This is a genomic window from Streptomyces sp. CA-250714 (assembly GCF_050936705.1).
GTDB lineage: Bacteria > Actinomycetota > Actinomycetes > Streptomycetales > Streptomycetaceae > Streptomyces.
The window spans coordinates 1820920-1876447 of sequence record NZ_JBNJMI010000001.1 but is presented as its reverse complement, the minus strand read 5'-3'; the positions used below and the strand labels follow the sequence as shown (position 1 = coordinate 1876447).

At 71.2% G+C, this 55528-nt stretch carries 56 protein-coding genes and 4 pseudogenes (2 of these 60 running past the window's edge); 30 read left to right on the top strand and 30 right to left on the bottom strand.

Annotation, left to right across the window (positions count from 1 at the left end; genetic code table 11):
* Positions 1 to 1668, bottom strand: partial view of a malto-oligosyltrehalose synthase gene (treY, locus tag ACQEU8_RS08415; RefSeq protein WP_433098446.1) — the 5' portion only. Its footprint begins 753 nt before the window's first position; 1668 of the gene's 2421 nt are visible here — the first part of the coding sequence; its start codon is at positions 1666 to 1668; the stop codon falls past the left edge of the window.
* Between the two features lie 53 nt (positions 1669 to 1721).
* Positions 1722 to 3860, bottom strand: coding sequence for a glycogen debranching protein GlgX (glgX, locus tag ACQEU8_RS08410; RefSeq protein WP_433098444.1), 2139 nt, complete (start codon positions 3858 to 3860; stop codon positions 1722 to 1724).
* 196 nt (positions 3861 to 4056) lie between these two features.
* Here glgX and ACQEU8_RS08405 point away from each other — a divergent pair, with 196 nt between their 5' ends.
* The 9 genes and pseudogenes from ACQEU8_RS08405 to ACQEU8_RS08365 all read left to right on the top strand — a co-directional run.
* Entirely contained in the window at positions 4057 to 5391 is a 1335-nt protein-coding gene (locus ACQEU8_RS08405) for an SAV2148 family HEPN domain-containing protein (protein WP_433098442.1), read from the top strand.
* A 143-nt stretch (positions 5392 to 5534) separates the two neighbouring features.
* Positions 5535 to 6773: a S8 family peptidase gene (locus tag ACQEU8_RS08400; protein ID WP_433098440.1), complete on the top strand. Its 1239-nt coding sequence runs from the start codon at positions 5535 to 5537 to the stop codon at positions 6771 to 6773.
* Between the two features lie 75 nt (positions 6774 to 6848).
* The gene (locus tag ACQEU8_RS08395) at positions 6849 to 8072 is read left to right on the top strand and encodes a S8 family serine peptidase (RefSeq protein ID WP_433098438.1); all 1224 of its coding nucleotides are present in this window, start codon (positions 6849 to 6851) and stop codon (positions 8070 to 8072) included.
* A gap of 312 nt (positions 8073 to 8384) precedes the next feature.
* Positions 8385 to 8441 (top strand): hypothetical protein, encoded by a 57-nt coding sequence (locus ACQEU8_RS08390; protein ID WP_433102233.1) that lies wholly within the window; start codon positions 8385 to 8387, stop codon positions 8439 to 8441.
* Between the two features lie 186 nt (positions 8442 to 8627).
* A complete protein-coding gene (locus ACQEU8_RS08385; RefSeq protein WP_433098436.1) occupies positions 8628 to 9686 on the top strand; it encodes an ABC transporter substrate-binding protein in 1059 nt (352 codons plus the stop codon).
* 2 nt (positions 9687 to 9688) lie between these two features.
* Positions 9689 to 10540, top strand: a complete 852-nt coding sequence (locus tag ACQEU8_RS08380) for an ABC transporter ATP-binding protein (protein ID WP_433098434.1) — start codon at positions 9689 to 9691, stop codon at positions 10538 to 10540.
* Entirely contained in the window at positions 10537 to 11400 is an 864-nt protein-coding gene (locus tag ACQEU8_RS08375; RefSeq protein WP_433098433.1) for an ABC transporter permease, read from the top strand. The genes ACQEU8_RS08380 and ACQEU8_RS08375 overlap by 4 nt, the downstream gene beginning before the upstream one ends.
* Before the next feature lie 27 nt (positions 11401 to 11427).
* A complete protein-coding gene (locus tag ACQEU8_RS08370) occupies positions 11428 to 12321 on the top strand; it encodes a TauD/TfdA dioxygenase family protein (RefSeq protein ID WP_433098431.1) in 894 nt (297 codons plus the stop codon).
* A gap of 20 nt (positions 12322 to 12341) precedes the next feature.
* Positions 12342 to 12707, top strand: a pseudogene (locus ACQEU8_RS08365) (winged helix-turn-helix domain-containing protein); the annotation flags it as partial.
* A gap of 126 nt (positions 12708 to 12833) precedes the next feature.
* Here ACQEU8_RS08365 and ACQEU8_RS08360 read toward each other — a convergent pair.
* The 14 genes from ACQEU8_RS08360 to ACQEU8_RS08295 all read right to left on the bottom strand — a co-directional run bounded on the left by ACQEU8_RS08360 (position 12834) and on the right by ACQEU8_RS08295 (position 25945).
* Complete coding sequence (locus tag ACQEU8_RS08360) at positions 12834 to 13634, bottom strand: sirohydrochlorin chelatase (protein WP_433098429.1); 801 nt, start codon at positions 13632 to 13634, stop codon at positions 12834 to 12836.
* Positions 13634 to 14590: an ABC transporter permease gene (locus tag ACQEU8_RS08355; RefSeq protein ID WP_433098427.1), complete on the bottom strand. Its 957-nt coding sequence runs from the start codon at positions 14588 to 14590 to the stop codon at positions 13634 to 13636. Before ACQEU8_RS08355 ends, ACQEU8_RS08360 begins: the two co-directional genes overlap by 1 nt.
* The gene (locus ACQEU8_RS08350; protein WP_433098425.1) at positions 14577 to 15332 is read right to left on the bottom strand and encodes an ABC transporter ATP-binding protein; all 756 of its coding nucleotides are present in this window, start codon (positions 15330 to 15332) and stop codon (positions 14577 to 14579) included. The genes ACQEU8_RS08355 and ACQEU8_RS08350 overlap by 14 nt, the downstream gene beginning before the upstream one ends.
* Positions 15333 to 15363: 31 nt before the next feature.
* Entirely contained in the window at positions 15364 to 16470 is a 1107-nt protein-coding gene (locus tag ACQEU8_RS08345) for an ABC transporter substrate-binding protein (protein ID WP_433102231.1), read from the bottom strand.
* A 185-nt stretch (positions 16471 to 16655) separates the two neighbouring features.
* On the bottom strand, positions 16656 to 17999 hold the full coding sequence (locus ACQEU8_RS08340; protein ID WP_433098423.1) for a sulfate adenylyltransferase subunit 1: 1344 nt from the start codon (positions 17997 to 17999) through the stop codon (positions 16656 to 16658).
* 2 nt (positions 18000 to 18001) lie between these two features.
* Positions 18002 to 18937 (bottom strand): sulfate adenylyltransferase subunit CysD, encoded by a 936-nt coding sequence (gene cysD / locus ACQEU8_RS08335; protein WP_433098421.1) that lies wholly within the window; start codon positions 18935 to 18937, stop codon positions 18002 to 18004.
* The gene (cysC, locus tag ACQEU8_RS08330) at positions 18934 to 19476 is read right to left on the bottom strand and encodes an adenylyl-sulfate kinase (protein ID WP_433098419.1); all 543 of its coding nucleotides are present in this window, start codon (positions 19474 to 19476) and stop codon (positions 18934 to 18936) included. Before cysC ends, cysD begins: the two co-directional genes overlap by 4 nt.
* Before the next feature lie 43 nt (positions 19477 to 19519).
* Positions 19520 to 20236, bottom strand: coding sequence for a phosphoadenylyl-sulfate reductase (locus ACQEU8_RS08325; RefSeq protein WP_433098417.1), 717 nt, complete (start codon positions 20234 to 20236; stop codon positions 19520 to 19522).
* Positions 20233 to 20433 (bottom strand): hypothetical protein, encoded by a 201-nt coding sequence (locus ACQEU8_RS08320; RefSeq protein ID WP_433098415.1) that lies wholly within the window; start codon positions 20431 to 20433, stop codon positions 20233 to 20235. The genes ACQEU8_RS08325 and ACQEU8_RS08320 overlap by 4 nt, the downstream gene beginning before the upstream one ends.
* The gene (locus ACQEU8_RS08315; protein ID WP_433098413.1) at positions 20430 to 22124 is read right to left on the bottom strand and encodes a nitrite/sulfite reductase; all 1695 of its coding nucleotides are present in this window, start codon (positions 22122 to 22124) and stop codon (positions 20430 to 20432) included. Before ACQEU8_RS08315 ends, ACQEU8_RS08320 begins: the two co-directional genes overlap by 4 nt.
* 228 nt (positions 22125 to 22352) lie before the next feature.
* Positions 22353 to 22436: a putative leader peptide gene (locus ACQEU8_RS08310; protein ID WP_344569275.1), complete on the bottom strand. Its 84-nt coding sequence runs from the start codon at positions 22434 to 22436 to the stop codon at positions 22353 to 22355.
* A gap of 115 nt (positions 22437 to 22551) precedes the next feature.
* Complete coding sequence (locus ACQEU8_RS08305) at positions 22552 to 23439, bottom strand: hypothetical protein (RefSeq protein ID WP_433098411.1); 888 nt, start codon at positions 23437 to 23439, stop codon at positions 22552 to 22554.
* A gap of 39 nt (positions 23440 to 23478) precedes the next feature.
* A complete protein-coding gene (locus tag ACQEU8_RS08300; protein WP_433098409.1) occupies positions 23479 to 24054 on the bottom strand; it encodes a GNAT family N-acetyltransferase in 576 nt (191 codons plus the stop codon).
* 43 nt (positions 24055 to 24097) lie between these two features.
* Positions 24098 to 25945: an ABC-ATPase domain-containing protein gene (locus ACQEU8_RS08295; protein ID WP_433098407.1), complete on the bottom strand. Its 1848-nt coding sequence runs from the start codon at positions 25943 to 25945 to the stop codon at positions 24098 to 24100.
* A gap of 318 nt (positions 25946 to 26263) precedes the next feature.
* Here ACQEU8_RS08295 and ACQEU8_RS08290 point away from each other — a divergent pair, with 318 nt between their 5' ends.
* The gene (locus tag ACQEU8_RS08290) at positions 26264 to 27400 is read left to right on the top strand and encodes an MFS transporter (RefSeq protein WP_433098406.1); all 1137 of its coding nucleotides are present in this window, start codon (positions 26264 to 26266) and stop codon (positions 27398 to 27400) included.
* A gap of 80 nt (positions 27401 to 27480) precedes the next feature.
* On the opposite strand, the gene ACQEU8_RS08285 is transcribed toward ACQEU8_RS08290, so the two are convergent.
* A complete protein-coding gene (locus ACQEU8_RS08285; RefSeq protein WP_433098404.1) occupies positions 27481 to 28011 on the bottom strand; it encodes an SRPBCC family protein in 531 nt (176 codons plus the stop codon).
* A gap of 203 nt (positions 28012 to 28214) precedes the next feature.
* Between ACQEU8_RS08285 and ACQEU8_RS08280 the strand changes: the two genes are divergently transcribed.
* The gene (locus ACQEU8_RS08280) at positions 28215 to 28649 is read left to right on the top strand and encodes a protein-tyrosine phosphatase family protein (protein ID WP_433098402.1); all 435 of its coding nucleotides are present in this window, start codon (positions 28215 to 28217) and stop codon (positions 28647 to 28649) included.
* 205 nt (positions 28650 to 28854) lie between these two features.
* Here ACQEU8_RS08280 and ACQEU8_RS08275 read toward each other — a convergent pair whose 3' ends face one another.
* From ACQEU8_RS08275 to ACQEU8_RS08265, 3 genes are all read right to left on the bottom strand, one after another.
* Positions 28855 to 29643, bottom strand: a complete 789-nt coding sequence (locus ACQEU8_RS08275) for a Mut7-C RNAse domain-containing protein (RefSeq protein ID WP_433098400.1) — start codon at positions 29641 to 29643, stop codon at positions 28855 to 28857.
* 19 nt (positions 29644 to 29662) lie between these two features.
* A complete protein-coding gene (locus tag ACQEU8_RS08270) occupies positions 29663 to 29965 on the bottom strand; it encodes an acylphosphatase (protein ID WP_433098398.1) in 303 nt (100 codons plus the stop codon).
* A gap of 232 nt (positions 29966 to 30197) precedes the next feature.
* Complete coding sequence (locus ACQEU8_RS08265; protein WP_433098396.1) at positions 30198 to 30689, bottom strand: MarR family winged helix-turn-helix transcriptional regulator; 492 nt, start codon at positions 30687 to 30689, stop codon at positions 30198 to 30200.
* 161 nt (positions 30690 to 30850) lie between these two features.
* On the opposite strand from ACQEU8_RS08265, the gene ACQEU8_RS08260 reads away from it, so the two are divergent.
* On the top strand, positions 30851 to 32368 hold the full coding sequence (locus ACQEU8_RS08260) for an MFS transporter (protein ID WP_433098394.1): 1518 nt from the start codon (positions 30851 to 30853) through the stop codon (positions 32366 to 32368).
* A gap of 45 nt (positions 32369 to 32413) precedes the next feature.
* Positions 32414 to 32872, top strand: a complete 459-nt coding sequence (locus ACQEU8_RS08255) for a TIGR03618 family F420-dependent PPOX class oxidoreductase (protein WP_433098392.1) — start codon at positions 32414 to 32416, stop codon at positions 32870 to 32872.
* A 64-nt stretch (positions 32873 to 32936) separates the two neighbouring features.
* On the opposite strand, the gene ACQEU8_RS08250 is transcribed toward ACQEU8_RS08255, so the two are convergent.
* Positions 32937 to 33281, bottom strand: coding sequence for a MerR family transcriptional regulator (locus ACQEU8_RS08250; RefSeq protein ID WP_433098390.1), 345 nt, complete (start codon positions 33279 to 33281; stop codon positions 32937 to 32939).
* Between the two features lie 67 nt (positions 33282 to 33348).
* Between ACQEU8_RS08250 and ACQEU8_RS08245 the strand changes: the two genes are divergently transcribed.
* Entirely contained in the window at positions 33349 to 34194 is an 846-nt protein-coding gene (locus ACQEU8_RS08245) for an aminotransferase class IV family protein (RefSeq protein ID WP_433098388.1), read from the top strand.
* Between the two features lie 41 nt (positions 34195 to 34235).
* Here the strand turns inward: ACQEU8_RS08245 and ACQEU8_RS08240 are convergent, their stop codons facing one another.
* Positions 34236 to 34676 carry a hypothetical protein gene (locus ACQEU8_RS08240; RefSeq protein WP_433098386.1) on the bottom strand — a complete coding sequence of 147 codons (441 nt, stop codon included), beginning with the start codon at positions 34674 to 34676 and terminating at the stop codon, positions 34236 to 34238.
* A gap of 176 nt (positions 34677 to 34852) precedes the next feature.
* On the opposite strand from ACQEU8_RS08240, the gene ACQEU8_RS08235 reads away from it, so the two are divergent.
* From ACQEU8_RS08235 to ACQEU8_RS08220, 4 genes are all read left to right on the top strand, one after another.
* Positions 34853 to 36004, top strand: a complete 1152-nt coding sequence (locus ACQEU8_RS08235; protein WP_433098384.1) for a sensor histidine kinase — start codon at positions 34853 to 34855, stop codon at positions 36002 to 36004.
* Between the two features lie 49 nt (positions 36005 to 36053).
* Positions 36054 to 36722 carry a response regulator gene (locus ACQEU8_RS08230; RefSeq protein WP_433098382.1) on the top strand — a complete coding sequence of 223 codons (669 nt, stop codon included), beginning with the start codon at positions 36054 to 36056 and terminating at the stop codon, positions 36720 to 36722.
* A 132-nt stretch (positions 36723 to 36854) separates the two neighbouring features.
* Positions 36855 to 37109 carry a hypothetical protein gene (locus ACQEU8_RS08225; protein ID WP_433098380.1) on the top strand — a complete coding sequence of 85 codons (255 nt, stop codon included), beginning with the start codon at positions 36855 to 36857 and terminating at the stop codon, positions 37107 to 37109.
* Positions 37110 to 37111: 2 nt separating this feature from the next.
* The gene (locus tag ACQEU8_RS08220) at positions 37112 to 39289 is read left to right on the top strand and encodes an MMPL family transporter (RefSeq protein WP_433098378.1); all 2178 of its coding nucleotides are present in this window, start codon (positions 37112 to 37114) and stop codon (positions 39287 to 39289) included.
* Between the two features lie 93 nt (positions 39290 to 39382).
* Here the strand turns inward: ACQEU8_RS08220 and ACQEU8_RS08215 are convergent, their stop codons facing one another.
* From ACQEU8_RS08215 to ACQEU8_RS08200, 4 genes and pseudogenes are all read right to left on the bottom strand, one after another.
* Positions 39383 to 39937 (bottom strand): GNAT family N-acetyltransferase, encoded by a 555-nt coding sequence (locus ACQEU8_RS08215; RefSeq protein ID WP_433098376.1) that lies wholly within the window; start codon positions 39935 to 39937, stop codon positions 39383 to 39385.
* Positions 39938 to 39995: 58 nt separating this feature from the next.
* Positions 39996 to 40358: a DUF4180 domain-containing protein gene (locus tag ACQEU8_RS08210; protein ID WP_433098374.1), complete on the bottom strand. Its 363-nt coding sequence runs from the start codon at positions 40356 to 40358 to the stop codon at positions 39996 to 39998.
* An 863-nt stretch (positions 40359 to 41221) separates the two neighbouring features.
* The gene (locus ACQEU8_RS08205; protein WP_433102229.1) at positions 41222 to 41785 is read right to left on the bottom strand and encodes a hypothetical protein; all 564 of its coding nucleotides are present in this window, start codon (positions 41783 to 41785) and stop codon (positions 41222 to 41224) included.
* 81 nt (positions 41786 to 41866) lie between these two features.
* Positions 41867 to 41974, bottom strand: a pseudogene (locus ACQEU8_RS08200) (DUF397 domain-containing protein); the annotation flags it as partial.
* A gap of 61 nt (positions 41975 to 42035) precedes the next feature.
* Between ACQEU8_RS08200 and ACQEU8_RS08195 the strand changes: the two are divergent.
* From ACQEU8_RS08195 to ACQEU8_RS08170, 6 genes and pseudogenes are all read left to right on the top strand, one after another.
* On the top strand, positions 42036 to 42290 hold the full coding sequence (locus ACQEU8_RS08195; RefSeq protein ID WP_433098372.1) for a DUF6332 family protein: 255 nt from the start codon (positions 42036 to 42038) through the stop codon (positions 42288 to 42290).
* A 19-nt stretch (positions 42291 to 42309) separates the two neighbouring features.
* Positions 42310 to 42665: pseudogene (locus tag ACQEU8_RS08190) on the top strand (IS5/IS1182 family transposase); the annotation flags it as partial.
* A pseudogene (locus ACQEU8_RS08185) lies at positions 42664 to 43166 on the top strand (transposase); the annotation flags it as partial. The pseudogenes ACQEU8_RS08190 and ACQEU8_RS08185, both read left to right, overlap by 2 nt.
* Positions 43167 to 43436: 270 nt before the next feature.
* Positions 43437 to 43781, top strand: a complete 345-nt coding sequence (locus ACQEU8_RS08180; protein WP_433098370.1) for a hypothetical protein — start codon at positions 43437 to 43439, stop codon at positions 43779 to 43781.
* Positions 43782 to 44101: 320 nt separating this feature from the next.
* Positions 44102 to 44731 (top strand): WD40 repeat domain-containing protein, encoded by a 630-nt coding sequence (locus ACQEU8_RS08175; RefSeq protein WP_433098368.1) that lies wholly within the window; start codon positions 44102 to 44104, stop codon positions 44729 to 44731.
* A gap of 43 nt (positions 44732 to 44774) precedes the next feature.
* Positions 44775 to 46331, top strand: a complete 1557-nt coding sequence (locus ACQEU8_RS08170; protein WP_433098367.1) for an oxidoreductase — start codon at positions 44775 to 44777, stop codon at positions 46329 to 46331.
* A gap of 135 nt (positions 46332 to 46466) precedes the next feature.
* Here the strand turns inward: ACQEU8_RS08170 and ACQEU8_RS08165 are convergent, their stop codons facing one another.
* Positions 46467 to 46688, bottom strand: a complete 222-nt coding sequence (locus ACQEU8_RS08165) for a DUF397 domain-containing protein (protein ID WP_433098365.1) — start codon at positions 46686 to 46688, stop codon at positions 46467 to 46469.
* Positions 46645 to 47484 (bottom strand): helix-turn-helix domain-containing protein, encoded by an 840-nt coding sequence (locus ACQEU8_RS08160; protein ID WP_433098363.1) that lies wholly within the window; start codon positions 47482 to 47484, stop codon positions 46645 to 46647. The genes ACQEU8_RS08165 and ACQEU8_RS08160 overlap by 44 nt, the downstream gene beginning before the upstream one ends.
* A 216-nt stretch (positions 47485 to 47700) precedes the next feature.
* Between ACQEU8_RS08160 and ACQEU8_RS08155 the strand changes: the two genes are divergently transcribed.
* The 4 genes from ACQEU8_RS08155 (at position 47701) to ACQEU8_RS08140 (ending at position 51614) form a co-directional block, all read left to right on the top strand.
* Entirely contained in the window at positions 47701 to 47934 is a 234-nt protein-coding gene (locus ACQEU8_RS08155) for a hypothetical protein (protein WP_433098361.1), read from the top strand.
* Between the two features lie 463 nt (positions 47935 to 48397).
* On the top strand, positions 48398 to 49000 hold the full coding sequence (locus ACQEU8_RS08150; RefSeq protein WP_433098359.1) for a TetR/AcrR family transcriptional regulator: 603 nt from the start codon (positions 48398 to 48400) through the stop codon (positions 48998 to 49000).
* Positions 48997 to 50430 (top strand): MFS transporter, encoded by a 1434-nt coding sequence (locus ACQEU8_RS08145; protein WP_433098357.1) that lies wholly within the window; start codon positions 48997 to 48999, stop codon positions 50428 to 50430. Before ACQEU8_RS08150 ends, ACQEU8_RS08145 begins: the two co-directional genes overlap by 4 nt.
* Positions 50431 to 50495: 65 nt before the next feature.
* A complete protein-coding gene (locus tag ACQEU8_RS08140; protein WP_433098355.1) occupies positions 50496 to 51614 on the top strand; it encodes a metallophosphoesterase in 1119 nt (372 codons plus the stop codon).
* Positions 51615 to 51627: 13 nt separating this feature from the next.
* On the opposite strand, the gene ACQEU8_RS08135 is transcribed toward ACQEU8_RS08140, so the two are convergent.
* Complete coding sequence (locus tag ACQEU8_RS08135) at positions 51628 to 51756, bottom strand: hypothetical protein (protein ID WP_433098353.1); 129 nt, start codon at positions 51754 to 51756, stop codon at positions 51628 to 51630.
* Between the two features lie 41 nt (positions 51757 to 51797).
* On the opposite strand from ACQEU8_RS08135, the gene murJ reads away from it, so the two are divergent.
* Both murJ and ACQEU8_RS08125 read left to right on the top strand, forming a co-directional pair.
* Complete coding sequence (gene murJ / locus ACQEU8_RS08130; RefSeq protein WP_433098351.1) at positions 51798 to 53474, top strand: murein biosynthesis integral membrane protein MurJ; 1677 nt, start codon at positions 51798 to 51800, stop codon at positions 53472 to 53474.
* 155 nt (positions 53475 to 53629) lie between these two features.
* A complete protein-coding gene (locus ACQEU8_RS08125; RefSeq protein ID WP_433098349.1) occupies positions 53630 to 54589 on the top strand; it encodes a carbohydrate kinase family protein in 960 nt (319 codons plus the stop codon).
* A 115-nt stretch (positions 54590 to 54704) separates the two neighbouring features.
* Here the strand turns inward: ACQEU8_RS08125 and ACQEU8_RS08120 are convergent, their stop codons facing one another.
* A protein-coding gene (locus ACQEU8_RS08120; protein WP_433098347.1) for an acyl-CoA dehydrogenase family protein crosses the window boundary here: on the bottom strand, positions 54705 to 55528 show its 3' end. 847 nt of this gene lie beyond the right edge of the window; 824 of the gene's 1671 nt are visible here — the last part of the coding sequence; the start codon falls outside the window, past its right edge; it ends in the stop codon at positions 54705 to 54707.

Sequence of the window (55528 nt, the reverse complement as noted above, 5' to 3'; positions counted from 1 at the left end):
TGCCAGCAGCTCCGCCCACCGCTGCGGGCACTCGCTCAGTACGGCCGGCGCGGCGCGGGCGTCGCTGCTGCGCTTGGTGTCGTGCGTGGACAGCACGGTGCCGGAGAGGGGCCGGTCCCGCTGCATACGTGCGCAGTACGCGTGGAAGTCCTCGGGCCGCACTGCCGGGCGCCCCGGTTCGCCGCCCACCTCGCACGCCGACAGCAGCGGCACGTAACGGTAGAAGGCCGCGTCCTCCACCGACTTGGCACGCAGCGCGGAGGACAACTGCGCGAACCGTACGGGAAAACGGGCACTGTGGGCACCGGGGTCCTCCGGGGTGTCCCCCAGGGCGAGCCGCAGCACGGCGTCCACCGCCGCGGCTTCCTCCGGCAGCCGGAACGCCGCACGGGCGCCCTGTGCGGCACGTTCCAACAGTGCGGCGTCCCGCGGGTCGGGCGGTAGGCCCTGAGCGGTGTACGGGCGGTACACCGGCAGCCGCACCAGCAGCTCGCACAAGGCGGTCCGCAGCGCCCACGGCGCGTGGTCGCGCAGCGACAGATCGGGCGAGGCGGCGCAGGCCCGTACGGCGGTACGGGTCAACCGCTCGGTCTCGGCCGCCAGATCGTGCGTCAGCACCCGGTGGGCGGCGCGCAGCCGGGTCGGCTCCCACTCGCCACCCAGGTCGGCCTGTGCTCCGGTGAACGTCCGGTAGCAGGCTTCGAGTTCACCATGCCCCTGGGGGTCGACGAAGAGGCCGTCCAGCTGCCGCAGCGCGTCGTATCCCGTTGTGCCCGCCACCGGCCAGCTACGGGGCAGTGGTTCGCCGTCGGCGAGGATCTTCTCCACGACCGTCCAGCAGCCCCCGCTCTCCTCGTGCAGCTGCCGCAGATAGCCGCCCGGGTCGGCCAGCCCGTCCGGATGGTCGACGCGCAGCCCGTCGGCCACCCCCTCGCGCAGCAGCTGGAGCACCTTGCGGTGGGTCGCCGCGAACACCTCCGGGACCTCGACGCGCACTCCGATGAGACCCGAAATGGTGAAGAACCGCCGGTAGTTGAGCTCGCTCCTGCCCAGCCGCCACCACGCCAGACGGTAGTGCTGCGCCGCGCACAGTTCCGGCAGCGGCAGCCCCTCCGTTCCCTCGCGCAGCGGCAGCACATGCGCGTGGTAGCGCAGGGTGCCGTCCTCGACCCGCAGCTGCGGCAGCGCTTCGTGCAGCCGTTCCCCGAGCACCGGCAGCAGCACCCGGCCGTCGCCCGCAGCCCAGTCGATGTCGAACCAGCGCGCCCAGGGCGAGCCGGGCCCCTCCCGCAGCGTCTCCCACAGCGGACGGTTCAGCCGCAGATCGTCGGGGACGGCCATATGGTTCGGCACGATGTCCAGGACCAGCCCCAAGCCGTGCGCGCGGGCGGTCGCCGACAGGGCCCGCAGTCCGCGCTCGCCGCCCAACTCCTCCCGCACCGTGCCGTGATCGGTCACGTCATAGCCGTGGGTGGAGCCCGGCACGGCCGTCAGCACGGGGGAGAGGTGCAGATGCGAGACGCCGAGCGCCGCCAGGCGGGGGACGGCGCGCTCGGCGGCGGCGAACGGGAAGTCCGGCTGGAGCTGGAGGCGATACGTCGAGGTCGGCACGGCGGTGGCGGGAGCTGTGCGGGGTGCGGCTGCGGGTGGGACGCCCTCACGTGTCATACGAACGCACGTACCCCTGCCGGGGCCATTTCGTGCGTCCTGTCAGCTTCACCTCACACCGGGCGTTGCAGCACCGCCATGCTGCGGGACTCCAACGGAAGGCGCGCACCGGCGGCGATTTTCGGGCCGCCTCCCTGCCGGTAGGTCTCCTCCTGCGCTGTGTCGACGATCAGTTCCCACTCCCTCCCGTGATTGACGGGGATCACGAAGTCCAGCGGCTCGTGATGGGCGTTGAACAGCAGCAGGAACGAGTCGTCCGTGATGCGTTCCCCGCGCTCGCCGGGCTCGGAGATGGCGTTGCCGTTGAGGAAGACGGTCAGCGAGCGGGTGTGCGCGGACTGCCAGTCGGTCTGGGTCATCTCGGCGCCCTGCGGAGTGAACCAGGCGATGTCGGAGAGCTCGTCGTGGGTGCCCTCCATGGGCCGCCCGTGGAAGAACCGGCGGCGGCGGAAGACGGGATGGTCGCGCCGGAGCCACACCATGGCGCGTACGAAGTCGCACAGCGCCTGATCGGGAGCGCCGGGCCCGTCGACGGGGCCGTCGTCGCCGGGCCACCGCAGCCAGGCGAGCGGCCCGTCCTGGCAGTACGCGTTGTTGTTGCCCTGCTGGGTGCGGCCGAACTCGTCGCCGTGGCTGAGCATCGGCACGCCCTGCGACAGCATCAGCGTGGCGATGAGGTTGCGCTTCTGCCGACGCCGTAGTGCCACCACCGCGGCGTCGTCGGTGGGGCCCTCGACACCGCAGTTCCACGACCTGTTGTAGCTCTCGCCGTCCCGGTTGCCCTCGCCGTTGGCCTCGTTGTGTTTCTCGTTGTAGGAGACGAGGTCGTGGAGGGTGAAGCCGTCGTGGCAGGTGACGAAGTTTATGGAGGCCAGCGGGCGGCGTCCGTCGTCCTGGTAGAGGTCGGAGGACCCGGTGAGCCGGAACCCGAACTCGGCCATCGCGCGCGGCTCGCCCCGCCACAGGTCCCGTACGGTGTCGCGGTACCGCCCGTTCCACTCCGTCCACAGCGGGGGGAAGTTGCCGACCTGGTAGCCGCCCTCGCCCAGGTCCCACGGTTCGGCGATCAGCTTCACCTGGCTGACGACGGGGTCCTGCTGCACCAGGTCGAAGAAGGACGAGAGCCGGTCGACCTCGTGGAACTGCCGCGCCAGCGTGGCGGCCAGGTCGAAGCGGAAGCCGTCCACATGCATGTCGAGCACCCAATAGCGCAGCGAGTCCATGATGAGCTGGAGCACGTGGGGGCTGCGCATCAGGAGTGAATTCCCCGTGCCGGTCGTGTCCATGTAGTAGCGCGGGTCGTCCGCGAGGCGGTAGTACGAGGCGTTGTCCAGTCCCCGGAAGGAGAGCGTGGGGCCGAGGTGGTTGCCTTCCGCCGTGTGGTTGTAGACGACGTCGAGGATGACCTCGATGCCCGCCTCGTGCAGGGCCCGCACGGCATGCTTGAACTCCTGCACCTGCTGGCCGCGTTCGCCCCAGGAGGCGTAGGTGTTGTGCGGCGCGAAGAACCCGATGGTGTTGTAGCCCCAGTAGTTGGTCATTCCCGCCTCCGCCAGCCTGTGGTCGGTGACCGACTGGTGCACCGGCATCAGCTCCAGCGCGGTGACACCCAGCTCGGTCAGATGGGCGATGACCGCGGGGTGCGCCAGCGCCGCGTAGGTGCCGCGCAGCTCCTCCGGCAGCTCGGGGTGGCGCATGGTGAGGCCCTTGACATGCGCCTCGTAGAGCACCGTGCGGTGGTAGTCGGTGCGCGGCGGACGGTCGTCGCCCCAGTCGAAGTAGGGGTTGATCACCACGGAGGTCATGGTGTGCGGGGCCGAGTCGAGGTCGTTGCGCCGCTCCGGGTCGTCGAAGTGGTAGCCGAAGACGGCCTCGTTCCAGTCCACGGAGCCGCTGATGGCCTTCGCGTACGGATCCAGCAGCAGCTTGGCGCTGTTGCAGCGCCGGCCGCGCTCCGGGGCGTACGGGCCGTGCGCGCGGAAGCCGTAGCGCTGGCCCGGCAGTACGCCCGGCAGATAGGCGTGGCGGACGAAGCCGTCCGACTCGCGCAGCTCGACAGCCGTCTCCGAGCCGTCCTCGTGCAGCAAGCACACCTCTACGCGCTCCGCCGCCTCGGAGAAGACGGCGAAGTTGGTGCCCGCGCCGTCGTAGTAGGCGCCCAAGGGGTACGCGTGTCCCGGCCAGACCTGCATAGGAGTGTCTCTTCCCCATCGACGTGTCGGTACGGCACCGCGGCGGGCGCGGTGGTCCCCGTCGTCATCTTCCCCCGTCCGCGCTTGCGGGCACCGGAAGTTGGCAGGGGTTCCGGATGCACCCCTCGGACGGCCGCAGTAGTCTTCCTTGATCGAACAGCGGGGGCCGGCACGGGGAGTGGAAGGCGGTGCACAGTTGGGTGCGGGAGGGCTTGAACTCCCCCCAGGCGACGGCGGCGAGGGGCCGGACGGCGGCGGCACCGCCGGAGAGGCCGGAACGGCGGACGATCCGACAGGCGGGCTCGGCGTGGGGGGACCACCCGGCCGCAGACTCGGGGAGGCCGGGCACCACCCCGGTGCGGTGCCGCTGGCCCGCCCCATGGAGATCGGCGCGGACGTGGGCTGGGGCGAGGACGACTGGGCCGAGGTGCGCACCAGGGCACAGCGCGCCGGGCGCGCGTACGTCTGGCTGAACCTGGTCGAACAGCGGATGCGGGCCGTCGTCGCGGCCGTACTGCGGCCGATCTACGAACCGGTGCACGGCGAGGAGTGGGTGATCGCCGCTGCCGGGCCCGCCGGGCAGGAGTGGGTGCAGCGGGCCGTGGCCGTACGCGAGGTCAGCCGCCGCAAGGGGTATCTCCTCGACCCCGCCGACGACACCCTCATCTCCTTTCTGACGCTGCCGCAGCTGCGCGAGCTCATGGTGCAGCACTGGCCGTGCTTCGAGCCGTACTTCGACGACCGCCGCGAGGTGGAACTGGCGCTGGACGAGCTGGAGGTGGCCCGCAGCGCCGTGGCGCGCAACCGTGCGCTGTCCGAGACGGTGCTCGCGCAGGCCGAGCGGATGTGCCGACGGCTGCTGGAGGTGCTGGGCGCGGCACCAGAGGGGGTGGCCGCGGCCGGGCGGCTGCCGGTCGACGCCGTCGAGGAGCTGGTCGGGGACCGGTTCGCCGATGTGGTCGGTGTGCACGCCGACCGCGTACGGCTCCAGCGGCAGCTTCCCGCGGAGGATCTGTTCGGCGGGGCGCGGCGGCTGGACGCCCTGGGGATCGGGCTCAATCTGCTGGTGCAGAACTACAGCGGCCGGCGTCTGGTGCGGCTCGCGGAGGCGGGCTGCCGGGTGCGGCTGCTGTTCCTGAACCCGGCCAGCAGCGCGGTCAAGCGGCGGGAGCGCGAGCTGGGGCTGAAGAAGGGCGAGCTGGCCCGCTCGGTGGAGACCAACATCCTCCATATGCGGCGGGTGCGCTCGCGGCTGCGGGACCAGGCGGCCTTCGAGATCCACGTCTTCGACGAGATCCCGCGGTTCACCGCGTACATGGTCGACGGGGACGGGCCGGACGGGCTCGCCGTCGTCCAGTCGTATCTGCGCGGTGCGCGGGGGATGGAGACGCCCGTCTTCGTGCTGCGCGGCCCCGGCCGAACGGTGTCGTCGGTGCCGTCGGCGGTCCGCGACGAGGGGGAGGGAGCGCTCTTTCCGGTGTACCGGGAGGAGTTCGAGGCGTTCTGGGCGGACTCGCGGCCGGTGTCATAACTGCCCGGCCGGGCCCGTCACCGCATTGTGTCGCGTCTGTCACAGTCCCCCAAGTCCCTTGAGCCACACCGTGCAATCCGACAGGGTTTCGAACGATCCACATCTGGATCGCTCGACCGCACACCTCGGAGGACTTCCTCGGCATGGCACAACACGGGGCACGCCACACCAAACGCCGGATATCTCTCGCAATCGGCGCCGCAATCGCAGTCGCGGGAGGAGCCACACTGCTGACCCTCCCGGCGGGCGCCTCGCCCGCCGAGGGCACCGTCCTCGGCGCCGGCGCGAAGGGCGCGGTCAAGGGCGACTACATCGTGCTGCTCAAGGGCGCCCCCGCCAAGGGCACCGGCGTCCGGGCCGCCACCGAGGCCAAGAGCCTCACCGAGGAGTACGGCGGCAAGGTCGAGCACACCTACCACTCCGCGCTCAACGGCTACTCCGCCAAGGGGCTCAGCGCCCAGGAGGCCCGGCGGCTGGCGGCGGACGACAAGGTGGCGAAGGTCGTCCAGGCCCGCGAGATCCGCGCGCACGCCACCCAGAGCAGGCCGCCCTCCTGGGGCCAGGACCGAGTGGACCAGGCGTCGAAGTCGCTCAACAAGAAGTACTCCTACCCCAACAGCGCCGGCGCGGGTGTGACGGCGTACGTCATCGACAGCGGGGTGCGGGTCAGCCACAAGGACTTCGGGGGCCGCGCCGTCAACGGCAAGGACATCGTGGACGGCGACAGCGTCGCGCAGGACGGCGCCAACCACGGCACGCATGTCTCCGGCACCATCGCGGGCACCAAGTACGGCATCGCCAAAAAGGCCAAGGTCGTCGCCGTGCGCATCCTCGGCAACGACAACAGCGGCACCACGGCCGACGCCGTCGCGGGCATCGACTGGATGATCAAGCACCACAAGGCCAAGGGCGGCCCCGCCGTGGCCAATATGAGCGTCGGCGGCTTCAAGGACTACGCGCTGGACGAGGCCGTCAAGCGGGCCATCGCCGCCAACATCACCTGCGTCGTCTCGGCGGGCAACGAGAGCGGCAACGCCTCCGCCGCCTCCCCGGCCCGGGTGACCCAGGCCATCACCGTCGCGGCGAGCGACCAGCGGGACCGGCGGGCGAGCTTCTCCAACTACGGGAAGGCCGTGGACCTGTACGCGCCCGGCAAGGACATCGTCTCGGCCAGCAACAAGAGCAACACCGCCTGGTGGACCATGTGGGGCACCTCCATGGCAGCCCCGCACGTCTCCGGCGCCGCCGCGCTCTATCTGAGCACGCACAAGACGGCCACCCCGGCGCAGGTCGCCAAGGCGCTGACCGCCGGTGCCACCAAGGGCGTCATCGCCAACCCGGGCACCGGTACGCCCAACAAGCTGCTGCGCGTCCCCAGGTAACAACCCGCCCGGCCCTGACAGTGCTCAGGGCCGGGCGCACATCCCCACCACCCACCAGGAGAGGCACCCCCGCCCATGGCAACCCACGTGGCCCGTAACAACAAACGCCGGATAGCCCTCGCGATCGGCGCGGCAGTCGCCGTCGCGGGTGGCGCGACGCTCCTCACCCTCCCGGCGGGCGCCGCACCGGCCGAGGGCACCGTCATCGGCGCCGGCTCCGACGACGCCGTCAAGGGCAGCTACATCGTCCTCCTCAAGGACGGCAGCAGCGCCTCGGTCAGCGCTGACAGTGCCGGAAAGGACCTCGCCGAGGAGTACGGCGGCGAGGTCAGCCGCACCTACAAGTCGGCCGTCAACGGCTTCAACGCCACCGGCATGTCCGCCGAGGAAGCCCGCAGGATGGCCGCCGACGACCAGGTCGCGCAGGTCTACCAGAACCAGCGGATCTCCACCACCGGCACCCAGACCAACCCGCCCAACTGGGGCCTGGACCGGATCGACCAGAAGTCGAGCAAGCTGAACCGGAAGTACACCTACCCGGCCGGCGCGGGCGCGGGCGTGACGGCGTACGTCATCGACACCGGCGTGCGCATCAGCCACGACGACTTCGGCGGCCGGGCCTCCTACGGCTACGACGCGGTCGACAAGGACAAGACGGCGCAGGACGGCCACGGCCACGGCACGCATGTCGCGGGCACCATCGCGGGCACCAAGTACGGCGTCGCCAAGAAGGCGAAGGTCGTGGCCGTGCGGGTGCTGGACAACAAGGGCTCCGGCACCACCGCGCTCGCTGTCGCGGGCGTCGACTGGGTCACCAAGCACCACAAGGGCCCCTCGGTCGCCAATATGAGCCTCGGCGGCAACAAGGACGCCGCGCTGGACGCCGCCGTGAAGCGGTCCATCGCCTCGGGCGTCAGCTACGCCGTCTCGGCCGGCAACGAGAGCGCCGACGCCGGCAATGCCTCACCGGCGCGGGTCCCTGACGCGCTCACCGTCGCCGCGTCCGACCGCAAGGACCGGCAGGCGGCCTTCTCCAACTACGGCAAGCGCGTGGACCTGTACGCGCCCGGGGTGGACATCGTCTCGGCCGGCAACAAGAGCGACCACGGCATCGCCACGATGTCCGGCACCTCCATGGCCTCCCCGCATGTCGCCGGTGCTGCGGCCGTCTATCTGAGCGGCCACAAGACCGCCAAGCCGGCCCAGGTGGCCGCCGCGCTCACCAAGGGTGCCACCGCGGGCGTGATCGCCAACCCGACCAAGGGGACGCCGAACAAGCTCCTCCGTGTGGTCAAGTGACGCTCATTCACGGTCATTTCTGACCCTCATCCGTGCGTAACCCCGGATTTCCGGGTAAGCGCACCACCAAGCCCGCCGTGCCCTCCCCCCACGGGGCACGGCGGGCCTTTTCGTGTCCGGGGAAGCCCGTCGGCCGTGTGCGGTGCGGCCCGTCGGCTCTGTTCCGTGCGGCCCGTCGGGCCCCCGGCACAGTCCTGGACACGCTTCCCTGGACGCGCTTCACACGGGCTTAACAATCCAGCCGTTGACGCCACCAAGATCCGGCTGGCAAGCTCCCATACCGTGAGCCAGTACCGGAATCTCGTCGCGCGCCTGCACGTCGATCTGCGACGTCACGCCAGCGCCCTCTGTGCCCCCGGCCGCGCCTGACGCGCGCCCCACAGCTCACCTTTTCCACTCCGCGGCAGCAGCAGCCCCGCATTTCCCCCGCGCCTTGACGTCTTGAAGCCCTGAGGCTTCCAGCCCTCGTACGGCACGGCCGGGCGCGCCCGCGGAATCCCCGGGTCCGACCTGTCCACACTGCGTCGCGCCCGGGCCGTGCAACGGAAGGCACCCGTGCGTCCTCGTCATTTCCGCAGGCGGGAATTCCTCGCCCTCACCGGCCTGACCACACTCGCGGCCACCACCGCAGTCGGCTGCGGCCGGGCCTCCGGCAGAGAAGGGGTCCCGGCCGACACCATCCGCCACCAGGGCTGGGCCGGTACCGTCACCCCGGCCGAGCTCGCCGCAGACCTCGGCTATCTGGACGGCCTCAGCCTCAAATGGGTCGGCAACACCACCAGCGGCCCGCAGGACATCCAGGCAGCCGCCGCCGGGGACACCGACTTCGGCGGCGCCTTCAACGGCGCCGTCGTCAAGATGGCCGCGGCCAAGGCGCCGGTGAAGGCGGTCATCAGCTACTACGGCGTCGACAAGGAGCGCTTCAGCGGCTTCTACGTACGCGAGAACAGCCCCCTGCGCACCGCAAGGGACCTGATCGGCAAGCGAGTGGCGATGAACACCCTCGGCGCACACGCCGAGGCGGTGCTCGACACCTACCTCCAGCGCGAGGGGCTCAGCCCCGAGGAGGCCGACCAGGTCGAACGGATCGCCCTGCCGCCCGTCAACACCGAGCAGTCGCTGCGCCAGGGGCACATCGATGTCGCCGTCCTCGGCGACATCCTTCGCGACAAGGCCCTGGAACACGGCGGCATCCGCGCTCTCACCGACGACCACCGCCTGCTCGGCACCTTCAGCGCGGGCACCTATGTGATGGCCGAGCGCTATCTGGAGCAGCACCCGCGCGAGGCCCGCGCCTTCGTCACCGGGGTCGGACGCGCGCTGGACTGGTCGCGGCGCACCCCGCGCGAGGAGGTCGTCGACCGCATGGTGCGCGTCGTGCGGCGCCGCAACCGCAGCGAGGACACCGCACCGCTGCGCTACTGGCGCTCGTACGGGGTGGCCGATCCGACGGGCCGCATCGCGCCGGACGAACTGTCCGTGTGGGCGCGCTGGCTGGAGCGGCGCGGCGATATCAAGGCCGACCGCGTGCACCTGCCCGACGTCTACACGAACCGTTTCAACAAGGCCCACGCCGACGCCCCCAAGCCCGCCCGCGACCGCTCCGGGAGCTGACCATGACGACGACCGCGCCCGAAATACCCACGATCCGCTTCGAGAACGTCGGCAAGACCTTCCCCGTCCGCGCCGCACGCGGTGCAACGGGCAGCTTCACCGCACTCCAGGACATCACTCTGGACATCGCGCCGGGCGAGTTCAGCGTCCTCGTCGGCCCCAGCGGCTGCGGAAAGTCCACCCTCCTCGACCTGCTGGGCGGCCTCACCCGGCCCACCACGGGCCGCGTCCTGCTCGACGGGAAGCCCGTCACAGGGCCCGGCCGCGACCGGGGCACCGTCTTCCAGCAGTACGCGCTGCTGCCATGGCGTACCGCGCGCGGCAACGTCGAGTTCGGCCTGGAAGCAGCCGGGGTGCCGCGCCGCGAACGGGCCGCGCGGGCAGCCGAGTTCCTCTCCCTCGTCGGCCTGGACGGCTTCGCCGACCGGCACCCGCACGAACTGTCGGGCGGTATGCGCCAGCGCGTCGCCATCGCCCGCAGCCTCGCCTACGACCCCGACGTGCTGCTCATGGACGAGCCGTTCGGGGCGCTCGACGCGCAGACCCGGGAGTCCCTGCAGGACGAGCTGCTGCGCATCTGGCAGCGCACCGGCAAGACCGTCGTGTTCATCACCCACAGCATCGACGAGGCCGTGCTGCTCGGCCGGCGCGTCACCGTACTGACCTCCCGGCCCGGCCGGGTCAAGGAGAGCGTGCCCATCGACCTCGGTTCCCGCACCGGGGCCGACGACCCGCGCTCCAGCCCCGAGTTCGCCGGCTACCGGCACCGCGTCTGGGAACTGCTGCACGACGAGGTCAGCCGTGCGCAGGAGCTGGAGCGGGCGGAGCTGGAGTGGAAGGAGGCCGCCGCATGAGTGCCACCCTCACCACCCCAGCCGGCACCGCCCCCGACTCCGCCGCGGCACCGGCAGCACCGCCCGGCCAGCCGCCCGGGGAGCCGGTGTGGCGCCGCGCGCTGGGCCTCGGACGGGCAGCACTGACCCGTACGGCGGCGATCCTGGTGCTGCTCGCCCTGTGGGAGATCGCGCCCCGGGTGGGCCTCGCCGACCGGGTGTTCCTGCCGCCGTTCTCCGAGGTCGCCGCCGCCTGGTGGGAACTGCTGGCCGACGGACAGCTGCTGGACGACGCGCGGGCCAGCCTGGTGCGCTCGCTGACCGGGTTCGGGCTCGCCGTCGCGCTCGCCGTACCGCTGGGGCTGCTCATCGGCTGGTACAAGCCCGTCGCCGACCTCCTCGGGCCCGTGCTGGAAGTCTTCCGCAACACCGCGGCGCTCGCGCTGCTGCCCGTCTTCGTGCTGCTGCTCGGCATCGGGGAGACGTCGAAGATCTCGATCGTCCTCTACGCGTGCACCTGGCCGGTGCTGCTCAACACCATCAGCGCCGTCCGGACCGTCGACCCCACGCTGCTCAAGCTCGCCCGCAGTGTGGACCTGCCGCCCTGGCAGCTGTTCCAAAAGGTGATCCTGCCCGCCTCCGTACCCGCCGTCTTCACCGGGATCCGGCTCGCCGGCGGCGTCGCCGTCCTGGTGCTCGTCGCCGCCGAGATGGTGGGCGCCAAGGCCGGGCTCGGCTTCCTCATCAACAACTCGCAGTTCAACTTCGCCATCCCGCAGATGTACGCCGGCATCCTCACCGTCTCGGCGCTCGGCGTGGCCTTCAACCAGCTCCTCGTCGCCCTGGAGCGCCGCTTCACCTCCTGGCGCACCACTGCCTGACCCACCCCTGATGAAAGGAACACCACCATGACCAGCTTCGACATCCGTCGCGTCGGCGGCCGCATCGGCGCGGAGATCCTCGGCGTCGACCTGTCCGAGCAGCTCGACCCCCGCCTCGTCGACGAGCTCAACGACGCGCTCCTCACCCACAAGGCGCTCTTCTTCCGCGACCAGAATCTCGACGACTCCGATCAGTTGCGCTTCGCCGGGCTGTTCGGCGAGCTGACCCGCGCCCATCCAACGGTGCCGTCCGTCGAGGGGCAGCCGGACATCCTGCCCGTCGACGGCGACGAAGGCGTACGCGCCAACCACTGGCACACCGACGTCACCTTCGTCCGCACCCCGCCCAAGGCCAGCACCCTGCGCAGCCTCGTCGTACCGCCCTACGGCGGCAACACGCTGATCGCCAACACGGCCGCCGCGTACGCCGATCTGCCCCAGCCGCTGCGCGAGCTGGCCGACCGGCTGCGGGCCGTGCACACCAACGACTACGACTACGCCGAGCCTAAGAACCAGGCCGCGGCCGAGCGGCGCAAGGTGTTCACCTCGCGCCGCTGGCAGACCGAGCACCCGGTCGTCCGCGTCCACCCCGAGACCGGCGAACGTGTCCTGTTCATCGGCGGGTTCGCCCAGCGCATCGTCGGGCTGAACGCCGACGAGTCGCGCGATCTGCTCCGCATCCTCCAGGCGTATGTGACCCGCCCGGAGAACATCGTGCGGTGGACGTGGGCGCCGGGCGATCTGGTGCTGTTCGACAACCGCACCACCCAGCACTACGCCCCCGACGACTACGGCGACCTGCCCCGGCGCCTGCACCGGGTGACCGTCGCGGGTGACGTTCCCGTGGGCATCGACGGCGAGCCCAGCAGCGTCGTCGAGGGCGACGACGCCGGCCACTACACCCCGGCGGCGGTCGCCTGATGAGTACCTCGACCGACGCCCTCGCCCTCTCCGGCCACCTCCCCGACACCGCGGAGACCCCGCCGCGCGTCCTGCGGCTGCCCGTCACCGCCGGGCCAGCGGGGGAGGGGGTGCACATCGACCGCGAGCGGCGCACCGTCCATGTCGACGGTGCCGAAGTGGAGCTCACCTACCTGGAGTTCGAGCTGCTGGCCCACTTCGCGGAGCACCCGCAGCGGGTGCACACGCGGGAACGGCTCGTCGCCACAGTGTGGGGGTACGGCCACCACATCGGTGACGGGCGCACCGTGGATGTCCACGTCGCGCGGTTGCGGCGCAAGCTGGGGGCGCGACATCGCGGACGGATCGTGACGGTTCGCCGCGTCGGCTACAAGTACGTCCCCTAGGGCCGGCTGAGTTGGGGGTGCCCCCTGCGGAGGGGGTGCCCCTGTCTGCCGTCCGCAGGCTGCGGGTTGCGTTGTGGCTGGGCGCGCAGTTCCCCGCGCCCCTTCGGTGCGCCAGCCGGTGCGGCCTCAGGCCGCCGCCCGTCGGGCCGGGTCCCTCATCCAACCTCCGGCCGGGAAAGCGTACGCGGCGGCGGTGTAGCGCTCCAGCACTACGCGGGCCACCTCGGGGGCCGGGCCCAGGACCGGGGCCAGTACGTCGGCGCCGGCCTCGTGGGCTCCGGCCGCGATGCGGTCGGGGAGCCGGCCGGGGGCCAGCACGTACGGGGCGACGGCCACCCGGCGGGCACCGGCGGCGCGCAGGGCCCGTACGGCGTCCGCCGTACGGGGCGGGGCAGCGGAGGCGAACGCAGGCCGCACGGCACACCAACCGGTGGTACGCCGCCACTCCCGCGCGATATCAGCGATCACTGCGCTCGCCTCCGGGTCCGAGGAACCGGCGGCCGCCAGGACGACGCCGGTCGAGGGCGCGTCGCCGGGAGCCAGCCCGGCGCCGCGCAGCCGCCGCTGAAGTGCGGCGGTCAGCAAGGGATGCGGGCCCAGCACGTGGGCCTGCCGGACGGTCAGGTCCGGCAGCGCCGACGTCGCCTCGGCCAGCACACCCGGGATGTCGGTCTTCGCGTGGAAGGCCCGGGTGAGCAGCAGCGGGACGGCGACGACCTCGCGTGCCCCGGCCGCGCACAGCCGTTCCAGCGCCCCGTGCACCGAGGGCGCGTCGAAGTCCAGATAGCCCGCCGCCACCCGGACACCCGGCAGCAGTCGCCGTACCCGGGTGGTGAGGGCTGTGACCGTCGCGGCATGCCGGGGGTCCCTGCTGCCGTGCGCGACGAGCAGCAGGGCCGGGGCGGAATCGGGCAGTGTGCCGGGCATCAGCGCAGCAGCCCCCGGTGCCGCAGCACACGCCGCTCGACGGGCGCGAAGATGAGCAGTTCGATGCCGATGCCCACCAGCAGGATGAGCAGGATCGCTCCGAGCACCAGCGGCATGTCCTGGTAGGAGCGCCCCGTCTCCAGCAGCTGGCCCAGACCGGCGCCGAGCTCGGGGGAGGTCGCGATGAGTTCGGCCGCCATCAGGGACCGCCAGGAGAACGCCCAGCCCTGCTTGAGCCCCGCGATATAGCCCGGCAGCGCGGCGGGCAGCAGAACGTGCCGGACGCCGCTCAGCCCCGTCGCGCCGATCACCTTTCCGGCGCGCAGATGCAGCGGGTCGATCCGGTCGACGCCCGCGACCAGCCCGTTGGCGATCGAGGGGACGGCGCCGAGCAGCACCACGGCGTAGATCGTCGCGTCCGTCAGCCCGAACCAGATGATCGCCGCGGGCACCCAGGCCACCGACGGCAGCGACTGCAGCCCCGACAGGATCGGGCCGATCGCGGCCCGCACCGGCCGCACCCGCGCCACCAGCAGCCCCAGCGGCGTACCGATCAGCAGCGCAACGACAAAGCCCAGCGCACCACGCGACACGCTCTGCCAGATGATGCTGAGGATCGTGCCCTTGTACCACTCCTCGGCCAGCGCGTCCCACACCATCAGCGGGCTCGGCAGCTGGTAGTCCGGCTTCAGGTTCAGCGCGAAGGCGGCCTGCCACAGCCCGAGTACGAGGACGACGGCGATCAGCGGCGGCAGCGCCTTGCGGCGCAGCAGCACCGGGAGGGGTGTGCGGTCCGAGGTACGGGTGTCGAGCGCGTCGAGGCCCGCCTCCAGACCGGCGAGGTCGCCCGGGTCGGTCTTCCGGTCGGCGACGGCGGCTGTGGTGGTCGTGGTGGCTGTGGCGTCCTTCGCCACCAGCTCGTCCTCGGTCTTCGGCTGTGTCTCAGTGCTGGCCATGGCGGCGGATCTCCCCCCGGAGCTGTTCGGTGATCTCGACGGACAGCCCGGCCACGTCCGCGTCCTCGATCCGGCGCGGATGCGGGATGCCGACCTCCCACTCCCGGGCGATCCGCCCGGGCCTGGAGGACAGCAGCACCACGCGCTCGGCCAGGCGTACGGCCTCCCGGACGTTGTGCGTGACGAACAGGACGGCGACGTTCGTCTCCGTCCAGATGCGGGTCAGCTCCTCGTGCAGGACATCCCGGGTGATGGCGTCGAGCGCGGCGAACGGCTCGTCCATCAGCAGCAGTTGACTGTCCTGCGCCAGCGCGCGGGCCAGCGCGACCCGCTGCCGCATGCCGCCGGACAACTCGTGCACCCGCTTGCGGTACGCGCCCTTGAGCCGTACCAGCTCCAGCAGGCGCTCGGCCTCCGTCGGGCGCTCCGCCTTGGGCATGCCGCGCATCTTGAGGGCCAGCTCGATGTTCTTGCCCGCCGTCAGCCAGGGGAACAGCGCATGCTCCTGGAACATCAGCGCCGGGCGGCCACCGGGCACCTCGATGGTGCCGTCGGTGGGCGAGTCGAGACCCGCTACGAGGTTGAGCAGCGTGCTCTTGCCGCAGCCCGAGGCGCCGAGCAGGGTGACGAACTCGCCTTCGGCGACGTCGATGCTGATGTCGTCCAGCACCTGCTGCCGGCCGAACGTCTTGGAGACGTTCGCGATGCGGGCCGCGGTACGTGCTGTCGTGGTCGCGGTCACTGGTTCACCTCCTGCGAGGGTCGTGAGCGGTTCACTTCCGGCCCAGTCCGGCGTCGGACACGGCGGGGCGGCCCTCGCTCTTGAGGACCCGGTTGAGCGGGGTCAGGTCGTAGATCCCGGCGAGGCGGGGCTTCTTCAACAGCCCCACGGAGGCCGCGTGGTCGGCCTGCTTCCGCAGCGTCGAGGCCAGGGGATCGTCCGTCACCTCGATCTGGGCGAACGCCGCGTTCAGCACCTTCTGGGGCAGGGGCTTGCCCGCGTCCCGCTGGAGCGCCTCGTTGATGTGCTGCTTCGCCTGGCCGGGGTGCGACCGGATCCATGCGTTGGTCTTCACCGACCCCCGCAGCACCGCCTCGACGGCGTCGGGGTGCTTCTTGAGGAAGTCCTGCCGCACCACCAGGTTGGTGGTGACGAACTTTCCGTCCTTCCACAGCTTCTTCTCGTTCAGCAGGACCTTGCCGCCCTTGCCGGCGAGGTTGGACGCCGTCGGCTCCGGCACCCAGGCGCCGTCGATGCCGCCCTGCTGGAAGGTGGTGGGGATCTCCTTGTTGTCCTGCCGCAGCACCGAGGTGGCGCCCTTGCCGGTCTCGGGCGCGACCTTGAGGCCCTTGCCCTTGAGGTAGTGGAGCAGGGCGACGTCCTGGGTGTTGCCCAGCTGCGGAGTGGCGATGCGCTTGCCCTTGAGATCGTCGAGGGACTTGACCTTCTTCGGGTTCACGACCAGGGAGGCACCGCCCGAGGTGGCGCCCGCGACGATCCGCAGGTTCTTCCCGCCGGACTTGAGGTAGCCGTTGATGGCGGGGGAGGGGCCCACCCAGGTCATGTCCACGGCCTTGGCGTTGAGCGCTTCGATCGCGGACGGGCCCGCGTTGAAGACCTGCGTCCTGACCTTCGTACCGCCCAGCTCCTGGGGGATCTGGCCGCCCGAGCGCAGCCCGACGAGGGGGGTGGCGTGGGTGACGTTGGGGAAGTAGCCGACCTTCACCTCGTCGAGGCCGTCGACCTTCTTGCCGCCCGCCGCCTTCGGGTCGCCGCTCTCGACGGCCTTGGACCCGTAGCCGCAGCCGGCGGCGGCCAGCAGCAGCGGTACGAACACAAGGGAGCCGAGAACGGTACGGGAGCGGGCGGACGCTGGGATACGGGGCACGGAGAGGTCCTCTCGGAAGGGAAGGGGAACGCGGACGGGGACAGCGCGTACGGACGCACGCTCGTCACCGCCGGCATCGCCCCACTCCGCCCTGGCCGCTGCCGCGTGCGCCGCTGCCGATGCGGCCACCGGTCTGGTCGAAGGTCGAGAAGACCTCTCCTGGGATGCCCATGGGTCTAGAAGTCCCAGCCGTCGTCGTCGGACACCTCGGCGGTGGGCACCTCGGCACCGGCGAACGCCTCGCCTGCCATACCGGCCGTCAGGGTGCTGCCGTCGGCCGGGTCGATCAGCAGGAAGGAGCCGGTGCGCCGCGAGCTCGCGTACGGGTCGACGGGCAGCGGCTCGGCGGTGCGCAGGACGACGCGGCCGATGTCGTTGGCGGCCAGCTCGCCGGGCGCCGGGTGGTGCGAGAGGTCGGCCAGGGTCAGCCGGGAGGGGATCTCCTTGACGATGGCCTTGACGGTACGGGTGGTGTGCTTGAGCAGCACCCGGTCGCCGGGCTTGAGCGGCCGGTCGTGCAGATGGCAGACCGTCGCGGTCAGGTCCTGGCTGGGCCGTACCGAGGCGTCGGCGGGCGCGATCAGATCGCCGCGCGAGATGTCCAGGTCGTCGGCGAGCCGTACGGTGATCGACTGCGGCGCCCAGGCCACGTCCACGGACTGGCCGAGCGCGTCGATCGCCTCGACGGTGCTGGAGCGGCCGGACGGGTGGACGGTGACGCGGTCGCCCACGCGCAGCACGCCGGACGCCAACTGGCCCGCGTAACCACGGTAGTCGGGGTGTTCGGGGGTCTGCGGCCGGATGACGTACTGGACGGGGAAGCGGGCCGGGTCGTCGGTCGGGTCGTGGGTGACCGGAACCGTCTCCAGGTGTTCCAGGACGGTCGGCCCGCTGTACCAGTCCATGTGCGCGGAGGGGGTGACCACATTGTCGCCCTCCAGGGCGGAGATCGGGATGGCGGTCACCTCGGGCACGCCCAGCGAGGTGGCGTAGCCGGAGAACTCGTCCGCGATCGCGGCGAAGACGTCCTCGGCGTAGTCCACCAGGTCCATCTTGTTGACGGCCAGCACCACGTGCGGGACGCGCAGCAGCGCGGCGACGGCGGCGTGCCGGCGGGTCTGCTCGACGACGCCGTTGCGGGCGTCCACCAGGACGACGGCCAGCTCCGCCGTGGAGGCGCCGGTGACCATGTTGCGGGTGTACTGCACATGCCCCGGCGTGTCCGCCAGGATGAACCGCCGCCTGGGCGTGGCGAAGTAGCGGTATGCCACATCGATGGTGATGCCCTGCTCGCGCTCCGCGCGCAGGCCGTCGGTGAGCAGCGCCAGGTCGGGCGCCTCCTGGCCGCGTGCCTGTGAGGCCCGCGAAACGGCTTCGAGCTGGTCGGTCAGTACCGACTTGGAGTCGTGCAGCAGTCGGCCCACCAGGGTGGACTTGCCGTCGTCGACGCTTCCGGCGGTGGCGAACCGCAGCAGTGAGGTGGCCGCCAGCGCTTCGGTTGTCTCGGCTGTCGTGCTCATCTCTAGAAGTAGCCTTCCCGCTTGCGGTCTTCCATCGCGGCCTCGGAGAGCTTGTCGTCGGCCCGGGTGGCGCCGCGTTCGGTCAGCCGGGAGGCCGCGATCTCCGCGATCACCTTCTCCACGGTGTCCGCGTCCGAGTCCACGGCGCCGGTGCAGGACATGTCGCCGACGGTGCGGTAGCGCACCAGACGGGACTCCACCCGCTCACCGTCCTTGGGGCCGCCCCACTCGCCGGGGGCCAGCCACATGCCGGAGCGGGAGAAGACCTCCCGCTGGTGCGCGTAGTAGATCGAGGGGAGTTCGATCTTCTCCCGCGCGATGTACTGCCACACGTCCAGCTCGGTCCAGTTCGACAGCGGGAAGACCCGCACATGCTCGCCGGGTGCGTGCCGCCCGTTGTAGAGCTGCCACAGCTCGGGGCGCTGCCGGCGCGGGTCCCAGCCGCCGAACTCGTCCCGTAGCGAGAACACCCGCTCCTTGGCCCGCGCCTTCTCCTCGTCCCGGCGGCCGCCGCCGAACACCGCGTCGAACCGGTGCTCGTTGATGGCCTCCAGCAGCGGCAGCGTCTGCAACGGGTTGCGGGTGCCGTCGGGGCGCTCGCGGAGCGTGCCGTTGTCGATGTACTGCTGCACCGAGGCCACATACAGCCGCAGCCCGTGCTCGGCCACCGTCTCGTCCCGGTACCGCAGCACCTCGGGGAAGTTGTGCCCGGTGTCCACGTGCAGCAGCCCGAAGGGCAGCGGCGCCGGGGCGAACGCCTTCAGCGCCAGATGCAGCATCACGATGGAGTCCTTGCCGCCGGAGAAGAGGATCACCGGGCGCTCGAACTCTCCCGCGACCTCGCGGAAGATGTGCACCGCCTCCGACTCCAGCGCGTCCAGATGCGTCAGCGCGAACGGGTTGTCGGTCTCCTCCGGTGCGGTCACCGCCGTGGTCATAGCAGTCCCCTCTCCTTCAGCAAGGTGTGCAGCGCCGCGGCGGATTCGGCCACGTCACGCCCGTGGGTCTGGAGCCGCAGATCCGGGTCGGCCGGCTCCTCGTACGGGTCGTCGACACCCGTCAGTCCCGTCAGTTCGCCTGCGGCCTGCTTCGCGTACAGGCCCTTCACGTCCCGCTGCGAGCACACCTCGACCGGCGTCGCCACATGCACCTCCAGATAGGGGGTGCCCTCGGCCATGTGGCGCTTGCGGACCGCCTCGCGGCTGTCGGCGTACGGCGCGATGACCGGCACCAGCACGATCACACCGTGCGAGGCCAGCAGTTCGGAGACGAAGCCGATGCGCCGCACATTGGTGTCGCGGTCGGTACGGGAGAAACCGAGGCCGGCCGAGAGGAAGGTACGGATCTCGTCCCCGTCCAGCACCTCGGTACGGTGCCCCTCGCCGCGCAGCTGCTCGGCGAGCGCCGTGGCGATCGTCGTCTTGCCCGCGCTCGGCAGGCCGGTCAGCCATACGGTGGCGCCGCGTGCCCCGCTCATCGGTCTCCCCTACTCGTCCGTTTCGATCGATTTACCCCGGTTGTCACAGGTGTAGCCCGCACTCGGTCTTGCCGCTGCCGGCCCAGCGCCCGGCGCGTACGTCCTCACCCGCCAGTACTCGGCGGGTGCAGGGCGCGCAGCCGATGGAGGCGTAGCCGTCGGACAGCAGCGGGTTGGTCAGCACGCCGTGCTCGGAGATGTAGTCCTCCACGTCCTGCTGGGTCCAGCGGGCGATGGGGGAGACCTTGACCTTCTGCCGCTTCTCGTCCCAGCCGACCACCGGGGTGTTCGCCCGGGTCGGGGACTCCTCGCGGCGCAGCCCGGTGGCCCATGCGTCGTACTCGCGCAGCCCCTCCTCGAGCGGCTGCACCTTGCGCAGCGCGCAGCACAGATCGGGGTCGCGGTCGTGCAGCTTGGGGCCGTACTGGGCGTCCTGCTGGGCGACCGTCTGGCGGGGCGTGAGGGTGATGACCTCCACGTCCAGCACGGCCTCGACGGCGTCCCGGGTGCCGATGGTCTCCGGGAAGTGGTAGCCGGTGTCGAGGAAGACCACGCGGACGCCGGGGAAGACCCGGGAGGCCAGATGCGCGACCACGGCGTCCTCCATGGAGGAGGTGACGCAGAACCGGTGCCCGAACGTCTCGGCGGCCCAGCGCAGTACGTCGAGCGCGTCGGCCTCCTCGAAGTCCCGCCCCGCCTGCTCGGCCAGTGACCTCAGCTCTTCGGGAGAGCGCTGCTCCGTTATGTGTGCGGTGCTCATGAGGTGGGGTCCTCTCCGTCGGAGTGTGCCGCCCGCAGCCCGGAGGCCAGCAGCCCGAGGAACTTCAGCCGGAACGCCCGGTTGCAGGCGACGCACTCCCACGCCGCCCCCTGCCCCGGAGGCGTCCCTTCCTCACTGGGGCGCAGATCCTCGTCACCGCAGTACGGGCAGTAGAACGGCGCGGCACGCTCACTCACTTGAGATCACTCTCCGCGGCCCTGGCTGCCCACTGGGCGAACCGTTCGCCGTCCTCGCGCTGGGCCTGGAAGGCGCGCAGCACACGTTCGATGTAGTCGGGAAGCTCTTTGGCGGTCACCTTCAGCCCGCGTACCTTGCGGCCGAAGCCGGGCTCCATGCCCAGCGAGCCGCCCAGATGCACCTGGAAGCCCTCGACCTGGTTGCCGTCGGCGTCGGTGACCAGCTGGCCCTTGAGCCCGATGTCCGCGACCTGGATGCGGGCGCAGGAGTTGGGGCAGCCGTTGAGGTTGATGGTGACGGGCTGGTCGAAGCCGGGGAGCCTGCGCTCCAGTTCGTCGATCAGCCAGGAGCCGCGGCCCTTGGTCTCCACGATGGCCAGCTTGCAGAACTCGATGCCCGTGCACGCCATCGTCCCGCGCCGGAAGACGGAGGGCCTGGTCGTCAGATCGAGCGCCTCCAGGCCCTCGGTCAGCGACTCCACCTGGTCCTGCTCGACGTCGAGCACCAGCATCTTCTGCTCGACGGTGGTGCGTACGCGCCCCGATCCATGGGCCTCCGCCAAGTCGGCGATCTTGCTGAGCGTCGCGCCGTCGACCCGGCCCACCCGCGGCGCGAAGCCCACGTAGTAGCGGCCGTCCTTCTGCTCGTGCACACCGATGTGGTCGCGCCACTGCCGGGCCGGCTGCTGGGGCGCAGGGCCGTCGATCAGCTTCCGATGGAGGTACTCGTCCTCCAGCACCTGCCGGAACTTCTCCGGGCCCCAGTCGGCGACGAGGAACTTCAGCCGGGCGCGGGTGCGCAGCCGCCGGTAGCCGTAGTCACGGAAGATGCCGGTGACGCCCTCGTGGACGTCGGCGACCTCCTCCAGCGGCACCCAGGCGCCCAGCCGCACCCCCAGCTTCGGGTTGGTGGACAGCGCGCCGCCCACCCATACGTCGAAGCCGGGACCGTGCTCGGGGTGCTCCACGCCGACGAACGCCACGTCGTTGATCTCGTGGGCGACGTCCAGCAGCGGTGAGCCGGAGACGGCCGTCTTGAACTTGCGGGGCAGGTTGGAGTACGCGGGGTTGCCGACGACGCGGCGGTTGATCTCCTCGATGGCGGGGGTGCCGTCGATGATCTCGTCCGCCGCGATACCCGCCACCGGCGAGCCGAGGATGACCCTCGGGGTGTCGCCGCAGGCTTCGGTGGTGGACAGCCCCACGCCCTCCAGCCGCCGCCAGATCTCCGGCATGTCCTCGATGCGGATCCAGTGGAACTGCACGTTCTGCCGGTCGGTGATGTCGGCGGTGCCGCGGGCGAACTCCTGGGAGATGTCCCCGATGACCCGCAGCTGCTCGGTGGTCAGCCGGCCGCCGTCGATGCGGACGCGGAGCATGAAGTACTCGTCGTCCAGCTCCTCCGGCTCCAGCACCGCGGTCTTGCCGCCGCTGATGCCGGGCTTGCGCTGGGTGTACAGGCCCCACCAGCGCATCCGGCCGCGCAGATCGGCACCGTCGATGGACTCGAACCCGCGCTGGGCGTAGATCGTCTCAATGCGTGTCCGAACGTTGAGACCGTCGTCGTCCTTCTTGGTCTGCTCGTTGCCGTTGAGCGGCGTGAAGTGACCAGCGGCCCACTGCCCTTCGCCGCGGTGGCGTCCCGCCTTGCGGCGGGCGGGGGCTGCGGGGCGCTCGGAGGTGTCGGCCATGGCGGAGATCCTTCGGGCAGGGGGCGCGGGCACGCGTGGGACGAGTGCGGTCGGGACGCGCCGGGCGGTCCGGCCACGTGGAGCGGCTGGGGTGCCCGTACGCAGGGGTTTCGGCGCCGGTTCCGGTGGCTCGCCCGCGACGGTGAGGGCGGTGGCCGCGGCTCGGCGGGGCTGGGTCGGCGTCGGAGGACGTCAGGAGGGGGTGTCAGAACGGCGGTGCTGTGACTGTCAGCTCGCCGGACAGATGGCGCTGGACACGCGAACGAGGTCGACGTGACGTCGACTCACCAAGGCGATTCCAGCGCGAGACATGACGGAAGCGTCGCACGGGCGTCGGATGTCAGTCCACTGCCATCCATATTGCGGACAATTGTTGCTCGCATCGTGGGACGGCATGGTGGGAGGGCCCGCCGGGGAGTGAGCCAGGTCACTGCTTCCGGAGCACATGCATATCGCCGGAGTCCGGGTCGCCCCGGAACTGGTACAGCTTCGGGCGGTCCACCGTACCGAGCACCCACCACTCCTCGCTCGCCGAGCAGCCGTCGATGGAGATCCGGATCACTTGGTCGCGAGGGTCGGGGGCGCGCTCCAGGGACCAGGTGCCGCTGCCGCCGCAGACCTTCTCCTCCTCCTCGGCCGCATCCGCTTCCCCAACGATCTCGTCGCCGCGGAGGGAGAGCCCAAAAGCCAGTGCGCGGCCGTCGGGGGTCAGTCTCAGCAGGCCGCCCGCGTCGTCCGACCAGTTGCCGTAGAGGTTCCGGGAGTCCAGCCGCGGTGGGGAGTAGGGCGTGACCAGCCCGACCGCGTACACCCCGTATCCGAGCGCGAGCGTGAGACCGAAGACCAGCGCTCCCGCCCCGAAGGTGCGGCCCAGTGCCCGCCAGGCGCTCATGGTGCGCACCCGGCGGCGGGCCGCCCGGCCCGCAAGCGCCGCGCTGCCGAGCAGACAGCCGCCGACCAGAACGGCCACCACAGCGCCCGTCGTCCCCGCAATCAGCCCGCCGAGGAGGCCGAACGGCACGGCCGCGATACCGGTCGCGATCAGCAGGATCCACGGCCAGGACTCGCGGCCCACCACCTCCGCGACGGCCAGCGACGGCAGCGCGAAGCACACCGTGATCAGCAGGCACACCAGGACGAACGGCGGCAGCGCGAAGACGAGCAGCGGGCTGAGATAGAGGCCGCCCGGGTTCTCCATCGCGTACGCCACGTAGGAGTACACGGCCCACAGCACCATGAACCCGCACATCAGCGTGGCCGTGCCGACCAGCACCGAGCGCCCGTAGCCGCGCTCCTTCGGTGTGCTCCCCCGCATGCTCACTTCTCAGGCTCCGTCTTCCCCGGCTCGGTCTTCTCAGGCTCCCGGCCAGGGGCCCGGCTGCTGGACGACCGGCTCCGGCTTCGTCTCCTCGCGGTAGACGCGGAAGCCGCGCCGCTCGTAGTTGGCGCGGGCATGGGCGCCGTCCAGGGAGCAGGTGTGCAGCCACACCCGCGAGGTCGCCGGGAGGCCCGGCCGGCGGTCGGCGAGGTCCCAGGCGCGTGCGGTGCCGTAGCTGAGCAGATGGCCGCCGATGCCGCGACCGCGGAAGGCGGGGAGCAGCCCGAAGTAGCTGATCTCCACCTCGCCCGGCTTGCTCGCACCGTCGAGTTCGATGAACCCGGCGGGCGTGCCCCGCTCGTACGCCACCCATGTCTCGATGCCCGGACGCTCCAGGAAGCGCTGCCACTGGTCGTACGTCCACGGCAGCCGGTCCACCCAGGTGTTGTCGGCGCCGACCGAGGCGTACAGGAACCGGCTGAACTCCGGGCTGGGCACCTCGGCCCGCTCGACGCCGACCCCGGCCCCGTCAGCGGGCTGCCGCGCGGGCACCAGCTCTGTGGCCGAGGTCTGCTCCAGATACCAGGTGGTGACGTCCACGGTCGCGCTCATGGGGACAGCCAATCACGGCGCTCACACGCCCGGTGGGGCCCCCTCAGCGGAGCATCCGCAGCCCTCTGACCCGGTTGATCGCCGCGGCGGTCTCGAAGCGACGGGGCACGGCGAAATCCTCGTCCCGAATGCTGAGAAGCGGGCCCGTGGCGCCGTCCGCCAGCAGCTCGTCCAACTGATCCAGCGCTTCCGCCAACGTGCGCTGCCCGTCCAGCAGTCCGCGCCGCACCATCAGCTCGAGCGCCAGGCCGATACCGGTGACCTGGCGCGGGTCGGCGATCTGCTCGACGGCGCGCAGGTCCACCTCGTGGTCGCCGAAGGAGAGCACGTCCTCGCCCCGCGCCCGGATCCGGGGGCGCCCGCGCACCTCGGCGTCCAGCGACGAGGGGTCGGGCACCCGCGCCACGACACCGGGGAACGACTCCGCCTCGGCATGCCGCCCGGTGGGCACCGCCGCGATCTCGTGCGCCCGTGCGGTCACATCGGAGGGGCGGTAGGCGTCCATCATCACGACGCGGTCCGCGACCTCGAGATAGTCCCCGGAGCCGCCCATCACCAGCACCGTCGAGACACCGTGGTCGCGGTGGAGCGAGCGGATGGTGTCCACCAGCGGCGTCAGCGGCTCACGGTCCTTGGCGACCAGCGACTGCATCCGCGCGTCCCGGATCATCAGGTTCGTCGCCGCGGTGTCCTCGTCGATCAGCAGCACCCGCGCGCCCGCCTCCACGGCCTCGCACAGCGACGCGGCCTGCGAGGTGGACCCGGAGGCGTTCTGCGTCGAGAAGTCGGAGGTGTCCGAACCGTCCGGCAGATGGTCGACGAACGCGTGCACATCCACCCGCTCGACACGGCGGCCGTCCTCGGCCCGCAGCTTCACCGTCTCGCTCCGTGAGACGACCAACTCGCGCCCGTCGCCCGGCACATGGTCCCAGATGCCGGTCTCCAGCGCCCGCAGCAGCGTCGACTTGCCGTGGAAGCCCCCGCCGACCACCAGGTTCACGCCCTCCGGCACCCCCATGCCGGTCACCGCGCCCGCGTGCGGCAACTCGACCGTCACCCGCAGCTCCTGCGGCGAGGTGAACGGCACCACGCCGCCGCCCGTGGCCGGCCGGTCGTCCACCCCGCTGCGGCGCGGCAGCACCGCGCCGTCGGCGACGAACCCCACCAGGCCGAGCCCGTCCAGCGCGTCCCGCAGCGCCACCGAGTCCTCGACCGTCTCCACGAACTGCCGGACGGCGTCCGCGTCCAACGCGCCGTAGCACAGCGCCCGTTCGACCACCCGCGGCAGCACCTGGCACAACAGCCGCTCCGCCTCCCGCCCGTCGATCCGCCGCCCGTGCCCCGGCAGCGCGGCACCCAGCCGCAGCGTCACCGAGCCGTCCTCGCCGCTGACGGTGCACGAACTGCGCTCCAGCACCTCCTGGCCGCCCGCGTCCACCCGCAGCGCCTTCTCGCCGCGCACGGCACGCGCGGCCTGCCGCGCCAGGTAGGAGGAGAGCGCGCGCCGCCGGGTGGCGGTCCGCCACAACTCGGGCGGCAGCGCGGCGAGCCGCCCCGGCACATGGAGGGCGACCCGGGCGGGTGGCGCGTACGGGTCCGACTGTCCGCGCACCAGCTCCAGCAGCTCCCCGCCGGGCATCTCCCAGCGCCCGACCAGGCTCTTGTACCGCCCGTACTGCGCGCCCTCCAACGACCGCAGCTCGGCTGCCAGTCCGGTGCGGGGAGCGCGCGGCCGGTGCTCGTCGTACGCCGAGCGGCCGGGGTGCTCGCGCGGCGGGCCGCCGTGTCCGCGCGGCCGGTGCCCGCCGCGCGGACCGCCGTAACCACCGCGTCCGTAGGGCCGCCCACCGCCGCGCCGCTGTCCGCCGGCTCCTGAGGACTGCTCCCGCACGCCGCTCGCCTGCCTTCCTGTTGTCGTTCCGGTGTTGCGCGGAAACCGACGATACGGGGCTGATCCGGCCGCCCCGAAACGCCGCCCCCCGGTTCCGGCCGCCGTGGCACGGGCCGGGAACGCGTCCGGGAGCCGCCCGGACAGCGGGTCCCCAGATGGGGTCAAATTCCAGCACACAACGCCTTCTTGTGGAAAACGCCCATATTCTCTCCTTCCGTAGGTTCGTCGCGGTGGCCGGACCTCCGCGGGCCCGGCCGTCGCCCGGCAGCCGGACCGCGCCCGGCAGAGCACCGGTGCGACCGCGAGAGAGGGGGCACCATGTCCGCGCTGCGCTGGGCCGCCGCCCTCGGCAACGCCGACTGGCATCTCGCAGCGCCGCTGCTGGCGGCGCTCGCCACGGCCTGGCACACGGACATCGGCACCGTCACCACAGGGCTCGCCGCCTACTCCCTCGGCCAGGGGCTCGCCCTGCCGGTGTGGGGATGGCTGGCCGACCGGTACGGACCCGGCCGCACCCTGCGCACCGGACTGCTCGTGGCAGCGGCCGCGTCCGTCGGCTCGGCCCTGTGCCCGGGCCCGGCATGGTGGATCGCGCTGCGCACCGCCGCCGGCGCGGGCTTCGCCACCGTCACCCCCTCGGTCTCCCTGTACTACGAGTCGCTGAACCCCGCGCAGGCCAGACAGCGCGCGTTCGCCACCCTCACCACCGTGACGGCGGCGAGCGCGATTGCCTCCCCCGTCCTCGCCGACACCGTGCTGCGCTGCGGTTCCTGGCGGCCCGCGTTCGCCGTCATCGCCGTACTGACCGCGGTCACGGTCTGCCGGATCCACGCGGCCACCCGGCCACGGACCGCCCCCGCCGAGCGGGCCAGGACATACGAGAAGTGCCCGGAAGCGGCGACCGGGCGCTCCTCCCTCGCCTACGGGACCGTGCTCGGCCTCGGCGCCGCCGAAGGCGCGGTCATGCTGGGGCTGCCGGCGCTGCTGGCCCCCGCACTGGCCACCGCGGGCGGACAGGCGTCGACCTCCGCCGTGCTGGTCGCCTACGCCGCAGGCGTGCTCGGCAGCACGCTGGTGCTGCGCCGGCACGCACGGGTGTGGGGCCCCGGGCGGCTGCTCGCCATCGGCGGTTCGATGGGTGTGGCGGGCGCGCTGCTCGCCGCGCTCGTGCCCGGCACAGCCGTGCTGATGCTGTGCGCCGTACTGCTGGGCACGGGCTGGAGCTACCTCCACACCACCTTGCAGACCTGGCTTCCCCGGCTGCTGCCCGCCCCGGCCCGGGCCCGCGCCGCCTCGCTCTTCTCGGCCTCCGCCATACTGGCCAGCTCCGCGACGGTGGCGCTGACCACCTCCCTCCTCCAGGACGGCCGGCACGCCACGGTCTTCGCCACCGGCGGAGCCCTGTGCGCCGCACTCACCTGCTGGACCGTGCTCGTGGCCCGCCGCTGGACGTGAGCCCGCGCCGGCCCACGTACGTCCGCCGACGCAGGCCCGCCCACGCACGCCAGCCCATGTACGCCCGCTCCCGGACGCGCTCAGCCCGGGTCGCCGCCTTCCGGCAGCGGTGCCCCGGTGGGCATCCCGGCGGCGACATACGCGTCGTAGCGGGCCCGCCAGTCGGTGGCCGTGGCGTCGTGCGGGCCGGAGGGGGTGCCGCCGGAGAGGAGCTTCGCCAGCTCGTCGAGGCACACGTCCCAGCCCGCCGCGTTGCGGGCGGCCGCCGTTCGGTCCTCCAGCACGTCCGTGAGGGCGAGCAGGCAGCCCTCGCCGCGCCGGCCGAGCTCGAACAGCAGCTCGTCGTCGCCCCAGGTGTAACCGAGCCGGCGCGGCGGGTCGTACTCCAGGACCGTGCCCGAGGAGTCCTCCGCGTACGGGTCGCCCGCGAAGTCGACGCGCCCGCCCACCATCGGCTCGATGTGCACGGTGGGCGAGGGGAACCAGGCCGCCATCCGGTCCGGCTCCGTCAGCGCCCGCCACACCTCCTCCGGGCTCACGGCGAACGGGCGCTCCAGCCGTACCGCGGGCAGTCCGTCCCGCTCCACGAAGATTCCCAGCTCCATGTCCATGTCCCGTCATGCCCTTCGCCTGGGCGGCTGTACTGGTCGCCTGGGCGGCAGTACTGGTCGTCTGGGCGGCTGTACTGGCGGCCGTCCAGGCGAGTCTCCCGCCGCGCCTCGGCACCCGCCGCCGGGGCGGGTCCGTACGGGGGAGCCCGGCCGGATCTCCGGAACCGCCCGTGCCCCGCCGACGCGCGGGCTAGGCTCCGCGCGTGAACGACACCTGGGAATCGGATGCGCCGGGGGTGCTGCGCCTGCCGTCCGGCCGACTCGTCCGCGGCCGCGGGCTGCGCCATGCCCTGCCGGCCGGCCCCGAACCGCAGTTCGGCCTCTATCTGCTGGGCCGCCGGCCGTCCCCGGTCGACTGGGAGTCCCGCTGGCTGCGCTGGCCCGACTTCCGGCTGCCCAGCGACCGCGCCGAGGCCCGCCAGGCACTGCACCAGGTGTGGGAACGCGCCGTCGCCGAGCGGGTGGAGGTCGCCTGCGGCGGTGGCCAGGGCCGTACGGGTACGGCCCTGGCCTGCCTCGCAGTCCTCGACGGAGTCCCGCCCGACGAGGCCGTCGACTACGTCCGTACGCATTATTCGCGGCGCGCGGTGGAGACGCCGTGGCAGCGCCGGTACGTATTGCGTTTCCGCCAGCGGTAGGGGGTGCCCCTGCCTGTCGCTTGCGGGCTGCGGGTTGCGTTGTGGTTGCGCGCGCAGTTCCCCGCGCCCCTTCGGGGCGCGCCCCCCCTGCTGCGCTTGGGCAGTCTGCTCCCCCAGACTCCGTCCGGGAGGTGCCCCCAGGGCGCAGGGTGGGCAAGCGCAGCACCCCATGCCGGGTACGCGGAAATGAGGGTGCCGGACATGGCTAGGGCGCCGCGTCATCGCCCTCCGCGGCACGCCGAGCCGCATCAACGCGTGCCGTAAGCCCCGCATGGTGGGCGCCGGGCCAATACAGGCGCCCACAAACGGTGCAGCGGGTGAACGTGTCATACGTGCGGCGGGTGCCGGGCGGCAACTGGTCGGCGATCTCTTCCTTGGCGACGGCCACCAACGTCCCGTTGCACGCCGGGCAGCGCGTCCAGGGGGCCAGCGGCGGGTCGAACCGGGCCAGCACATCGGTGATTTGGTCGTCGGGGCGACTGCCCCGTACATAGGCGCCCAGCCACAGGGTCCGCCTGCGCAGCAGGCCACGGTCCTGGGTCAGCAGAATGCGCCGCTCCTCGTTGGCCTGCCGCACCAGCTCCGGGTCGTGGGCGTCGTTGCGGTAGGCGGTGTCCACACCGAGCAGCCTCAACCGCCGGGCCAGCGCGCCCAGATGGACGTCGAGCACGAACCGCAGCGGCGAGGGCGCATCCGGCGGCAGCGGCTGCGGACGAGGCACCGGGGTCAGCGCGATACGGGCACCGTCCGGCGGGCGGTAGGAGTCGGGGACAGCCGTGCCGTCGGCCCGCAGCCCGGCCACTTCCGTCAGCGGCACCCCCAGTGACTGCACGACATGGCCGAGCGAGGACGTCCCGTCGTACGGGCAGGGCACCCCCTCCGGGTCCTCGGCGGCCCTGCGGCGCAGCCGTGCGGGGAGGAAGAAGCGCAGCTCGTCCGGCACCCGCACGCGCAGTTCGGGGTCCGCCGTCGCCCGCTCCTCAGGTCCGCTCACCGCCGGTGCTCCGCTTCCGTCACCCGCCCTCGCCCGGTGACATGGCGGTCGTGCGCACCTCGAACGATGAGTGCCCCTGCGGCTCCTGCTCGGTCACCTGCACGTTGTCGACGACCGCTGCCGGAGGCCCTTCGTGTGCCCACTCCACCAGCGCGTCGACGGCATCCGCCTCGCCCTCGAAGAGCGCCTCCACGCTGCCGTCGGGCAGATTGCGCACCCATCCGTGCACGCCGTGCGCAACGGCTGTCCGGCGGCAGGTGTCCCGGAAGAAGACCCCCTGCACCTGTCCCGTCACGATCACGCGCTTGGACGTCGCAGCCATCGGTTCCCCTCAGCCGTCCCGTGGTCGGTCCCTCGGCCCCGTTCCTGGTCGCGTTCCATGGTCGCGCGAACGCCGTCGTACGGCACCCTCGGCCCGCGGAATCCCCGGCTCGACGCGGATCGGATCGCCGGCCCGGATCGGGTTGCCTGGCCGGATCGGATCCCCGGCTCGGTCCGGATTGGGTCGCCTGCCCGGATCGGATCCCCGGGTCGGCCCCTCCGCCGCGCTCGGGTCACCGGCTGCGCTGTCGGGCCCGGCGGGCCGGGGCGGGGGTGGGGGAGGGGCTGCTGAGGTGGCCGGTCGCCAGGTGGTCGAGGAGCCGCAGGAAGGTCTCCCGGTCGCCGTCCGGCAGCGCGCCGAGCGCCCGTTCGTGCACCTCGTCCACGATCCGCCGGCTGCGCTCCGCCGTCCGCGCGCCCTCCTCGGTGACCGCGATGATCCGTGCCCGGCGGTCGGTGCTGGAGGGGCGGCGCTCGGCGAGCCCGGCCTTCTCCAGGGCGTCGACGGTGACCACCATCGTGGTCTTGTCCATGTCGCCGATCTCGGCGAGTTCGCTCTGGGTGCACTCCCGTTCCAGCGCGTGCACCAGTACGCAGTGCATACGTGCCGTCAGCCCGATCTCGGCGAGCGCTGCGGCCATCTGGGTGCGCAGCACATGGCTGGTGTGGTCCAGCAGGTAGGAGAGGTCCGGCTGGGTGCGGGCCGGCGGATTCATGGCGGTCATGGGCTCAGCTTACCGAGAAACTGGTTCCGAACGGTATCGTCTTCAAGAGTATCGTCTGCAACGAAACTATCTGCTACGGTCTCGCTATCCCTGCTGGAGCTGCTGGAGGGGGCGTCGCCCCATCCGCTCCGCCACATCGCCGTGCGCCCAGAGAGGCCGACATGCCCGTCATTTCCGCAAGGCCCGCAACCTCAGCGAAGCCCGCACCCGCCGTCCGACGTCCCCGCGGCCTCGCCCTCGGCGTCATCGCCGCCGGAACGCTGATGATCGTCCTCGACGGATCCATCGTCACCGTGGCGATGCCGGCCATTCAGCGCGACCTCAACTTCAGCTCCGCGCAGCTGAGTTGGATCGTCAACGCCTATCTCATCGCCTTCGGGAGCCTGCTGCTGCTCGCCGGCCGGCTCGGTGACCTGGTCGGCCGCAAGACGATGTTCCTTGCCGGTACCGGTGTCTTCACCGCCGCCTCGCTGCTGGCCGGGCTCGCCACCACCCCCGCCGTGCTGATCGCCGCGCGCTTCCTGCAAGGCGTCGGCAGCGCCATGGCGGCGGCCGTGGGGCTCGGCATCCTCGTCACGCTGTACCCCGGACGCCGGGAGAGAGCCCGCGCCATAGCCGTGTTCAGTTTCACCGGCGCCGCCGGTGCCTCCATCGGCCAGGTCCTCGGCGGAGTTCTGACCGACCTGCTCACCTGGCACTGGATCTTCTTCATCAACCTGCCCATCGGTGCCGCCGTCATCGCCCTCGCCCTGCCGGCGTTGCCGTCCGACAACGGGCTCGGGCTGCGTGCCGGGGCCGACGCCTGGGGCGCGCTGCTGATCACCGTGGGCCTGATGGCGGGCATCTACGGCGTGATCAACACCACCACACACGGGTGGAGTTCACCGCACACCCTCCTCCCCACGCTCCTCGGCGCCGCCCTCATCGCCGGATTCTTCGTCCGCCAGTCCCGGGCCCGTACGCCGCTGATGCCGCTGCGGATCCTGCGCGTGCGTACGGTCGCGGTGGCGAACATCGTCCAGATGCTGATGGTGGCGGCGCTGTACTCCTTCCAGGTGCTGGTCGCCCTCTACCTCCAGGGTGTGCTCGGCTACAGCGCCGCGCGCACCGGCATCGCGATGCTGCCGGCCGCCCTCGTCATCGGCCTGGTGTCGCTCGGCGTCTCGGCGCGGCTGATCGCGCGGTACGGGGAACGAGCCGTGCTGCTGACCGGACTTGGCCTGCTGATCGGAGTGCTCGGCCTGCTCGTCCGGCTGCCCGAGCGCGCGCACTACGCCACCGACCTGCTGCCCGTGATGCTGCTCGCGGCAGGCTTCGGTCTCGCACTCCCGGCCCTCACCGCGCTGGGCATGTCCGGCGCGGACGAACGGGACGCGGGGCTGGCCTCAGGGCTGTTCAACACCACGCAGCAGATCGGGATGGCTCTCGGCGTGGCCACGCTGTCCACCCTGGCAGCCGCCCGCACCCGCGCGCTGACCGCCTCGGGCAGCCCCCGCACCGCGGCCCTGACCGGCGGCTACCAGGTGGCCTTCGCCGCCGGAACCGGACTGCTCGTCGTGGCGCTCGCCGTCGCGTTCCTGGCGCTCCGCAAGCCGGGCACCACGGCGGAGACGGCCACCGCACAGGCCAACGCACCGGCAACCGCACCGTCCACCGCCGCGAAGCAGCCCGTCGGCTGACTCCCGTACCTCCGCACCGTCCATCACCCCAGAAGGGAACCCCCTATGTCCGGCCCGGCTCCGCGCCCGCTCACCGAGAACGAACTCCACCGACTCCTCGCCGAGCAGCAGTTCGGGGTGCTGGCGAGCGTCCGCAAGAGCGGTCACCCGCACCTGACCACGGTTCTGTACCGATGGGACGAGACAGCACGCGTTCTGCGGATCTCCTCGACACGGGACCGCCTCAAACCCCGCCACCTCCGCGCCGACCCGCACGCGGCCCTGCATGTGAGCCCGGATGTGTGGACCTTCGCCGTCGCCGAGGGCGAAGCGGAGGTCTCCGAACCCACCACCGTCCCCGGCGACGCGGTCGGCCGGGAACTCGCCACCATGGCCGGCGGATTCGCCTCCGCGAAGGACGAGGAGGCGTTCCTGGCCGAGGCGGTGGCGGAACAGCGCGTCGTCATCCGCCTCCAGGTGTCCCGGCTGTACGGCACGTCGCTCGACATCGGTGAGGCCGGCTGACCGCGCACCAGGGCCCTTCGGCGTGCGGCTCGGGAACCCGTCCCGGCCACACGCCGAAGTCGGCTCAGGACGGTTTCAGGAGATCGGCGAGCGAGCCCCGGCTGCGCTGGAGGGCGTCGATCCGCTCGTCCATCGAGGCCAGCTCCCCGTTCAGGATGGCGTGCAGTTCCTCGCACCAGTGGATGACCGGCTGCTCGCCCCGGGCGCACGGCAGCACCGTACGGATCACCTCCGTGGACAGGCCGGCCCGCAGCAGGGCACGGATCTGCGCCACGGTGACCAGCGCGTCCTCGCCGTAGTCGCGGTAACCATTCGGTCCGCGCCCTGCCGCCAGCAGCCCCTGTGCCTCGTAGTAGCGCAGCATCCGGGAACTGACCCCCGTACGCCGGGACAACTCCCCGATCAGCATGTGCCCTGCCCCTGTCCGTGTCGACGTTGTTGACCTTCGCATCGGTGTCAGGGCTTAACGTCCCGGCATGAGCGAACATTCCACGCCCGCCCTGAACGGGCGGCCTCAGACGACCCCGTACGTGGTGCAGCGGGACGGCCGCACGGCCACCGCCGAAGAGCTGGCCCCGCTCGCTTTCGCGGGCTACGCGCACTTCACCGCCATGCAGGTGCGGGACGGCCGGGTGAGGGGCCTCGACCTGCATCTGGAGCGGCTCAGGTCCGCCTCCCTGGAGCTGTTCGGCCGGGCGCTGCCCGACGACCGGGTGCGATCGTATCTGCGGACGGCGCTGAAGGACGGCCCGGCCGACGTTTCACTGACCGCCGTCGTGTACTCGACGGCGGGTGAGTTCACCGTCGCACCGCCCGACGCGGAACTCTCCGTCCTGGTACGTACCGGACCCGCCTCGTCCGGACCTGAGGGGCCGCTGTCACTGGACACGGTCACGTATGAGCGGCCCCTCCCGGGAGTGAAGCACGTCGGCGAGGTGGGCAAGACCTACTTTCTGCGGCAGGCCCGGGAGCAGGGCTTCGACGACGCCGCGTTCGTCGATCTGCGGGGCCGGCTCAGCGAGGGGACGATCTGGAACCTGGCCTTCTGGGACGGCGAAGCCGTGGTGTGGCCCACCGCCGACATGCTGGCCGGAACCATGATGAACACCGTCCGCCGCCAACTGGACCGCCTCGGCGTCCCCCAGCACGACCGGGAGATCACCCCCGCCGACCTGCCGGCCCTCGCCGGAGCGGTGGTCCTGAACTCCTGGACACCGGGCATCCCGGTGCACCGCATCGGCTCCGTACCGCTGCCACCGGCCCCGCACTTCCTGGACCTGCTGCACCGGGCGCACGAAGCCGAACCGCCTGTCGCTCCGTAGGAGGGTCCTTCTGGGGCTTCACCGACCCGGACCTGTAGGGCTCAGTGCACGGAGCTCCCCCGTCGTCCGCGCACTGTGCGCAGGCCCAGCGCACAGACGCCGCACAGCGCGCCCCATGCGGTATTGACCGCGAAGGCCGGGACGATGGCCTGCGGATGGGCGAGCGGACCGTCCAACTCCCCGTCGAGCAGCGGCGAGAGCACCCCGCTGAGCACGGTGCTGCCGAGCGCGTAGGCGAGCCCGGCGGCAATGAGGGTCGGCAGGGGTTCGCGCACCCGGGTCAGGGCGCCGACGCAGACCCACACCACGGAGATGGCCGCCGTGAGGATCAGCGGGGTGGCCGGTTTGCCGAGGCTGTCGCTCAGGCCGGTGATCGAGAACAGCGGCCTGATCAGCGCCACAGCTGCCAGCCCGATCACCACGGGCCAGTCCGGACGCCGGAGCAGGGTCGGGGCCGCGCGGTTGTGCTCGTACGTGTTCATGCCGACGAGAATCGCTGCCGACGCGGCCCCCAGGCGTCGGCCCAGAGCGGGCAGCACTCCTGCACCCGGAGTTGTGGCAGCGGCGCGGAGTTGTACCTCCGTGGTTGCGGGGCGGCTGCGCAAGTGCCGCCCTCCGGCCGACCGGGCAGGCCACCGCGGCTGTCTAGGCTGGTCGCATGGCAGCTGACACCATGCGCCGGTTGCGCCGGGAGCCGTACGGCGGTGCGGCGGAGCTGCTGCCGGCCTGCGGTGTGCTGCTGCTGGTGGCCGTGTGGACCGCGGCGTCCCTGCTGCTCAACCCGGCGGATCCCTCGCCCGTGACGGTCCTCGGCTGGCTGCTGAACGCGGCCGCGTGCGGGGCGCTGTACGTACGGCGCAGGTACCCGGTGGCAGTGCCGGTCTTCGTGCTGGCCGCCACCGCCACGTACTACGTCACCAGCGAGTACGACGGCCCTCTGGTGCTCGCCCTGGTCCTCGCGCTCCACTTCCTGGCCGCGGAGGGCCGGTTGCAGGCGGCGCTCGCCATCGCCGCGGTCGCCGTCATCGGCGTGGGCATCGGGACGCTGGCCGGGAACGAGGACACCAACATCGTCAGCGTCTTCATGCTCACCGGCTGGCTGGTCGCGGTGGTGGCGCTCGGCACCATGCGGCACAGACGGTTCGCGTACGCGGAGGAGGAGGCGCGGCTGCGGGCCACCGAGGAGCGGCTGCGGATCGCCCGTGAGCTGCACGATGTCATCGGGCACCGGATCTCGCTGATCAATGTGCAGTCGGGCGCCTCGCTGCACCGGCTGAAGAAGCATCCCGAGGAGGCCGAGGAGGCCCTGGCCGCGATCAAGGAGAACAGCCGGGAGGCACTGCGCGAACTGCGCGCCACGCTCGGGGTGCTGCGCCAGGTCGACGAGGCGGCGCCGACGCGTCCCGCGCCGGGGCTCGCCCGCCTCGGCGAGCTGGTGGCCGCGGCCAGGCCCGCGGGCTTCGAGGTGCGGGTGCACAGCCGGGGACGGGCACGGGAGCTGCCCGCGGCGGTCGATCTCGCGGCGTTCCGGATCGTGCAGGAGTCGCTGACCAATGTGACCCGGCACGCGCGCGGGGTCACGGCGGTCGAGGTGCGGCTCGATTTCGGGGAGCGGGAGCTTTCGCTGGCGATCGAGGACGACGGCGGACCGGCGAGTGCGGCGCACCGGAAGACCGCACGTCACAGCACAGCCGGAAGCGGCATCGAGGGCATGCGGGAGCGGGCGGCTATGCTCGGTGGCGAACTGTCCGCGGGCCAGGGGCCGCGCGGTGGATTCGCCGTCAACGCCCGCCTTCCGTACGTGAGCTGACGGCCGCCTCTCACCGGCCGGGGCACGTGACGATCGGAGCCGATCCCTCATGATCGAGGTCCTGCTGGCCGACGACCAGCGCCTGGTGCGTGCCGGATTCCGCTCGATCCTCGAGGACGAGGACGACATCACCGTCGTCGGCGAGGTCGGCGACGGGGACGACGCGGTGGCCGCCTGCCGGGAACTGCGGCCCGACGTCGTCCTGATGGACATCCGTATGCCCGGTGTGGACGGTCTGGAGGCGTCCCGCGGTATCGCCGCCGACCCGCGGCTCGCCGAGGTGCGGGTCGTCATCCTGACCACCTTCGACCTGGACGACTACATCTACGGGGCGCTGCGGGCAGGCGCCACCGGCTTCCTGGTCAAGGACACCGAACCCGAGGAACTGGTGCACGCGGTACGGGTGGCTGCCCGCGGCGATGCGCTGATCAGCCCCTCCGTCACCCGGCGGCTGATCGCCGAGTTCGCCGGCCGCGTCAAGGCACCCGAACCGAGCCCTCGGCTGAACGCACTCACGGAGCGGGAGCGCGAGGTGATGACACTGGTCGCGGCCGGGCTGACCAACGACGAGATCGCCGCACGGCTGGTACTGAGCCCGGCCACCGCCAAGACCCATGTCAGCCGCATCATGTCCAAGCTGGACGTACGCGACCGTTCCCAACTGGTCGTGCTGGCCTACGAGTCCGGAATGGTCAGCCCCGGCTGGCTGGCGGGCTGACCCGCCGCCCGCGGCGATCCTCGCCCCGCAACCCTCGGGGTACGCGCTCGCGCAGCCCGCAACCGCTGGGGTAGCGCGGATACCGGCCGGCGGCCGATGCCGGCGGCCGAACCGGCCCCGCACGCTGCTGCCATGAGTACACCGTCCGTACGCGACAAGGCCCCGGCCTCGCTGGTGGGCCTACTGGTCGGCGGAGCCGCCGGCTTTCTGTTGACCGAGACCGTGGCAGCGCTGTTCGCCTTCGCCTTCGACCGCACTCCTGAGGCGGATGGCAACGGCACGCTGCCGGCCGCCTTCATCGCGGTGCCGATCCTGTGTGCCCTCGTCGGCGCGGTGAGCGGCGCGCGCTGGTCCGGCCGCTCGCCGCACCGGAACAGGGGCTGGTGAGCATGTCCGTCCCGCGCGGCACACCCGCGACCGAAACCTCCGCCCCGTCCGCCGACGCCTCGGCCCCGAGCATCTTCAGTCGGCTCGCCGCCTGGTCCCAGCGCCACCGTTGGGGCGCGGTGCTGCTGTGGGTGTTCGTACTGGCCGCGATCACGGTCGGCTCCCAGGCGGCCGGCAGCAACTACCGCAACGACTTCACCCTGCCCGGCACCGACTCCCAGGCCGCGACGGATTTGCTGCGGCAGCACGGCTCGGCGCAGGCCGGGGACAGCGTCCAGATCGTCCTCCAGGAACCGCGGGGCATCGCCGAGCGGCGGCCGACCGTGGAGCGGATGCTCGACCGGGTACGCGGCCTGCCCGGCGTCGCCGAGGTGCGCGGCCCCTACGCGGACGCCTCGGCCGTCTCCGAGGACGGCACCATCGGCTATGCCACGGTGACGCTCGACGACAAGGCGCAGAACGTGCCCAAGGCCGACGTCACCAGGATCATCGACACCGCACGGTCAGCGGCCGGGAACGGCCTTCGGATCGAACTCGGCGGCGAGGCCGTACGCGGCGCCGAGGAGGAAGGGGGCGGCTCCGCGGAAGGCGCGGGCATGCTCGCCGCGCTCGTCGTCCTCGTACTGCTCTTCGGCTCACTGGTGGCGGCCGCGCTGCCGCTGGTCACCGCGCTGTTCGCGGTGGGCGGTGCGATCGGGCTGATCGCGGTGGCCTCCCATGTGTTCACCGTCGCCGACTTCACCCCGCCGATCATGATGCTGGTCGGGCTAGGGGTGGGGGGCGACTACGCGCTGCTGATCTTCTACCGCTTCCGGCACGAACTCACCCGCGGTGCGGACCCCAAGAGCGCGGGCCGGCTCGCCGTGGACGCCGCGGGCCGTACGGTCTTCTTCGCCGGCTGCACCGTGATCATCGCCCTGCTCGGCCTGGTGGCACTAGGTCTCGGCTCACTGCAGGGCGTCGCCCTGGCGGTGGCGCTGACGGTGCTCGCCACCATGGCGGCCTCGCTGATCCTGCTGCCCGCGCTGATGGCCCTGTTCGGCTCGCGGATCCAGCGGCATGTGCTCAAGCGGGCCGCGAAGGCCGCGGCCAAGGGCAGGGAAGAGGGCGCGCGATGGCGGCAGTTGGCGGCCGCAGTGCAGCGCCGTCCGCTGCCCGCGCTGCTCGCCGGTGTCATCGCTCTCCTCGCGCTGTCCGCACCGGCGCTCGGGATGCGCCTCGGCTTCGCGGACGCGGGCAACGACGCGCCGAGTACGACCAGCCGGCAGGCCTACGACCTGCTCGCGGAAGGCTTCGGACCGGGCTTCAACGGTCCGCTGATCGTCGTCGTGGACGGCGACCGCGCGGCGAGCCAGGCCGCGCGGGCCGCCCTCGCGAAGGCCGACGGCGTCGCCGCGACCAGCCCGGCGCTGCCCTCGAAGGACGGCAAAGCGGCGACGGTCGTCGTCTTTCCCGAGACCGCCCCGCAGGACGAGGGCACCACCGATCTCGTGCACCGGCTCCGGGAGGAGGTGCTGCCACCGGTGGAACGGGACACCGGTGCCGAGCTGCTGGTCGGCGGAGCCACCGCTGCCACCCAGGACTTCGCCGACAGCGTCACCCAGCGGATGCCGCTCTTCGTGGCGATCGTCGTCGGAATGTCGTCGCTGCTGCTCCTGGTGGTCTTCCGCTCGGTCCTGATCCCGCTCAAGGCGGCCCTGCTGAACCTGCTGAGCATCTCCGCGGCGCTGGGCGTGGTCACACCGGTCTTCCAGGAAGGCTGGTTCGGGGTGCAGCCGGGGCCCGTCGAGGCATTCATCCCCGTGATGATCTTCGCGATCGTCTTCGGGCTCTCCATGGACTACGAGGTGTTCCTGATCTCCCGGATCCACGAGGAGTGGGTGCGTACGAAGGACCACGGCCACGCCGTCCGTGAGGGGCTGGCCGCGACCGGCTCGGTGATCACCGCGGCCGCGGCCATCATGATCGTGGTGTTCGCCGCCTTCGTCCTCAGCCCCAGCCGGATGCTCCAGCAGTTCGGCCTGGGACTCGCGGTGGCGATCCTGCTGGACGCACTGGTCATCCGATGCATGATCGTGCCCGCCGCGATACAGCTGCTCGGCCACCGCGCCTGGTGGCTCCCGGCGCGGCTCGCCGCACGGCTGCCGAAGGTTGCACTGGAGCGTGCCGAGGGCCGATGACACCAGCCGCGGGCGGGGCGCCCCCCACGAGAGCTGGAGCACCCGCCCGCATCGGCCACGGAGCCGAACAGGCTCAGGCGGCGGCGTGGAACTTCAGGAGGCGGTGGCGTGGAACCGGTCGCGGGTCAGCCGGTGGACGACGGAGGCGCGCAGCGGGCCGGGCGGGACGGTGGGGTCGTCGAAGTCGTCGGCGGGGTCGTGGGTCATGCCCAGGCGGCGCATGACCGCCTGGGAGCGGAGATTGGTGGCCGTCGTGATCGCCACGATCTCCTGGAGGCCGAGCGAGTCGAAGCCGAACTCCAGCACCGCCCGTCCCGCCTCGGTCGCGTAGCCGTGGCCCCAGGCGGTACGGGCCAGCCGCCAGCCCGCCTCCACGCCCTCGACCGGAAGTTCCTCCTCCACCGGGTCCAGCCCGGCGAACCCGATGAACTCCCCGGTGGCGCGCACCTCGGCCGCCCACCACCCCCAGCCGCGCCGCTTCAGGTCCGCCTGGAAGCGGGCCACGGACGCGTCGCTCTCCTCCCGGCTGAGGAGACCGGGAAAGTGTTCGCGGACCTCCGGGTCGGCGTTCATCTCGGCCCACGGGGCGAGATCGCTCTCCCGCCAGTCGCGGAGCAGCAGTCGTTCGGTTCGCAGCTGTGTCGTCACGTCGCGAAGCTAACGGCCCACGGTACGGACCGCGACGGAATTACGCGGGCCGGCCAGGTCAGCCGCTCAGGCGGGCCCGCAACTCCTCGATGTCGGCCAGGAACCAGGTCTGCCGACCACGGTTGCACTCCCGTACGAAGTCGCGGAGCGCCGAACTGGCTTCGAGATGCCGGGAGATGTCGCCGACGATCGCGAGACGGAGCCGGTATTGGACGAACTTCTGGATGATGTCCCCCGCGAGGCGCGTCCGCAGCCGGAAGAACGCCTCGTCCAGCTGTGCCACCGGGATCACCGCCCACTCAGCACCCTGGTACCCGGCGTTACCGATGACGTCCATGGCATCCCTCTCACTGCCGATGGTCTCGCCCTCGGCGTCCCAAATGAGGACGGGAATGTCGCTGATCGTCTCCAGGCTGCTCATGGTCGCCAGGCTAGAGCGATTCACGGGGAACGGCGACGGGATTCCTGTGGGGCCTCCTGGCTTGATGGCCGCCGCCCGCCCAACTCCCGGTCGTGGACCACGATGGCGGCGTACCGGCCGGTCGGTTGGGCCATGTGGCACACAGCGTTCACCGTTGCCTGGAGGAACCGCCTGGGGGAACCGTAAGTCCGCTGCTGTGTCCTGGGCTTTCTGATGCCGGAATGCTCAGACAGCGAAGGCGCAGTCATCCGAGCGGTAGGGGTCACAGCCGAGGCAGCGGAGGGTCCGGCAGCCGCGGCAGCGCGTGAGCAGCTGGCCGCAGTGGCACGCGGGGGCGCTCGTATCAGTGGATTCTCTGTCCGTCGCAGGTAGGTGGCGGACATCGATCGGGGTCGGCTCGGGGCGCCTGCTCAGGGCGCTCATGAAAACAGCTCCCATCGGAATGCGAGGAAGGTCGGGTGGCGTGGGAAGACGGTGCTCCGCATGCGGTGCTCGGCATGCGGTGACCGGTCCGGTCGATCAGCTGAGCAGCCAGGAGTGGAATACGGCCGCCCTGGCCCGCCTCGCTGCTCCGGACATCGCGTCTGCGTCTCCGGGGATACCGGCGTGCGCATGAGAGCGCGAGCAGCGCGGACGGGAACCTCCCCTTCGTCCGTGGAGGGCCGGGCCGGCCGGCGGAGAAGCCGGGGGTCACCCGGCGGGAAATCCCGCGTCCCCCGAACGTAGGGCGGCCGCCTCCCTCGCACTATGTACAGATGCCACACCTCTGACGCCCTGGGTTGGACAGATGCTCAAGCCGTCTGCAGACGGCCTCCCGGATGCGAGAGCGGCCGTGGCCTGGAAGCCGCCTTTCCGGTGGCCGCTCAGGTGGTGATCTCTGCGTACATCGCCCTGAGTTCGCGTGTCGCGGCCTGCAGATCCCGCAGGTCGGGGTAGGTGAGGGCGTCCTCCCAGGAGATGTACACCTGGTCCGATCGAGTCCAGGCGAGAAGGTCGATGATCTGCGTGAACGTCGACGGAGCGAACGCCGGAATCAGGTCCTCGTCATCTTCCGACTGGTCGTCCGTACGCAGCTTCCGCCCCGCCAGCAGGCGCAGCCAGGCCGCCGCCGCGTAGGCCGACTGGGATATCACATGCAAGTCCGGGTCCTGGTCCTCGGAATAGACCAGCCCCATCGCGGTCAGATGCTCATGGATCGCATCGGCGTCCACCGACTCCCCAGCCGCGGCTCTGCGCAGCCCCCGCACCGCTTCCGGGTTCGACAGCACAGGCTCATCGCTGAACTCCATGTCCTCACCCTCGACGCGACCGAGCAAGGGCGCGAGCAGGCGGTAGAGACAACTGACTTGCTCATGCGGGCCGAGGCTCCCGCCGAACTCATCGAGGGCCTGTAGCAGTTCGGAGTACTCCGTATCAGTTTCCGTCACGCGCACATGCTTAGCGCATGGCACTGACAGCTCCAGTCCTGCGGCGTCATGCCCCGACCGCCCGTCGTGCACCGCCGCGATGAAGTGCGCCCACTGCGATGCCGGGGAGGCGAGTACGGGTCCGGTGGGCGCCGTCTTGCTGTCGCGGACCGGGATGATGCCGACCGCTGCGCTTGCGCCGACCTCCACGCATGAGAGTCAGGCTGTCCGGCCCAGGCGCCATGGCTTGCCGTGATGTGAGACTTGAAGCATGGACATGGGCCGTGAGTCGCGGTGGGAAAAGGACGCAATGACAGTGGAGATCGTCTTCGCCCTGGTGACTGCCGTCGCGCTGGGTGCTGCGGTCTTCGCCCCCGCTCTGACTCTCGCACTGGCCTTTGACCTCTCCGGTTCAGTGAGGAAGGCCGTGTTGGTGGGCGGTGCATTGCTCGGAGCGACGGCTGGAATATGGCGTCTGGTACGGGTGCTGCGTCGATTCGACGAGCAACGCCGAATGGGCCACTGACTGCGGGACTTCTCCTGCGACGACCCACCGCAGGTTCACCGAGTGGACGAAGGCCAGGGTTGGGCCAAGCTCCACCGCTCGGTCCTCGACGGACTCGGCTCCCGAGGCGACCTGGACTGGTCGAGCTGCGCGATCGACTTGGTGAACGTGCGGGCCTCCAAAGGGGGACCTGACGGGTCCGCATCCCGTCAACCGGGGCAAGTACGGCTCGAAGATCCATCTGATCACCGAGCGGACCGGTCTGCCCCTGTCCGTCGGCGTTTCCGGTGCCAACGTTCACGACAGCCTGGCCCTGGTCCCGCTCGGGAAGGGCATACCGGCCAGTCGGTCACCCGCGGAGGCCCCCGCCGACGCAAGCCTGGCAACCTTCACGGTCGGCTGTTCCTGCGAGGCGATCGCCGACACAACTTGCTCGGCCACCACGATCCGCAGCCGCCGCGACGAGTGGATACAACTGGGCGTCTTCGCCCGGCTCAAGCAGATCGCGCCGGCCTCCTACGACCGGATCGTCGGCCTCGTCCTCGACAAGATCGCCGTGGACGGCTCCATCACCAAGGCGCCCGGAGGCGGCGCGGTGGCCGGGCGTTCCCCGGTCGACCGCGGCAAACAGGGCGTGAAACGCTCGGGCATGACGGACGGATACGGCATTCCCCTGGGCTGTGTCCTGGTCGGCGCCAACCGCCACGACGCCCCCCGCTGCTCGCCCCGGCCCTGGACCGCCTGAACGCCCCCGGGCCGTCACCCGACGACATCACCGTGCACCTGGACGCCGACCACGACTCGGACACCACCCGCACTCTGCTCAGCGAACGCGGCCTCCAGGGCCGCATCGCGCACAAAGGCGAGAAGGCACCACGCCCGAGCCGCCGACCGTGGTCACCACCCATCCGCGCCACCTGTGACTTGTGATTGTTCGAGATATTGCAGGTCAGCAGGCAAACATGGCGCAAAGCCCCAGAACCGCCCGGCCCTGCCGATGTCAGTGCTCGGTGGCAAGGTGGCGGAATGATCCGCCAGTTGACTGTGCAACCTGCTTCCGCCACAGGCTCCCGTGTCACCGTCGAAGAGATGGCCGGCCTTCTGAAGGAGGCCGGGCTCAGTGAGGGGCCGGTTGCCGCTTAGTCCACAGCTTCCGTTCATATCGTCGTGGACGATGACGGAACGACGGGCCGGATTCAGGTCGAGTTCGGAGATATCCGGGACCCGGCACTGCGCTCCATCCACGTACTGGCCGCCCGTCTCGGTTGGGAGATCGTCGATTCACAGGCGAACTGGCACTTTGGAATTGCCGGGACGCTTCCGCCTGAGTTGCGCTTCGGCCTGCTCGCCGTCGCCCGCCGTAGGAAGTGGTGGGTGGCGCAGACGGACATGCCCGGCTCTGTGCGGTCACTCTCCATGGCCGACGACGGCACCTGCGCGATCGGCTACGCGCCCCACGCGATGCGCCGAATGGCGAGTTCGAGGTGCAGCTGCGCTCCGGGGCCGACCTGAACACTGTGCTGCTGCGCTGTCCAGGAGTCCGTGACCCGGCGCTCTCCCGCGACGGAAGGTGGCTTGCCGCGAATCAGGTGTGGCCGCATGGGATCGTGCAGGTGATGGCCGTGTCAGAGGAGTGGGCCAGCTGCGAGTGGCCGCTTGGGCGCCTGTTCGCGTGGCGACCGTCGAGTGACAGTCACCGGCCGGAACTCGTCTCGCTCACGCGCCACCCCTTCGACCAGGAACGGACCCCTGACGGTCCGGACGTTCCAGTGGAAGCCCGGGATCAACTGCTGGCTCTCGAAGGAGAGGCGGATCCCAGCTTGGTGGCCGCCTTGCTGCCCAACGAGGGTACTCGCGTGGTGGTCGCCGATGTTCGAGGCGAGAGGGTGTCGGCGCTGGTCAAGGACCGCAGACTGCACGACATGGTCTATGTCGGCGCCCAACTCGCCGTCTCCGGCGACGGTGAAACCGCCGTGGCCTGTGCGGGCAGTCACGCCATGGGCTTCTCCCTCACCACCGGTGAGGTGCGGTGGGTCACGCCGCCGTCCTCCGAGGCGAACTGGGACTTCCATACGCACTGGCGGGCTGCCGTAGCCAGTCCGTGCGGGCGCCTGACAGCGGCCTGCGGTGGCGAGTTCTCCTCCGAAACATTGGGTCTGGTCCTGATCGACGCGGTCACCGGCCGGCTTCTGCTCGCTCTGAACAGCACAGCGCTGGGCTCCTCGGCGACTCCATCAGCTCTGTGCTTCCACCCGTCCGGCTGGCTGGCCGTGGGCTTCACCGACGGCAAGGTCACCCACCTGACTCCGTCAGGCTCCGCGACCTCCCCGTACCGGGCGCTCTCCGGCGCTGTCCATGGAATGGCCTTCTCCCCGGACGGCTCGACCCTGTTCGTGGGAGGTTCCGACAAGCGGGGGATACGCGCTGTGGAACTGAGCCCCACGGAACGACAGCCGGTGTGAGGTCAGCTCTGCGTCCGCGAAGGACGATCACTACGCTGCACGAGTGCTCTCATACGACGAGTTGACCTCATCGGAGCGTGAGTTGTGGGACGGGTTCCCCGAGGGGCGCCGCGTGGACCTGCGCATGGGGGTGCCCGAGGACGATCGTGTCGCCGAGGGTGGGCGCTGGGGTCCTGAGCGGACGGTGCGGGCGGCGGTGATCGTGGCGCTCCTGCTGGGCGCGAACACCGCGCAGCCGGGCGCCGTGGCGTGTCTGCGGCTCGCCGGGGCGCGGATATCCGGGCGCCTCAACCTGGCCGGCGCGCAGATCGCTTACGCCCTCTGGCTGGAGGACTGCTGGTTCGAGGAGTCGGTGGACCTGCTCGGGGCGTCGACCCGAACGGTCGTGATCACGGGCAGTCACGTCCCGGGCATCGAAGCCTATTCGGCCTGTATCGAGGGAACCCTCGACCTGCGGCGCTCGGTGGTGGAATGCCTCGCGTCCTCGCCCTTCAACCATGTGCGTACCGCCCTGTCGCTGAGCGACGCCCGGGTGACCGGCGGCATGCTCCTCAACGGGGCTGAGATCAGCGCGCCCGGAGGATGGGCCGTGGCCGCCGGCGGCCTGGTCATGGAAGGAGGCGTGACCTGCAGGCGCGGGTTTGTCGTGCGAGGCGAAGTACGGCTGCTGGGGGCGCAGTTGCCGGGCGGACTGTTCATGAAGGGGGCACAGCTGGTGAGCCCCGGCCCACGCGGGACGGCCCTCGCCCTGGACAACGCCGCAGCCTCGACGCTCGACTTCTCCGACGGATTCACCGCGAACGGGACCGTACGCCTGCGGGGCGCCCGGATTTCGGACAACGTGACCTTTGAGGGAGCCGTCCTCAACGGCCCGCCCGACGACACCAGCCCGTCTTTGGCCGCCCCTTTGATGCAGGCCGTCGACTTCGACTTCACCCTCGCCCAGCCTCCGTCCGGCAGCGTGGACCTGCGGGGCGCACAGGTGTCCAACCTCCATGACAGCGAGCACAGCTGGCCGGACGTGGTGGAGCTGGACGGCTTCGTCTACGGCTCCATCAAGGTGGACAGGGGCGGGGAGCGCCGGGAGGCAGTGGGGGGGCGGGACTCTGTTGCAGGACGGGTGGCGTGGATACGACGCAGCCCCGGCTACAACCCGCAGCCGTACGAGCAGTTGGCGAGCTGGTACCGGAAGGCCGGCCACGACGACGACGCCCGCCGCGTTCTCCTGGCCAAACAGCGCCACCGGCGTCAGACTCTGCCCCGGGCCGCGCGCGGGTGGGGGCACCTGCTCGATGCGACTGTCGGCTACGGCTACCGCCCCTGGCTGGCCGGCGTCTGGCTCCTCGCACTGACCCTGCTGGGCACGCTGTCCTTCGGCGCTCACTCTCCCAGCCCGGTCAAACAGGGCGAAGGCGCCCCGTTCCAGCCCCTCGTCTACACACTCGACCTCCTGATCCCCATCGGCGGCCTGGGCCAGCGCACAGCCTGGTACTGGCCCAACGACAGCCTCCAGTGGCTGGCCTACCTGCTGATCGCCTTCGGCTGGGTGCTGACAACCGCCGTCATCGCGGGCGTCACCCGCGCCCTGCAGAAAAACTAGCCGCCGACAGCTGCGCTTGCGCCGACCTCTACTCACTCGCCGCCGCTGCCGTTGCAGTAGCTGCTCTTTCGCCAGTGTGCGGTGCTGAGGTCGGGTCGGCTGCCGATCATCTCGGGCTCCTCTGGCTGTGTGGTGTCAGGTGTTCAAGTCTCCGTTGTGCAGAGCGGTGATGAAGTGGGCCCACTGGTGCGCGGGGAAGGTGAGCATTTGGCCGGTGGGGGCGGTCTTTGTGTCGTGGACCGGGACGATGCCGTCGGGGGCGTTGGCGGCGACCTCTACGCAGTCGCCGCCGTCGCCGTTGCTGTAGCTGCTCTTAATCCAGGAGTAGTTGTTCGAGCCAGGCTGGTTGTTTGTCATTTCGGTGGTCCTCCGCCGCTTGCTGAACCATTGCCAGGGAAGCCGACGGGGACATCGCCGTAGCCCTGACCAGATCGTAGGCCCGAGAGTACTTCTTGACGATCGCTGGCTCGTCGATGGTGTGTCCGCTGTAAGACGACTCGGTGTAGGCCAACGGTGGGGCATCAGCGAAGGTCATGACCTTGGCGGTGCCCTGCATCAGAGGATGGACGCCAGCATTCCACGGGATGATCTGTGGAACGACTTGCCGCCGCTGAGCCAGCACCGCGATGTGATCGAGTTGCTCAGCCATAGCTTCCCCCGGAATGATCCGCTGCCGCAGCACGGACTCATGCATGATGATCCAGACCATGGGCCTCCGGTCTCTGCTGAAGAGTTCAGCCCGCTCCAAGCGACCGTCAACTTTCGACTTCACCTCCTCCGGTGCTTCGAAGGGATGAGTAGCTTGAACGACAGCCCGGATGTACGCCTCGGTTTGAACGAGACCCGGAATCAGCGTGGGACACCATTCTTCGATGCTGTCCGCATTGGCTTCCGTCTCCAGGACCCTCTCGAAGTAGGCGGCGTGCCCCCTCCGCCGCGCCTTCCGCACATCCTCGCACCGCCGACTGAAGAACCCATCCGTCCCCAGCACTCGATCCACGTGCTCCGCGAGATCAGGCGGCATTCGTCGCTCCCCTCGCTCGATCTCGCTCAGGTGGCTGGCGCTGTAGAAGCTGCCCTCTGCCAACTGCGGTTGGGTCAGCCCTGCTTGCTCGCGCTTCCAGCGGAGCTCCTTCCCGTAGAAGGTGGGCACGCCTGCTGATCCGTCGATGTCCTTGGGTCCTGGCACGGTTCACCGCCGAGAGGTTGATGGCTGTTTTCGTTCGGGTGGGGCCATTCCCGGAGGGTCCGCAATTGGTCGTAGCTGATGGGCAGTTCGCTTGCGGGAGCCCGATGAGCTGCAACGTTACCCGCGCTCGGGCCATTGTGTGAGGGCTTCGTCACACAGTGCTCAGGAAGGGTGCGACAAATGAACGAATGTGCGTACGGACGAGCGAAAAGCGTCGAGGAATGTATCGCCGAACTCGGCACGGCCCTCCGCGCCCACGGGATCACTCTGCCCTCCCTCGGAGTCGACCCGGTGACCTACGCCGGGTCGCAGCCGTACACGCTTGTCGCGCTCGGCAATTGCAACGTCGACACCGCCCGCGCACTCGCCGCCGTACTGCGGACTGCGGCGGAGGAGGGGCGGGCCGACGGGTGAAGACCCAGACATGGCGGGTCGCCACCACGCCGCAACGGCCCGCGCTCTCCCTCGCGTTGCTGGCACGGGCCACCGACATCGGTGCCGTACGTCACGAGGTGTCCGCGCACTGCACACGGTGGGGCGCGCCGCAGGCAGCCGCCGACGTGGCGGCGCTCTGCGTCAGTGAACTGCTCACCAACGTCGTCGTGCATGTGGGGGAGGGGGTCCCGCGACCGTACGGGTCGCCTGGTGCGGCGGCAGCCACCTGCGGCTCGGCGTCACCGATCCCGACCCGCGCCCCCTCCCCGTTCACCTCGCCGCCGCTCCGGACGCCGAGTCGGGCAGAGGGCTCGCCCTCGTTGACGCGCTCGCACTGCGGTGGGGCGTGGAGCAGGGCGCGTACGCGAAGACGGTGTGGTGCGAGCTGCCCACCACGGACACGCGGTAGACAGTGTCTACTCATCACTGGTAGACACTGTCTATGAGTGAACCGAACACGGAAGCCGGCCTCCGCGAACGGCTCGTCCGCGCAGGCGTCGAGCTGGTCGCGAGGGAAGGCGCCCGGGGGGTCTCCCTCCGGGAGATCGCCCGGCAGGCGGGGGTGTCCCACGGGGCGCCCCGCCGGTACTTCCCCACCCATCTGTCGCTGCTCTCCGCCATCGCCCGCGAGGGATTCGGGCAGCTGGCGGCCGAGGCAGGACGCGCGCTTGCCGAACGGGAAGCAGAGGGCCCGCGTGCCCAGCTCACCGCGCTGGCCCGCGCCTATCTGGCCTTTGCCCGTGACCACCGGGGGATGTACGAGCTGATGTTCCGCCACGACCTGCTGGAGAGCGGCGTGTTGGGGCTGCGTGAGACGAGCCTGCCGCTCTTCGACGTCCTGGTCGATCTCGTCGCACGCGCCCGCCGGGAGGACACCGAGGCGCCGAAGGAAGGCCACCGCGCCCAGGCCGGCGCGCTCTGGGCCGCCCTGCACGGCATCGCCCAACTCGGCGCCTGGCGCAGCCTCCAGCTGGCCACCGGCGCCGAGGCGGACGACGTACTGCGTGCGACGCTGGACGCCCACCTCGGGCCGGAGGCCGCGTGAGTACGCCCACTGGAGCGGGCATACGCGCGCTGACTCTCGCCGCCAGTGTCACCGGTGCTGCGGTCGTGGCGCTGGACGGCACCGTGCTCGTCGTCGTACAGCCGAGCCTCCAGCGGGAGTTCGGGGCCACGTTCGCGCAGGTGCAGTGGACGAGTACCGGGTATCTCATCGCGGTCGCGAGCCTGCTGGTCTTCGCGGGGCGGCTGGGCGACCGGTACGGGCACCAACGGGTGTTCGCGCTCGGGATGCTGGGCTTCGGCGCGGCCTCGGCCGGGGTCGGGCTGGCGGACGGCATCGGCTGGGTCATCGGGCTCCGTGTCGTACAGGGCGTTTTCGGGGCGCTACTGCAACCCGCCACGCTGGGCATGCTCCGCGCCGCGTTCCCACCCGAACGGCTCGGTATGCCGATCGCGGTACGGACGAGCGTGATCGGGCTGGCCGCTGCCATGGGGCCGGTGCTCGGCGGGATGCTCACTGCCGAACTGGGCTGGCGGGCGGTGTTCTTCCTCAACGTCCCTGCGGCACTGGCCGTGGGGCTCCCAGTGCTGGTGGCAGGGCGGAAGCCGCCCACGGCCCCGTCGTCCGGCGCCCTCGATCTGCCGGGGGCCTGCCTGCTCGCCGTCGCACTGCTGTGCCTGGTGCACACTCTCGTGTCCGTACCGGACGCCGGCTGGACGGCGGTGAATGGGCTCGCGGCAGCCGTCAGCGTCGCGGCAGCGGCTGCATTCCTGCGTCATGAACGCCGCGCCGTCCACCCCTTGGTGCCTGGCGCACTGTTGCGTACGCCGGGCATCGCCCCGGCGCTGGCGCTGCTGCTGGTGGCGTCCGCGGCGCTGCACGGAACGCTGTTCGTCGGCACGTACTTCCTCCAGGACGTGGTCGGACTCGACCCCTTCGAGTGCGGGATACGCACACTGCCGCTCGCCGCCACAATGGTGCTGGGTGCACCGCTGTGTGCCGTACTGCTGCGGCGGTACGGTCCGCGCCGTACAGCGGGGGCGGGGGCGGCGGTGCTGGCGGCCGGGATGGCGCTGCTGTCCCGGGCCGGTGCCGACGTGGGCGCGGGCGAGGTGGGTGTGGCGTTCGCCGCGCTGGGCGCCGGGTTCGCCGCCGTGATGGTCACCGCCACGTCCGTCGTCGTACGGCAGGCGCCGGCCGGGCACGCCGGGGTGGCGGGCGGACTGAAGCAGACAGCGATGAATGTGGGCCCCACGCTGGGTGTCGCGGCGGCCACCACCCTGATGTCCCTCTGGTCTCCTGCCCGGCTGTCCGCTGACGCCGGTTTCCTGGCGGCGATGGGCCCGACGCTGACGGTGCTCGCGCTCACGGCGGCCACCGGCCTTTTGCTTGCCGTCCGACTGGGCGACCCCGGTCCGCGACAAAGAAGTTACCCACGAGTTGACAGTGTTTCTCACCGCGCCCAGTCTTAGCTGCGCCGTGTACATGCCACCTTCCGCAGGGGTGGTGTCTGTACAAGACACATGAGGAGAAACGCATGGGAACTCAGGGGGAAAGCACCGGCGTCAGCAGGCGGACGGTGCTCGCGGGCGTCGGCGGGGCGGGGGCGGCCGCCGTGCTCGGCGGGGGTGCGGTGGCGCAGTCGGCGAGCGCCGCCGACGGCGGGGCCGACAAGCTGCCGATACCCGACAAGGCCGAACTGACCGTGCTGCTGACCGGCGACGCGGGCACCGGCGAGGACGGCCAGTGGAAGGTCGCCGACGCCGCACGGGCGGTGTGCGCGCGGCGCGGCGTGGATCTGGCGATCGGACTCGGCGACAACATCTACGAGAACGGGCCCGAGAGCGACACGGACGACGAGTTCCAGTCCAAGTTCGAACGCCCCAACACCGGCATCGACGTCCCCTGGCTGATGGTGCTCGGCAACCACGACACCAGCGGCATCATCCCGGGCAGCGGTGGCCGGCCCTCACGCGGCGACCACGAGGTGGCGTACCACGCGCACTCGGCCCGCTGGTACATGCCGAGCCGCTACTACTCCGTGGCCGTACCCGGTGGCGCCGCCGAGCCGGTGGCCGAGTTCTTCGCGCTCGACACCACGCCGCTGTCCTCCTATGTGCTCCAGACCGACCCCGAGTACTACTGGGACGGGCCCTTCGCCCGCGAGCAGCGCGCCTGGCTGGAGAAGTCGCTGGCCGCCTCCCGCGCCCGCTGGAAGTTCGTCTTCGCGCACCACCCGCTCCGCAACAACGGCACCCACCGCAACGCGGGCGAGTACGAGGGCATCAGCTGCGGCGACTACCTCAGCGGCAAGCACGTCAAGAAGCTGTACGAAGAAGTCGTCGTCGGCAAGGCGGAGTTCCTGCTGGGCGGACACGACCACACCCTCCAGATCCTGGACACCGCCGCCGACTACCGGGGCACCCAGCAGATCGTGTGCGGCGCCGCGGCCAAGACCAAGGGCCGCGCGGACGAGCCGAGCAACAAGGCGTTCTGGGAGGCGTACGACACGCTCGGCTTCATGCTGCTCACCATCAACGCACAGCAGGTCGTCGTGGACGCCTACACCGTCGACTCCGGCACGGGCGAGCACACTCACGCCTATCGGCACACCCGCACCGACCGGCTGCCCGCCCGCGCCGCAGCCGTCTCGTAAGCGGGCGTAGCCGTCACAGGAGCCGCGCCGGGCCGACCTCCCGTACGTGCACCAGGGCGTCGAACCAGTCCGACAGACCACCGCCGGACAGATGGTGCGCGGGGTCCTCGGCCGGGTCGTAGGCGGGCCCGAGCGGATCCACTCGATTCACGCACGGTGATCAGTTCGGCATAGATTGGCCCGATGGCGGAGGGGATACGCACCAGGACCAGCGCGGGGGACCGGCAGGAGACGGCCGCGGCCAAGCCGGGGCTCGCCAGATCGTCGCTGCTCATGGCGGCCGGGACAGTGGCGTCGCGGGCCACCGGGCTCATCCGGCAGGTGCTCCAGGCGGCGGCGCTCGGCACCGGGTTGCTGGCCAGCACGTACAACACCGCCAACACCGTGCCCACCAGCCTCTACACCCTCCTGATCGGCGGTGCCCTCAACGCGGTCCTGGTGCCGCAGCTCGTCCGGGCACGCGCCACGCACGCCGACGGCGGCAGGGCGTACGAGCAGCGGCTGGTGACGCTCGTCGTCACCGTGCTCGCGCTCGGCACCGTCCTCGCCGTCTGGGCCGCGCCGCAGATCGTCGGCCTCTATATGCGGGACACCCCCGCACAGCACGAGGCGTTCGAGCTCACCGTCGTCTTCGCCCGCTTCCTGTTGCCGCAGATCTTCTTCTACGGGCTGTTCGGAATGCTCGGCCAGGTGCTGAACGCCCGCGAGAAGTTCGGCGCCATGATGTGGACTCCCATCCTCAACAACGCCGTACTGATCGCGATGTTCGGTGTCTACCTCGGGATGATGACCGTCCCCGAGCAGGTCGCGGACATCACCGACAGCCAGGTGCGGCTGCTGGGGCTGGGCACCACCGCGGGCATCGCGCTGCAAGCACTCGCGCTGATCCCGTTCGCCCGTGCCGCCGGCTTCCGCTTCCGGCCGCGGTTCGACTGGCGCGGCACCGGACTGGGAAGCAGCGCGCACGCCGCCAAGTGGACGCTGCTGTTCGTGCTGGCCAACCAGGTCGCGCTCACCGTCGTCACCAACTACGCCAACGCCGCCGACCAGGAACTCCCGGACGCGGGCGCCGGATACTCCGCGTACACCTACGCGCAGACCATCTGGATGCTGCCGCAGTCCATCGTCACCGTCTCGCTGGTCACCGCGCTGCTGCCGCGGATGAGCCGGGCGGTGGCCGAGGGGCGCCCCGCGGACCTGCGCGCCGATCTGACCCGCGCGCTGCGCCTCACCGGCGCCGTCATCGTCCCGACAGCCTTCCTCTTCCTCGCGCTCGGTCCGCAGATCGCCGTGCTGCTGTTCGCGCACGGCGCCGCGGACGCCGCGTCGGCCCAGCCACTGGGACAGATGCTCCAGGCGTTCGGGCTCGGGCTGATCCCGTTCTCGGCGCAGTACCTGCTGCTGCGGGGTTTCTACGCCCTCGAGGACACGCGGACCCCGTTCTTCATGGCCGCGTTCATCGCCGCGGTGAACATTGCATTGGCCAGCTGCTGCCATGTGTTGCTGCCCGCGCGCTGGGCTGTGACCGGCATGGCGGCCGGCTATTCGCTCTCCTACATGGCGGGGTTCGCCCTCACCGCCTGGCTGCTGCGCCGCCGGTTGGCTGCGCCGCTCGACACCGGGGGGCGCCTGCCGGCGGTGTACGGGCGGCTGTTCCTCGCCGCGGCCGTTGCGGCGGGGCTCGCATGGGGGGCGGGCGATGTTGTACGGCGCTCGATGGGAGGGGGCGCCGTCAGTGCGGGGGCGGGGCTGGGGGCGGGTGTACTGGTGCTTTTTGTCGGCTATGTGCTTCTGGGGCTGCTGTTGCGGGTCCCGGAGTTGCGGTCGTTGCCGGGGCGGCTGCGGCGCTCTTCCCGCTGAGAGGTCGCGCCCCGAAGGGGCGCGGGGAACTGCGCGACCAGCCACAACGCACCCGAAGACGGACAATTCGCCCAACCCCTACGGCGGCGCCCCGCCGTACTGTAGTGCCCGTCAGAGCTGGACCCGCGTCGAGGCGGAAGAGCGAAAGGGCCGAGATGACCGCTGAACACCCCATTGCCGTGCTGGGCGAGTGCGTCGCGGACGCCTTCGTGGCGCCGCCGCGCGGCGAGGCGGCCGCGCCGCTCACGCTGGACGTCTTTCCGGGCGGCGGTCCCGCCAACACGGCCGTGGCGCTGGCACGGCTGGGCACGCCGACCCAGTTCCTGGGTCGGCTCTCGCACGACGTGTTCGGTCGGCTGTTCGCCGCCCGCCTCGCGGATTCCAGCGTCGACCTGGGCCGTACGGTGCGTGCGGCCGAGCCCAGCACCCTGGCCGTGGCGGACGTGGCCGAGGACGGGAGCGCCGACTACGCCTTCCACGCCCAGCAGACCGCCGACTGGCAGTGGACCGACGACGAACTGGCCACCGCCACCGCCGGGCCTCTGACCTGCCTGCACACCGGATCGCTCGCCCTGGTCCAGCAGCCGGGCGGCCCGGCCGTCGAACGACTGCTGGCGACAGTACGGGACCGCGCCACCGTCTCCCTCGACCCCAACGTCCGGCCGCTGCTGGTCGATCCGGCCGTCTACCGCGAAGCGCTGCCCCGCTGGTGCGCGCTGGCCGACATACTGCGGCTCTCCGACGACGATCTGGCCCAGCTGCGCCCCGGCGCCACCCCCGAGGACGCCGCCGACGCCTTCCATGCGGACGGCGTCCCGCTGGTCGTGGTCACCCTGGGCGCGGACGGCGTGCTGGCCTCGCTCGACGGCGACCGCGTCCACGTACCGACGCCGCCCACCCAGGTCGTGGACACCGTCGGTGCGGGCGACTCCTTCATGGCGGGCTTCCTCCACGCCCTCCGCACGGCCGGAGCGCTCGGCGGCAGACTCGACGGCCTCACCCGGCAACAGGTCACCGAGGCCCTGGAGTTCGGCGTTCGGGTGGCCGCCGCCGTTGTCTCCGTACGCGGGGCGAATCCGCCCTGGGCGAAGGATTTGGAGGCCGCCGCGGAGTAGGGGGCCCGCCCTGGGTGGCTGGGTACGGGGTGCCCCTGTCCCATGTCCGCAGGGTGCGGGTGCGTCCTGGCTTGTCGCGCAGTTCCCCGCGCCCCTGACGGGGCGCGGTCCCTCCTTACGCCACCGGCAGGGCCCTCTCCACGATGGCCTCCAGATCCAGGCCGGAGGGCAGCGTGCCGAAGGCTGCGCCCCAGTCGCCGCCCAGTCGCGAAGCGCAGAACGCGTCGGAGACGGCGGTCGGCGCGAAGCGCACCAGCAGCGAGCCCTGGAGGACCAGCGCCATCCGCTCCACCAGCCGCCGCGCCCGGGACTCGATGCCGTCCAGGTCCGCCAGCTGGGAGAACACATCCTTGGTCGCGGCGTCCAACCGGTGATCGGCTCCGTGCGCCTGCCCGATCTCCGTCAGGAACGCGTTCAGCGACTCGGGGGAGCGCTGGAGCGCCCGCAGTACGTCGAGCGCCTGGACGTTCCCCGAGCCCTCCCACAGCGAGTTGAGCGGCGACTCGCGCAGCAGCCGCGGCATCGGCGACTCCTCCACATAGCCGTTGCCGCCCAGGCACTCCAGCGCCTCGCCCGCCAGCGGCACCCCGCGCTTGGTCACCCAGTACTTCGCCGTCGGCAGCGCCAGCCGCAGGAACGCGCGGTCCGCCGCCGCCTGTTCGCCCTCGCCCGCCGCGCTGTCGTACGCCGCGGCCAGCCGCAGGGTCAGCGTGGTGGCCGCCTCCGACTCCAGCGCCATGTCGGCGAGAACGTTGCGCATCAGCGGCTGCTCGATCAGCCGCTTGCCGAACGCCGAGCGGTGCGCGGTGTGGTGTGTGGCCTGTGCCACGGCCTGCCGCATCAGCGCCGCCGAGCCCGTCACACAGTCCAGCCGGGTGGCCGCCACCATCTCGATGATGGTCGCCACCCCCCGGCCCTCCTCGCCCACCCTGCGCGCCC

Bases quoted from the DNA above. Each gene is read 5' to 3' on its own strand.
- ACQEU8_RS08305 (WP_433098411.1), bottom strand. From the start codon at position 23,439: ATGCGGGGGAGCACACCGAAGGAGCGCGGCTACGGGCGCTCGGTGCTG.
- glgX (WP_433098444.1), bottom strand. From the start codon at position 3,860: ATGCAGGTCTGGCCGGGACACGCGTACCCCTTGGGCGCCTACTACGAC.
- ACQEU8_RS08155 (WP_433098361.1), top strand. From the start codon at position 47,701: ATGAACGAATGTGCGTACGGACGAGCGAAAAGCGTCGAGGAATGTATC.
- ACQEU8_RS08250 (WP_433098390.1), bottom strand. From the start codon at position 33,281: ATGCTGATCGGGGAGTTGTCCCGGCGTACGGGGGTCAGTTCCCGGATG.
- ACQEU8_RS08225 (WP_433098380.1), top strand. From the start codon at position 36,855: ATGAGTACACCGTCCGTACGCGACAAGGCCCCGGCCTCGCTGGTGGGC.
- ACQEU8_RS08245 (WP_433098388.1), top strand. From the start codon at position 33,349: ATGAGCGAACATTCCACGCCCGCCCTGAACGGGCGGCCTCAGACGACC.
- ACQEU8_RS08375 (WP_433098433.1), top strand. From the start codon at position 10,537: ATGAGTGCCACCCTCACCACCCCAGCCGGCACCGCCCCCGACTCCGCC.
- ACQEU8_RS08300 (WP_433098409.1), bottom strand. From the start codon at position 24,054: ATGAGCGCGACCGTGGACGTCACCACCTGGTATCTGGAGCAGACCTCG.
- ACQEU8_RS08140 (WP_433098355.1), top strand. From the start codon at position 50,496: ATGGGAACTCAGGGGGAAAGCACCGGCGTCAGCAGGCGGACGGTGCTC.
- ACQEU8_RS08400 (WP_433098440.1), top strand. From the start codon at position 5,535: ATGGCACAACACGGGGCACGCCACACCAAACGCCGGATATCTCTCGCA.
- ACQEU8_RS08370 (WP_433098431.1), top strand. From the start codon at position 11,428: ATGACCAGCTTCGACATCCGTCGCGTCGGCGGCCGCATCGGCGCGGAG.
- ACQEU8_RS08380 (WP_433098434.1), top strand. From the start codon at position 9,689: ATGACGACGACCGCGCCCGAAATACCCACGATCCGCTTCGAGAACGTC.
- ACQEU8_RS08360 (WP_433098429.1), bottom strand. From the start codon at position 13,634: ATGCCCGGCACACTGCCCGATTCCGCCCCGGCCCTGCTGCTCGTCGCG.
- ACQEU8_RS08255 (WP_433098392.1), top strand. From the start codon at position 32,414: ATGTCCGGCCCGGCTCCGCGCCCGCTCACCGAGAACGAACTCCACCGA.
- ACQEU8_RS08220 (WP_433098378.1), top strand. From the start codon at position 37,112: ATGTCCGTCCCGCGCGGCACACCCGCGACCGAAACCTCCGCCCCGTCC.
- ACQEU8_RS08260 (WP_433098394.1), top strand. From the start codon at position 30,851: ATGCCCGTCATTTCCGCAAGGCCCGCAACCTCAGCGAAGCCCGCACCC.
- ACQEU8_RS08395 (WP_433098438.1), top strand. From the start codon at position 6,849: ATGGCAACCCACGTGGCCCGTAACAACAAACGCCGGATAGCCCTCGCG.
- ACQEU8_RS08285 (WP_433098404.1), bottom strand. From the start codon at position 28,011: ATGGACATGGAGCTGGGAATCTTCGTGGAGCGGGACGGACTGCCCGCG.
- ACQEU8_RS08355 (WP_433098427.1), bottom strand. From the start codon at position 14,590: ATGGCCAGCACTGAGACACAGCCGAAGACCGAGGACGAGCTGGTGGCG.
- ACQEU8_RS08325 (WP_433098417.1), bottom strand. From the start codon at position 20,236: ATGAGCACCGCACACATAACGGAGCAGCGCTCTCCCGAAGAGCTGAGG.
- cysC (WP_433098419.1), bottom strand. From the start codon at position 19,476: ATGAGCGGGGCACGCGGCGCCACCGTATGGCTGACCGGCCTGCCGAGC.
- ACQEU8_RS08310 (WP_344569275.1), bottom strand. From the start codon at position 22,436: ATGTCTCGCGCTGGAATCGCCTTGGTGAGTCGACGTCACGTCGACCTC.
- ACQEU8_RS08265 (WP_433098396.1), bottom strand. From the start codon at position 30,689: ATGACCGCCATGAATCCGCCGGCCCGCACCCAGCCGGACCTCTCCTAC.
- ACQEU8_RS08240 (WP_433098386.1), bottom strand. From the start codon at position 34,676: ATGAACACGTACGAGCACAACCGCGCGGCCCCGACCCTGCTCCGGCGT.
- ACQEU8_RS08290 (WP_433098406.1), top strand. From the start codon at position 26,264: ATGTCCGCGCTGCGCTGGGCCGCCGCCCTCGGCAACGCCGACTGGCAT.
- ACQEU8_RS08165 (WP_433098365.1), bottom strand. From the start codon at position 46,688: ATGACAAACAACCAGCCTGGCTCGAACAACTACTCCTGGATTAAGAGC.
- cysD (WP_433098421.1), bottom strand. From the start codon at position 18,937: ATGACCACGGCGGTGACCGCACCGGAGGAGACCGACAACCCGTTCGCG.
- ACQEU8_RS08210 (WP_433098374.1), bottom strand. From the start codon at position 40,358: ATGAGCAGCCTGGAGACGATCAGCGACATTCCCGTCCTCATTTGGGAC.
- ACQEU8_RS08125 (WP_433098349.1), top strand. From the start codon at position 53,630: ATGACCGCTGAACACCCCATTGCCGTGCTGGGCGAGTGCGTCGCGGAC.
- murJ (WP_433098351.1), top strand. From the start codon at position 51,798: ATGGCGGAGGGGATACGCACCAGGACCAGCGCGGGGGACCGGCAGGAG.
- ACQEU8_RS08150 (WP_433098359.1), top strand. From the start codon at position 48,398: ATGAGTGAACCGAACACGGAAGCCGGCCTCCGCGAACGGCTCGTCCGC.
- ACQEU8_RS08340 (WP_433098423.1), bottom strand. From the start codon at position 17,999: ATGAGCACGACAGCCGAGACAACCGAAGCGCTGGCGGCCACCTCACTG.
- ACQEU8_RS08195 (WP_433098372.1), top strand. From the start codon at position 42,036: ATGGACATGGGCCGTGAGTCGCGGTGGGAAAAGGACGCAATGACAGTG.
- ACQEU8_RS08230 (WP_433098382.1), top strand. From the start codon at position 36,054: ATGATCGAGGTCCTGCTGGCCGACGACCAGCGCCTGGTGCGTGCCGGA.
- ACQEU8_RS08235 (WP_433098384.1), top strand. From the start codon at position 34,853: ATGGCAGCTGACACCATGCGCCGGTTGCGCCGGGAGCCGTACGGCGGT.
- ACQEU8_RS08270 (WP_433098398.1), bottom strand. From the start codon at position 29,965: ATGGCTGCGACGTCCAAGCGCGTGATCGTGACGGGACAGGTGCAGGGG.
- ACQEU8_RS08315 (WP_433098413.1), bottom strand. From the start codon at position 22,124: ATGGCCGACACCTCCGAGCGCCCCGCAGCCCCCGCCCGCCGCAAGGCG.